The organism is Paeniglutamicibacter sp. (assembly GCF_046714615.1).
Taxonomy (GTDB): Bacteria; Actinomycetota; Actinomycetes; order Actinomycetales; family Micrococcaceae; genus Paeniglutamicibacter.
In genome coordinates this window covers 172,655-217,755 of record NZ_JBKKAP010000146.1, presented here as the reverse complement: position 1 = coordinate 217,755, position 45,101 = coordinate 172,655, and the positions used below count along the sequence as shown (strand labels likewise).

The following is a 45,101-nucleotide window of genomic DNA, read 5'->3' as shown; positions in this document are numbered from 1 at the left end:
GGGGGCGCGCCCGCGGGGCGCGTTTTCCCCCGTTTGGCGCGGCCCCCCGGGGGGGGGGGGGGCAACGCCTCCTTCGCATGTCCGCGCGTGGGCGGGGGTTACGGCTTCTTGCCGCAGATGACATTGTTCCAGGGCTGGTAGGTCCAGGACTTGGTCTCCGCAGGAAGCGTCTTCTCCGCCGAGGTGCGCGTGCGCGTGACGTTGATCGAGAAGCCCTTCTTGCCACCGTTTTCGGGCTTGCAGTTATCGGCCGGGTTGTACTCGGTGCCGGGGTTGGTGAAGTTGTACTTGGCCGAGGACTTGCTGCCCACCTTCCAGTAATCGGTGCTCCACAGGCGGGTGTTGACAGTCCCGCCGCCCACCCAGGCCTCGATCATCACGCCGTAGGGAGTGTTGTTCTTCCACGCCATGTCGACCTGGCCCTCCCAGAGGGTGGCCTCGCGGCCGGCGGGGTAGCGCTCGAACCAGCGGCTGTGCGGTTTGTGCGTGATGTCGTCGTAGCCGGCCAGGAAGCCGGCGTTGTACAACTGCGTGGAGATCTGCGACAGCCCGCCGCCGACGGCCTCGGTGGCGAAGCCGTTGACGACCACGCCGGAACCGTAGTATCCGTTGGCCGTGGTGATCGGGCCGAGCGCCTTCTCCAGCGAGAAGGTCTCCCCGGGCATGACCAGCACGCCGGTGAGCCGCTTGGAGCCGGCATAGAGGTTCTTGGTGCGCACGGTGTCGGCGGCCGGGTACGGGGTGGAGAAGGTCACGATGGCCTCCTTCACGCCCAGCTTCTTCGCCTGCGCGGTGGTCAGCTCGGGGACCGTGGTGGTCAAGGCGACCTTGGCGGTGCGGTCCTTGTCCTTGTCCTTGGATGCGGCCAGCACCAACTTGTCCAGGTCCTTCGAGTCGATGGACGTGCCGTTTTCGGAGGGGATGACCGTCGGCGCCCCGCCGGAGAGCACGATCTTGGCGTCCTTGGCGGTGGACTTGAATCCGTCCGACCCCTCGGCGGCGGCTTCGACCAGCTTCTCGGTGTCCAGGGACATGGTCACGGTGCCGTCGGCGATCTTGAACGATGCCGCATCGGCCAACTGCTCCGGGGTCAGCGAGGCGGTGGACTTCCCGTCGGTGAGCTTGATCGGGCCGGCAACCAGCGGCTTGGCCGTCTCCTCGAGGGCGGCCTCCAGAATCTTGGCGGAGGTCTTGGGCTCGCTCAGCGCGGCGGGGAGCGCCAGCGGCTCCGCCGCGTCGAACCAGGACGCAGAGACGACGCCGACGGACTCGTCGATATTCAGCGCCACCCCGGTGACCGGCTTGGTCAGCAGGGGCTTGGCGCCGTCGAAGGCCAGCTTTCCCTCGGCCGTCTTGGCCGCGACCTTGGAGGCCAAGGCGTCGAGCTCGGCGCGCAGCTTGGCCTCATCGACGTTGCTGGCGGGTTCGATGTGCAACTGGCCGGTGAAACGGTCGAGGAGGGTGGCGGGGTTCAAGTCGAAGCCCGTGAGGCCGTCCAGGGTCCCCTCGATGTCGATCGCCAGTCCTGCAGCCGTCGGGTCGAGGGATTCCTGCCGGCCGTTGACCTGCACCGCGACCTCTTGCGTGGTCGCCGCGGTGAGCTTCTCTTCGAGGATCTGGCGCGCAGCTTCCGGGGAGAGCGAGCCGACGTTCACGCCGTGGACGGTGGTGTTGGCCGGAATCTGGGAGCCGGCGTAGGCGGCAGCGCCCGAGTACAGTCCTCCGGCAAGTAGGACGCAGGCCCCGCCGATAAGCCAACCGCGGCGTGACTTGCGTTCCGGGCCGCGTTGCCTGCGACCCAATTCTTCACTCTGCAAAACGATCTGTTCTCTTCCATCGGGGGCACACCGGCGTACCGTGTTTGGGGTTGCGGCGCCCTTCAAAAGGGCTCGGCCGCCTTCTGCATCCTACCGGTGGCATCCAAACGAGGGATTAAATATCAGGTGATTAGGGGTAAATCGTTATGAGATCCCAACCAAATTGGCGATGATGTCCAGCCGCGGCAGGTCAATCCGGGCATCGGCTGCATCGCGCAGCAGCGGTTTGGCGTTGAACGCGACCCCGAGCCCGGCGGCGCCGACCATGTCCAGGTCGTTGGCACCGTCGCCGGCAGCTATGGTGTGTTCCATGTCGATGCCCAATTCGCGGGCCCAGGTGCGCAGCATGACTTCCTTGTAGGCGCGGTCCACGACCTGTCCGTTGACCGCACCGGTGAGCCGGCCGTCCACGATGACCAGGTCGTTGGCCCGCGCGAAGTCCAACTCCAGTTCGGCCGCAAGCGGGTCCAGGATCTGGGCAAAGCCGCCGGAGACCACCGCCACGTGGTGGCCTGCCGCCTTGAAGGCTGCAATGAGCTCTGCCGCGCCGTCGCTGAGTTCCAGGCGATCGCGCACCGCGTCGATCACCTCGGCGTCGAGCCCGGCCAGGGTGGCGACTCGGGCGTGGAGCGAGGCGGCGAAGTCCAGCTCCCCGCGCATTGCGGCTTCGGTGACCGCCGCAACCTCGGCCTCACGTCCTGCATGGGCGGCCAGCAGTTCGATGACTTCCTGCTTGATGAGCGTGGAATCCACGTCCATGACCAGCAGCTTCTTTTTCGCACGCACGAGCCCGGCCGGGACCACGGCGATGGCGGAGGCGCGCAGCGCGGGGTCCTCGGAGCGGGCCAACAGGTTGTCAAGCGGGTTCACCAGGGCGCGCAACTGGCGCACCGTCCCGGTGACCTCCCAGCGCGCCCCGCTGCGGCCGGCACCGGCGAACTCCTGCTCGTCGATCACCTCGTGGCCGGCGGCGGCCAGGGTGCGGCGCAGGCTGGCGGGTTCGGCACACGGCGTGGCGGCGGAATGGAACACGATGAAGGCGGTTGAATGCATTCGTTTATTCTCCCGCGGCCGCACGCACCCACCCAAAACGTGGCACGGTTTGTTGCGTGGCATCTTGTCCGGCGTCACACCCCGATTTCGACCCTGCAGCGGCACCACGGAATCGGGGGAGTATGGGGTGTGATGCGTGCCCGGGGGCGAGTTCGCGGCATGTCGGCCGCGGCCAGTTGGGTCAAAGGAGGGTCACTGGCCTAGTGTTTTACCCATGAATGAAGTGCTGGGCCTCGCCGACGTCTCCGTGGTACGCGGACGCAAAGACTTACTGACTGACATCAACTGGCAGGTAAAGGAGGGCGAGCGTTGGGTGGTCCTGGGACCCAACGGCGCCGGAAAAACCACGCTGCTGCAGATTGCCGGTGCCCGGATGCACCCCACGCGCGGCGTGGCAGGGGTTCTGGGCGAGGTGCTCGGCGCCGTAGACGTCTTTGAGTTGCGCCCCCGCATCGGCCTGTCCTCCGCGGCCCTGGCCAACCACATCCCGGAACACGAGAACGTGCTCAACGTGGTGCTGACGGCATCCTACGGAATGACCGGACGCTGGCGCGAGGCCTACGAGAAACTGGACGAGCGCCGCGCGTTCGCCTTGCTCCACGACTGGGGTATGTCCACCATGATCAACCGCCCGTTTGCGACGCTCTCCGAGGGAGAGCGCAAGCGCGTGCAGATCGCCCGTGCCCTGATGACCGATCCCGAGCTGCTGCTGCTGGACGAGCCGGGCGCCGGGCTGGACCTGGCAGGCCGCGAGGACCTGGTGGCGCGGCTGAGCGAGCTGGCCAACGACGAGGAGGCCCCGGCGATGGTGCTGGTCACCCACCACCTCGAGGAGGTCCCTCCGGGCTTCACCCACGCGCTGCTGCTGCGTGACGGCCACGTGGTGGCCGCCGGGCCCATCAATGAAACGCTGACCGAGGAGAACCTCTCGGCGACGTTCAACACGCCACTGAGACTGCGGGCCGAGGGCGGGCGCTTCAGCGCCGTCGCCAAGCACTAGCCGAAACCTGCGGCAACACCGCCGCCACGGCCACCCGGCCGTGGCGGACAGCAACGAATCATCAACAGGGGAGCGGTTTCCGGCGTGGACTTGTGGCGCGACATCATCATCTTTTTCGCGGGCCTTTGGGCCGGAACCATCAACACGATCGTCGGTTCAGGCACCCTGGTCACCTTCCCGGTGCTCGTGGCCCTCGGGTTCGCGCCGGTGAACGCGGTCGTCTCCAACGCCATGGGCCTGGTTGCCGGCGGATTCTCCGGCGCCTGGGGCTACCGGCGTGAAGCCGCCACCGTCTCCAAGACCATGCTCAAGCTTGTCCCGGTCTCGCTGGCCGGCGGGCTGATCGGCGCCTGGCTCCTGCTGAACCTGCCCGACACGGTGTTCGGCTATGTCGCCCCCGTGCTGATCGTGCTGGCACTGCTGCTGGTGATCTTCCAGCCGCGGCTCTCGGCGTGGGCCAAGAAGCGGCAGGCAGCCAGCGTCGGCGTCAACCCGGCCGAGGCTGACCATGCGCGCATCGGCGCGACCCTTTACATCCTGGTGTTCCTCATCGGCATCTACGGCGGCTACTTCACCGCAGCCCAGGGCATCTTGCTGATGGCCGTTTTCGGGATCTTCCTGCACGCCTCGCTGCAACAGTCCAATGCCGTGAAGGTGGTGCTCTCTCTGGCGGTGAACATGGTTGCCGCCATCTCCTACCTCATTTTCGCCCCCGAACGCATCCACTGGCCCGTGGTGCTGCTGATCGCCGTGGGCTCGCTCATCGGCGGATTCATCGGCGCGAAGGTCGGGCGCAAGCTCTCCCCGGGCTGGCTGCGCGCGGTCATCGTCATCCTGGGCCTGGTGGCACTTGCCAACATGGTTGCCAAGCTCATCGTCGGTGCCTGATGCAATCACCGGACCGAACTCCCGACCTGGATGCCCAGCAGGAGGCCGCGGTGCTCGTGGCGGCCGGCGAGGACCTGGCCCGGCGGCTGGTATTCCTGCACTCGGGCCAGGACCCGCGGGCCCGTGACTACGCCGGGCTCTCCGATGCCGCACTGCGCCAGGTTTCGGACCCGGCCAACGGGCGCTACATCGCCGAAAGCTCAAAGGTCCTGCGCCGGGCGCTGGCCGCCGGTCACGCACCGCGTTCCTTCTTCATGGCGCCGAAGTGGCTGGATTCGCTGCGCGACGTGTTTGCCGCCCACCCCGAGGTGCCGATCTTCGTGGGCACCGACGCGGTGCTCGAATCCATCACCGGCTTCCACCTGCACCGCGGCGTGCTGGCGGCCATGGACCGCCCCGATCCGCTGGAACTGGACCAGGTGCTTTCCGGGGCCAGTCGGGTCGCGATCCTTGAGGACATCGTCGACCACACCAACCTCGGTGCGATCTTCCGCTCCGCCGCGGCGCTGGGCATCGACGCGGTGCTGATCACCCCGCGCTGCGCCGACCCGCTGTACCGGCGCTCCATCCGGGTGAGCATGGGCGCGGTGTTCCAGGTGCCGTGGGTGCGGCTGGATTCCTGGCCCTATGACCTGCGCGCCGTGGCCGCCGCGGGCTTCGAGATCGCCGCCATGGAGCTGACCTCCCATGCCCGGGGCATCGACGAGGTTGCCGGGGGAAACAGCGAGAAGCTCGCACTGGTCCTGGGCACCGAGGGCGCCGGGGTCAGCGACGCGGTGCTGCAGCTGGCGGACCTCCACGTGATGATTCCCATGCGTCCCGGCGTCGATTCGCTGAACGTGGCCGCGGCGTCGGCGGTGGCCTTCTGGGAACTGCGCGCACGCTAGGTAGGCCAACCCGCGCCTGAATTGGAAATTCCCAGGAACGTTCGGCTACACTGGAACGTCGGCTTCGTGATCCCACGGGCCGGTTTGGCACATTTGGTTGCTGGCAAAATCCAGTGACGTGAGCAAAGGTTTTAGCATGAAGGCTGATATTCACCCGCAGTATAACACCATGGTGTTCCACGACCTCGCCTCGGGCGAGAAGTTCCTGACCCGTTCGACGGCCACGAGCAAGAAGACCATCGAGTGGGAAGACGGCAACACCTACCCGGTCATCGACGTCGAAATCTCCGCCGCTTCACACCCGTTCTACACGGGCAAGCAGCGCATCATGGACTCGGCCGGCCGCGTCGAGCGCTTCAACGCCCGCTTCAAGGGCTTCGGCGGCAAGAAGTAATTCTGCCTTCACGCCTGCACACGGGATCCTCCACTTCGGAGGGTCCCGTTGCTGTTTAACCCGCCACGGGCCAGGCGCATGGCGACAGGACGAAGCACCCGCTTCGCGGGGTGCGGCGCCGGGTGACTAGGATGGAGTCCATGACTCAGGGCTACACGCATCACGGTGAATACAAGGTTGTCGGCGGGAAATTGGTCGTCGCCGACCTGCTGGTTCAGGACGGGGCGATCACCGCCGCCTCCATCAACGGGGACTTCTTCCTCGAGCCGGACGAGGCCCTCTTCGACCTGAACGCCGCATTGGTCGGCCTGCCCGCCACCGTGGAGCATTCCGCGGTCCGCGACGCGGTGAACGCGGGGCTGCGCGAGGGCGCGGTGATGGTCGGTTTCGACGCCGATGCCGTGGCACGCGTGGTGCGCAGGGCCCTGGGGCACGCCACCACCTGGGCCGACCACAACTGGGAGGTCCTGGGCCCGGACACCATGCCGATCATCGAGAATGTGGCCCTCGACGAGGTGCTGGCCCGTCAGGTCGCCGCCGGCACGCGCGGCCCGACGCTGCGCCTCTGGGACTGGGACGACTCGGCGGTGATCATCGGATCCTTCCAGTCGGTGCAAAACGAGGTGGACGCACGGGCCGCAGCGGATCACGGCATCAAGGTGGTCCGGCGGATCAGCGGGGGAGGCGCGATGTTCATGGAAGCGGGAAACTGCATCACCTACTCGCTCTACCTGCCCTCGTCGCTGGTCGACGGCATGAGTTTCGCAGATTCCTACCCGTTCCTGGACGCCTGGGTCATGGAGGCGCTGGCTGCGGTAGGCGTCAAGGCGCACTACAAGCCACTGAACGACATTGCCACCGACGCCGGGAAGATCGGCGGGGCCGCGCAAAAGCGCCTGGCCGGCGGCGTCGTGCTGCACCACGTGACCATGAGCTATGACATCGACGCGGAAAAGATGCTGCAGGTGCTGCGCATTGGCCGGGAGAAGATCTCCGACAAGGGCATCACTTCCGCAGTCAAGCGGGTGGACCCGCTCAAGAGCCAGGCAAAGCTGGACCGCGCCCAGATCATTTCAACGATGATCGACACCTTCACCCGGCGATACGCCGCGACCATGGGGGAGATCGACGAAGCCACGCGGGAAACTGCCCGGGCGCTGGCGACGACCAAGTTCTCGACCCCCGAATGGACGGCACGCGTCCCGTAGACGCGTGCGGCCATGGCCTGCCGAGTCGAGGGTGCCCGCCCTGGCTGTATTACCCACGGAGGTTGGGAACGCGGTCGGCAGGTGACAGACCCTTCAGCGAGGTGTGTCCTCGACAGTTGTAATAGTCTAACCACGCGGAAAAGCAGCCACGCGTTCGGCCTCCGAGCGGTATGGCCGGGCGTAGGCCCACTCCTCGAGCATGGTGCGGTTGAACCGTTCGACCTTGCCGATGGTCTGCGGCCGGTAGGGGCGGGTGCGCTTGTGCTTGATCTCCGGTCCCAGGGCGTCCCTGAACGCGTGGGAGCGGCAGCAGGATCCGTTGTCGGTCAGGACCCTCTTCACCGTGATCCCGGCCGAGTTGAAGTAGGGGGCTTGTGAATTAGTGAAAAATCCGACGCTAACCGTTCTATGGGGCCCCAGTACTTTTAAGGTGTCTATTGGGTATCCGGTTAGCTCAGGTAGAACGATCCGGCATCGGTCCACGCTGCCTGACCTAACCCGATACCCACTACGCGCATTACCAACACAACAGGTGCGTCCTGGATGCCCGCACTGCCTGTGATACGGCGCCCACAATCGAAAGAATCCTCGCGCCGACACCCTTAGACCGCGTCAGTTCTGCAGCTGACTGTGAGTTTAAGCCGACTCAGATTCGTCGTCACGGACCGCCACGGCCCAATTCAGAGAGCCGGACCCGCCATTGTCGCCGGCGTCAACAACACCACCACCGCGGTCACCATCAGCGCGAAAGCGACCGAGAGATTGGCCACGCGCTTCCACGGGAGCATCTTCTCGGCTGCGATGAAGGCCCCCACGAGTGCCATCCAGGCGACATTCATCACTCCGAGCGCGAACAGTGCCACCATCAGGGCCCAGCAGCATCCGATGCACCAGGCGCCGTGTCCTGCTCCCATACGGAAAGCGCCCCCGTAGCCTGGCCGCATGCGGTGGAGAATGAAGTCCATCGGCGACCGGCATTTCATCAGGGCGACGTTCTTGGCCGGTGTGAACTGGTAGGCGGCCGCCGCCAAGATCACCCCAGCCGCCAGGTAGCGTCCCCCCGGCTCCGAGGAAAGGAAGCCCGGGAAGAGCGCCGCGACTGACGCGTAGAGCGCGTAGGCTGCAATGCCGTAAATGGTCCAGGCGATGAGATAGCCGGCCACGAACACCGCCGGACCGCCGGACGGTGCGGGGCGGCCGGACTCGCGCCGGTGGCGATGGATTCGCGCGTAGGCGACCACCATTGGTGCAACGGAGGGAAACATCATCGCTGCGAGCATCACGACCCAGGTGATGAGGAAGAATCCCAAGGATCCGGGATCAGTCCAGCGGCCCATGTCCATCCCGCTCATCCGCGGGGCCGTGAAGAACCAAGCTATGGCCGCGAGGGCGAGGAGAACGGCGACCAGACCGGCCTCGCGGGGATCGATCCGGGACCTGGTGCCCGCCGGTGGTCTGGCACCAGGTTCCGGTGTCATTTTCCTGTTCGACATGTGAGGCGGGCCATCATGCGCGCCCCTTGGGGGCGCCTTCCGTAACCTCACTGGCGAAGCTGAATTCCGCACTCTCACCGTAGACCCCCTCGAATTCGAGGCCGAAGAGGTCAGAGCGTCCCGGCGCTTTCCCGATCATGAACTCGGGCGCGAAGCCGAACATTGCATTCTTGACCGTCGTTACCCCTCCAGCGGGGCCTGGCAACGGTTCGAAAGTGTAGCTGACCCGCCCCGCGACGGAGCCGGAAGGCCTCTCGCCGTCGCTGAACGTGACGCTGGCACGCTCAACGCCCAACCATTCCCCATACAGCGCCGCGAAGTCAGCGAAAGGACCGCCGGCGTCGCCATGGAGGATGCTTTCCAGAGCGCCCGCCTGATCTTCGGACGCGCGTTCGTCAACGACGACGCCGACTTTCCAGTTGCCGGCACTTAGATTGGAGGGGAAAAGATTGGCGAAAGCAAAATCGACTCCCGAGAGGTCGGTGTCATCGTTATTTCCGCTCGCGATATGGAACACAGCTACGCCGCGGCACTCGCCATTAGGCCCTGTAGGTGGACCATCGACGGGGCAAGGGCAAATCAGCGAGCAGCTGCAATTTGCCACGTATTTTCCGGACATTTCCCAAGACATAGGACTCTCCTCCTTGGCACCGTCGCCTAGGAGACACGCCCCTAGGCGTATCGGAAAATTTGTCATGAACGCGGGAAAGTCCCCGTTAAGGCCGACAATATTCCCGCCGTGCCTAAGTGTCAATAGGTCGCGTTGACTCACTGTAAATGCTCGCGAAATGGGGCGCGTGCCTCATTTAGGAATGCTCGCGAAAACTCTGGCCACCGGGCCAAAGCAGCCCGCCGGCACCTGGCCGCCGAGGTACGAAAGCCGGCACGGGACATCCGGTGTGACTGGCGTGGCGCCGGCCGCGCGGATCCGGTCCGGCGGCCATCACGCTACTGGGGCCATTCTGGACGCACTGCCGGGAACCCTGAGGGAAATAGTCCGTGGCCACCCTGGCCGAGGAGCTCGAGCGGCTGGAGCGCTTCGACGAACTCGGGCCCTGGCCTCCTGCTCACCGACGAAGTCCGGGACGAGCTGTTGTCCATGTCCACTGGGACCGTCGACCGGTACCTGAAGCCCTTTCGTGCGGCCCGGTATCCATCGGCTTTGTCCGCCACCAAGCCCGGGGCGATGCTGTGTTCGGAGATCCCGGCGCAGTAGTCGGGCACGTTCATGGAGCGTGAACGTGGGTTCTTCGAGATCGGCACCGTCGCCCACTGCGGACACAGCCTCAAGGGAGAGTTCCTGTATTCGATCACGCTGACCGATGTGTTCACCGGGTGGACGGCGAACACGTGTGTGAAGAACCTTGCGCACGGCCATGGGGTGGCCGGGATCGAGGTACTGGCCCGGAACCTGCCCTACCCGATGCGGGCGCTTGATTTCGATTAAGCCGAGCTAAATCGAATTCGGCTTTGCTTCGACAACGGCACGGACCGCGGATTCTACGAGTTCTGCGCCCTCACGGAACTCAAGTACGCACTTCGGTCCGGAGGCATGTGGATCACCTGACCCCGCCAGTTCCGCGACTTCGATGACTACCTGCTGGCCGACTCCGACTACACGGTCATGAAAAACGCGGAAGAACTGCCCCTTGTCACGACAGACGGCGGCGAACGATATCTCCAGGACCGTCTTGCCCTGCTCAGTGAACGGCTGCACCAGGTCAACGGGCTCGCCTCCCGTGATGAACTGCCCGGGGTGCTGATCACCGCAAGCGGTATGAAGATCACCCCGCTCGAAATGATCGTCCCACCACTCGCGCAGCCCCTGATCGATCAGGCCAGCGCCATGTTCCCGCAGATACGGATCACCGACCTGTTGGTGGAAGTCGATGGCTGGACGGGCTTCACCCGCCATTTCACCAACCTCAAGTCCGGCCAACCCTCCAAGGACAAGCAGCTCCTGTTCACCGCGATATTGGTCGACGGAATCAATCTGGGCCCGACGAAGATGTCCGAGTCCTGCACCGGCCTCACCTATGTCCAGCTGGACCGCCAGCAGGCTTCCCATATCCGGGATGAAACCTATAGTGCAGCCCTGGCAGAACTGGTCAATGCCCAGCATGCACACCCCTTCGCCGCACAGTGGGACGATGGCAGCATCTCTTCCTTGGACGGACAGCGCTTCCGCGCCGGCAGCCATGCTGAATCCACCGGCCATGGGAACCCGAAATACGCGGCCGAGCCAGAACGGCTGATCTACACCCACGTCTCGGACCAGTACTCGCCCTTCCCCAGCAAACTCATCAACGTCGGGGACCGCGACGCGACCTAGGTTCTGGACGGGCTGCTCTATCACGAGTCCGACCTCGCGATCCAGGAGCACTACGCCGACACTGCCGGATTCACCGACCATTTCTTCGCCCTCATGCACCTGCTCGGCTACCGGTTAGCACCACGGATCCGCAACATCGGAGACACCCGTCTCTACACACCCACCAACGATCCTGCATTGTCGACATAGGCGCCGCTGATCGGCGGTGCCATCAGCACCAAAACCATCACCGCACACTGGGATGAAATCCTCCGGCTCGCCACCGCCCTGCGGGAACTGGGCAGAATGGAACGGTCCCTCTTCCTGCTGGACTGGCTCCAAGACCCGACCTGCGCCGCAAATCCACCGCCGGATTGAACATTGGCGAGGCCAGGAACATACTGGCCCGGGCGGTGTTCTTTAACCGTCTGGGGGAGATTCGCGCTCGGTCCTTCGAGCAGCTGCGCTACCGGGCCTCGGGGCTGATTCTTGCTACCTCTGCCATTGTTCTCTGGAACACCGTCTACCTAGAGCGCACTTTCGCCACTTTGAATCAGGAGGGAAACGCCACGGATCCTGACCTGCTGCGGTTCCTCTCACCCCTGGGATGGGAACATATCAACCCCACCGGGGACTACACCTGGCCACGCACCAACAAGATCAAACCCGGCAAATACGGGACTGTCCGACGCTTGGCGAAACCTTAGCGTCGGATATTTCACTTTTTTCACAAGCCACCCGGGGTAGGCGTTGGCCCGTTCCCAGAAGCCGGCGGCGGTTTCATTCTTCTCGTCTTCGAGGATCTCGGTGTATGCCAGCCGTGAGTGGTCATCGACGGCAATGCGGAGGTGGGCGTAGCCGGGGCGGCGGTTGGCCGGTGCCTTGGTCTTGTTGCGTTTCCAGGTGGCACGGTCCTGCCAGGCGAGCCGGGAGCGCCCGATCCGGAAGAGGACCTTGTGCGCGGTGGAGGGGCGCAGGCCAAGCAGGTAGCCGATGAGGGCCGGGCCCCAGCGGCGGTTCACCCTCAGTGCGATGATCCGCCGCTCGGTGCGCGTGCACGTGCGTCCTGGGAGCTGCGGGGGGCGGCTGGATCGGTCCTGCATCCCGGATTCCCCGTGTTCGCAGTAGCGGGAGGCCCAGCGGGCGGCGGTCGTGACGGAGACCTGGACGCGTTCGGCGGCCCGGCGCAAGGACCAGCGGTCCTCCACGATTCACCGAGCCAGCTGTAGACGGCCGCGGGGTGCCGGGAGGGCATTAGAAGGGGACATGAAGAAGACCTCCGGGATGTCGTGATTGTTGTCGCAAACACCATTTCACTTGGAAGTCTTCTTCTTGTCACTCAGCCACGAGGCATGTCACTAACGTCCGTGGTTAATACACTTAGCCGCGGCTGGACGGGCATGGATCCGGAGGCAGGCGGGACCGCACGACACCCCATAGGCCGGGGATCAAGCAATGCCCCTCGATCGCGCCGGTCCCGGTGGGGTTAGGCGAAAGCCAATTCGGTTTCTTTACGCGGCGATCCCGCATCTTGCCAAGACCTGAGGACGGCGAGGGTGATCTCGGCCGAGCGCTCTGCGGCGTCATCGACATGATCCAGGAAGTCGGCATCGGAGGCCGGTCCGCAGAGGTCAGAGATCCCGCGGACGGCCAGGAACGGGGCCCCGAACGAGGCGCAGGTCTGCGCGATCGCCGAGGATTCCATGTCGGTGGCCAGGACCCCGTCGAACTGCTCCTTGATGATGGCAGCGCGTTCGTGGCCGACGAACGAGTAGCTGGAAACCACCAGCCCGCGATGCACGGTGGCCACGATGCCGTGCCCTGGATTCCCGACGTTGCTGGCCTCGATGAGGAAACGCGGCGTGCGGTAGGAGGCGGGCATGCCCGGGACCTGACCGAGCTCGTAGCCGAAGGCGCGCACATCGGCATCGGCATTGATGTTCACCGATCCGATGACAACGTCGCCCACCCGCACCGAGTCACCCAGTCCGCCGGCGCTGCCGGCGCTGATGACCAAGGGCGCGGGGGCTTCGGGGGCTTCCCGGTTGGCCCGCAGCAGTGCCGCGGTGGCGGCACCGGTGGCGTTGACAAGGCCGATGCCGCCCTGGACGAAGAGCGCACTCAGCCCATCGAGGGTACCGGTGCGCTGGATCGAGTTGCCGACCTGCACCGGTTCGCCCACCGAGGCGGCGCGCTGGAGGAAGGGGAGTGATTCCTCCTCCATGGCGGTGATGACTACGACGTCGATCTGGCTCACGCGGTGACCTGCTCCCAGACGGCGCGCTGGGCCAGGAAGGCGCGGGCGGCGTCCTGGGCCTCGGCGAGGGAGTGGTTTTCGCCCCAGCCGCACTGGATTTCGTTGGCTGCGGGTACCTCGGTGGCCTTCAGCACGTCGGCCAGCGTCGCCTCGATGAGGTTAGCCGCGGCCGCGACGTCGGGTTCGCCCTGCAGGATGAGGTAGTAGCCGGTCTGGCAGCCCATGGGGGAGAAGTCGATGACGGAGGCCGAGTGGTTGCGGGAGGATTCGGCGAAGAGGTGCTCGAGGGAGTGGATCGCCTTCATCTGAAGATGGGCAACATTTGGCTGGGTGAAGCGCACGTCATATTTGGTAATGACGTCCCCTTGCGGGAGCTGTTTGCGGTCGGCGACGCGCACGTAAGGTGCCGAGACCGTGCGGTGGTCGAGGTTGAAGGACTCAACGTTCATGCGTTCAGGGTTCATGGTTGTGCTTTCCTGCCGGAGTTTCGACGCCGGGCCAGCTCGGGCGCGGTTCTTGCAAACCCAATTCTATCCGGCGGGCGCGGCGCGGCGGTTGACGATTGCCTCACAGCGGTCGGAACCGACGCGGGCCGGGCACACCGCGTCGGTTCCGACCGGCCATGGCCCCGCGCACGTGGCCCGGTACGGAGGAGCCGGACCGGGCCACGCGTGGGACGGAAGGGAGGGCAGGGAGGGCAGGGAATCATCCTGCCGTCCGGGCAGGGATCCGGGGCGTGGCCGGCAGGCCCTGCGCTAGCCGCGGAAGGTGACCAGCTTGCGGTTCACGAACTCCTCCATGCCGTACTTGCCCAGTTCGCGGCCCACGCCCGAGCGCTTCACCCCGCCGAACGGAAGCTCCGCGGCGGACCCGCTGGTCTGGTTGATCGAGACCATGCCGACCTCCAGCTGACGGGCGATGCCGTGGGCGCGGTCCATGTCCGCGGTCTGGATCGAGGCGCCGAGCCCGTAGGCCGAGCTGTTGGCCAGCGCCACCGCCTCCTCGTCGCCGGAGACCTTGTAGAGCACGGCGACCGGGCCGAAGAGCTCCTCCGAGTAGGCGCGCATCTGAGGGGTGACATCGGCCAGCACCGTCGGGGCGAAGAACGACCCGTCGCCTTCCAGCGCTGCCCCGCCGGCCAGCACCGTGGCTCCCTTGTCGATGGCGTCCTGCACCTGGGCGGCCAACCCGTCCAGGGCCGCGGCCGAGGACAGCGGGCCCAGGAACGTCTCGGGATGTGCCGGGTCGCCGACCTTGATGCCCGTCACAGCGGACGTGAAGTCCTCGACGAACTCGTCGTAGACCAATTCGTCGACGATGATGCGCTTGGCGGCATTGCAGGCCTGGCCGGTGTTGCCGAAGCGGCCCATCATGGCTTGCTTGGCCGCACGCTTCACGTTGGCATCCTCCAGCACCAGGAACGGGTCCGAGCCGCCGAGCTCCAGCACGACCTTCTTCAGGTTGCGGCCGGCGATCTCGGCCACTGCCGAACCTGCACGTTCGGAGCCGGTGAGCGAAACGCCCTGGACGCGGGGATCGGCGATGATCTCGGCGACCTGGTCGTTGGTGGCGAAGATGTTCACGTAGGAACCAACCGGGGCACCGGCATCGGCGAAGATCCGCTCCATGGCGAGCGCGGATTCGGGGCACTGCGGGGCGTGCTTGAGCAGGATCGTGTTGCCGTTCATCAGGTTCGGCGCGGCGAAGCGGGCGACCTGGTAGTACGGGAAGTTCCACGGCATGATGCCCAGCAGCGCACCCACGCCTTCCTTGCGGATCACCGCGGTGCCGCCGGAGGCCACCTCCAGCTGCTCATCTTCCAGGAACTTCGCGCCGTTGGCAGCGTAGTACCGGTAGATCGACACGGTGATGTCGATTTCCTTCCCGGACTGGAAGATCGGCTTGCCCATTTCGCGGGTGATGATCGCGGAGAGCTCGTCGCGGCGTTCCTCATAGAGGTCTGCGACGCGGTTAAGCAGGACGGCGCGTGTGGCGATGGCCGAGGTGTTCCAGGTGCCGAAGGCCGCATGGGCGCTCTGGAGTGCTGCCTGGATCTGCGCATCGGTGGCCGGGGGATAGGTTGCCTCGATGATGCCGGTGGCGGGGTTGGTGACGGCATAAACACTCATGGGTACTCCTTGGAACGGCAGAACGTGGTTACTTGCTACCGTAATTCATGTGTGCGCCCGATCACCAACCGGCCGGTGGGTCGCCGTTGCCGCCCGACGTATCCTGTCATCCGGGGGCCGCCCTGCTGTGCGGAGCCATTCGGAAGCGGCGAGGTCGCGGGAAGCCGGATCAGGATTCCGCGGCGGTCCCGGAACGCGGGACCGATGGTGCAGGCAGCACACAAAACTCGTTGCCCGAGGGGTCCTGGTAGACGCGCCAGGGAATCTCTCCCCAACCGGGGTGCAATTCCCGCCCTCCGCGTGCGGCGATTCCCGCGGCCACGGCGTCGGGGTCATCGGCACCTTCGAGCCGCAGGTCCAGGTGCATCCTGTTCTTCGCGCCTCTCTTGGCTGCGGGCTCCCCGACGAACTCCAACAGGGGTCCGCGCAGCGAGGGGTGCCTGAGGGTGTGCGGCGCCGCGGCGGTGACCGCGGTCCACCCTGTCAGCCACGCCCAGAATTCGGCGTCCCGGCCGGGATCGGCGCAATCCATGGGAATGGCGGCGATGGCCCCGGTGTCCTGGTATGCGGCGCGTTCTTCCATCACGCAGAAGGCGTTGCCTTCCGGATCGCCCAGCACGACCCACGGGACAGCGCCCTGCCCGATGTCCAAGCGGGTGGCTCCCAGCTCCAGGGCCGCGGAAACCACCGCGTCCTGCCCCGGGCCGCCCTGAAGGTCCAGGTGCAGCCTTGCGGGATCCACGGGTGCGTCGGGGACCGGTTGAAAGCACAGGTCCAGCGTCGGCCCACCCGGGACCGCCAGCCGGGTCTCGAATCCCTCCGAGGTGTCGGTGAGCTGCTCGCAGCCCAGCAGTTCCTGCCAAAACCTGCCGACGCGCTGCGGGTCCACCGCGTCGAATACGATGTTCTCCAGATACATGGGCACCAGACTATCGTCGGTGTCCCGAGCGTGCAGGTAAGGAACGCTTTCCTGCTGCCCGGCAATTCCCGCAGAGGGACATGGGCGGGGTCCACGGATCCCGGATCGGGTTGCCTCAGGAGCGGACCAGGCGCACGTGCATGGCGCCTTCGCCCTGTTGCGCCTCGGCCACCCGGTAGCCGTCCTTGGCCCAGTTGCCGGTGAAGAGCCGAACACCTGCTCCCAGGAGCACCGGGGCGATGGCCAGGTGCAGTTCGTCAACCAGGCCCGCGGCCACGGCCTCGCGCACGGTGCCTACGCCGCCGCCGATGCGGATGTCGCCACCGTGCGCCGCGCTGCCTGCGGCCTCGAGCGCCGCAGCCATCCCGTCGGTCACGAAGTGGAAGGTGGTGCCGCCGGCCATCTCCAGGGAATCGCGCCCACGGTGGGTGAGGACGAAGACCTCGTGCCCGAAGGGCGGGGAATCGCCCCACCAGCCGCGCCACGCACCGTTGGCAGCGTCGGCGTCCCACGGTCCGCGGATGGGCCCGAACATGTTCCGGCCCATGACGGTGGCGCCGATGCCCTCGTCCCCGGCCCGCAACCACGCATCGTCGATGCCGGCGCTCCCGCCGGGTTCGCCGCTCCTCTCGTGCCAGTAGGCGGTGGCAAAGACCCAGTCGTGCAGTTCCTCCCCGCCCACGCCGAGCGGGTCGTGGAGGCCTTGGTCGATGCCGGCGCCGTAGCCGTCGATCGAAATGCTGAAATTGTGGACCCTCACCCGTGACATGGTTCGCTCGCTTTCAGGTCTTTGCCGGCGGGCAGGCGGGTCCGCTCAGCAATGGCAGCGTGCCGCTGATCCATGGCGACGCGGTAGTCGCGGCGACGCGTTCCGTCCGTCATCCGCCCGCCCGGTCACCCCGCAGGTCGCCGCTGCGGGCACGTGCCCTTGAATCGGGCCCTCCGGCGGCATAACGTGTGGTCATGGAGCATTCACTGCAGATCACCATCGACAGCGTCAACCCCCACAGGCAGGCGGTGTGGTGGGCGGAAACGCTTGGCTGGACCGTGGAACCCAGCGACCCGGATTACATCCAGAAGATGATCGACGAGGGCCACGCCAGCGCGGACGAAACCCTGATCTTCGACGGCGAGCTGGCGTGGAGGAGCGGGGCAGGGATCTGCCCCCTGGGCCAGCTGGGAAAACCACGGCGTCAACGGATCCTCTTCCAGCTGGTGCACCTGCCCAAGACCGCGAAGAACCGTCTGCACCTGGACCTGAATCTGGGGGATCGCGACGAGGTGCGTGAGAGTCTCGTGGAACGCGGGGCGGCATTCCTGCACGCGGGGGCACAGGGCCCCACCGTCTGGTACATGATGGCCGACCCGGAAGGCAACGAATTCTGCATCCGCTAGCCGGGCGCCGCCGACCTGCGCCTGGCGTTTCGCGCTGGAGCCAAGGGTCACTTGCGGGGTTCGTTGATAGACCCATGCCAAACACGGAGGTCCAGCCATGAAGACCGCAGTCCTTGGAACCGGCACCGTCGGGCGCACGATCGGAGCACGGATGGCCGAACTTGGCCACACCGTCACCATCGGCACCCGCAATCCCGAAACCACGCTGTCCCGCACCGCGAACGACGCAATGGGCACCTCCCCGTTCGCTGCCTGGGCGGCGGAAAACCCCGGCATCGCCCTGGCGGGCTTCGCCGAAGCCGCGGCCGGGGCCGAGCTCATCGTCAACGCCACCAACGGAGCCGCGTCCCTGGACGTCCTGGCCCAGGCCGGGGCGGAAAACCTCGATGGGAAGGTCATCCTGGACCTCGCCAATCCCCTTGATTTCAGCACCGGCATGCCGCCGACGCTGTTCGTCAAGGACACCGACTCCCTCGGCGAGCAGATCCAGCGCGCCTTTCCCGGCGCCCGGGTCGTGAAGTCCCTGAACACCCTCAACGCCGGCCTCATGGCCCATCCGGACCGGCTGCCGGAGGCCGGTACGGTCTTCGTCTCCGGGAACGACGCAGCCGCAAAGGAAACCGTCATGGGGCTCCTGATGGAATTCGGCCACCGGGATGTGATCGACCTCGGCGACATCACCACCGCACGCGGCGCCGAAATGCTCCTGCCCGTCTGGCTCCGCCTCTGGGGCGCACTCGGCACCTCCGAATTCAACTTCAAGATCATCCGCTGAGCCCTCGGGTTCCGGACGCCCGAATCCAACGCCGGAGCCGGGCTGCCGGCGGCACACCACCGTTCCCGAGGTCCCGCGCGGGCCTGGCCTCCCCAGGCTAACCGGCGCAGAGACCCTGTGCAGCCAGCGACCTGGCCAGGAAGTCGCGTTCCTCGACCAGGATCCGGCGCAGCGCGCGCGGCGCGTCCGGGTGTCCGTCGAGCCACGAGTCCAGCTGTGCCATCACGGGATGCACTGCCGCGTCGCCGAGGTCCTGGGCAGCGGGGAAGAGGCCGCGGATCACGCGTGTGGCCATGCCGATGCTCATGGATTCCCAGATGCCCTCGAGGGCCGGCCAGTAGGCGGCGTAGTTCCCGTCGAGCAGTTCATGGGTCCCGAGCAGGAAGCCGGATGCGGTGGCGGAGACCGCCTCGTTTGACAGGGCGGAGCCGTCGGTGGCGCGCCCGGTCAGCGCCGCGGTGAAGGCGGCCTGCTTCACGGCGGGATCCGGGCGCGCGGCCAGGGCCAGGAGGCGGCCGGCGACGGCGACCGCGGAGGGGTGCGCCGCGGCGTCGGCCTCGAGCCGGGCCAGCGCTGGCTCGTCGAGGGCGCCGGAGGCGGCCTTGGCCTGCCAGAGCCCCCAGCGCAGCTCCTCGTCCAGCTCCAGCCCGGCGAAGGGCTTTTCGCCTGCCAGCAGGGAGTCGACCAGCGGTGCGGCGACCCGGCCGCGGGCCAGCACGGCCAGGGCGCGGGCGGCGGCGACCTGCTTGTCGCTGCCCGGCTCCGCCCTGCCCAGCCAGTCGGTGATCGCATCGGCCAGGGCAGCGCGCTCGGCATGGCGCAGCGCCGGGGGCAGGTAGTGGGCGATGGCGCTGCCGGCCTGGGTGAGCAGCTGCGCGAAGACGGCGACCTCGGTGACCGATTCGGCGTGGGAGCGCACCGCGGCCAGGAATTCGGGGGCAGGCAGCCGTGCATCGCGGACCATGTTCCACAGCGCTGCCCAGCAGGTGGCGCGGGCCAGCGGGTCCGAGAGCGTGCCCAGGTGCGCCAGCAGCGTGGCCAGGGAGACCTCGTCGAAGTCCACGATGGCGTAGGTGTCGTCGCCGTCGTTGGGCAGGATCAGATCCGGGCGCGGTTGATTGATCAGGAACGGCAGGGCCACCGCGGCACCGCCGAGCTCCACACGGTGGGAGGCGGTGCGGGTCAGGGCCCCGTCGACGACGTGGAACAGGCCCACGTTCAGCACGTGTGGGGGTGCAAGGGGCGCGTGGGTGATCGGATCGGTGCCGGTCTGGGCAAGGTACGCGGAGGTGATCTTCCAGTCGGTAAGCGACAATTCCACACCCAGGCGCGGGACCCCGGCGGTCTTGAGCCAGGCGTCGGCCCAGGCGCCCATGTCCCGGCCGGAGGCCGCGGCAAGCGCGTCAAGGAAGTCGGCCAGGGTGGTGTTCGCGAATTCGTGGGCGCGGAAGTACGTGCGGGCCGCGTCGCGGAAGGCCTCTGCCCCCACGTAGGCCGCAAGCTGCTTGAGCACCGAGGCGCCCTTGGCGTAGGTGATGCCGTCGAAGTTCTGCTTCGCGGCCTCCAGGTCGGTGATGTCGGCGACGATCGGGTGGGTCGAGGGCAGCTGGTCTGCCACGTACGCCCAGCCCTTGCGGCGGTTGGCGAAGGCCACCCACGCGGTGTCGAACCCGGTGGCCTGCGCGTTGGCCAGCGTGCCGATGTAGTCGGCGAAGGACTCCTTGAGCCACAGGTCGTCCCACCAGGCCATGGTCACCAGGTCGCCGAACCACATGTGCACCATCTCGTGCATGATGGTGTTGGCGCGGGCCTCGTGCTGCGCCTCGGTGGCCCGGGAAGTGAACACGTAGTGCTCGGTGAAGGTGACAAGCCCGGGGTTTTCCATGGCGCCGAGGTTGTATTCGGGCACGAAGGCCGAGTCGTACTTGCCCCACGGGTAGGGGTAGTCAAAGAGCTCGTGGAAGAAGTCCAGTCCGGCCCGGGTCAGCGCCAGGATGTTGGCGGCGTCGAAGTGCTCGGCCAGCGAGGCGCGGCAGGTGGCGTTCAGCGGAATCACCAGTTCGGTCCCGTCGGGGCGGGTGTGGCTGTAGGTGTCGGTGGCCACGAAGTAGGGCCCGGCGAGCACCGCGGTGATGTAGGTGGAGATCGGCAGGGTGGGGGCGAAGTGCGTGGTGGCGGTGCCGTCGCCGTTCCCATCCACGCGGGTCGCCGACTGGTTGGAGGCCACATGCCAATCCCGCGGGGCGCGCACGATGAAGGTGAACGGCGCCTTCAGGTCCGGCTGCTCGAAGTTCGCGTAGACGCGGCGGGCATCGGCGGGCTCGAATTGCGTGTAGCAATAGGTCTGGCCATCGGCCGGATCGACGTAGCGGTGCAGGCCCTCGCCGCTGCGCGAATATTTCGCATGCCCGTCGATGACAACGGTGTTCACCGCTTCACCGCCCCCCGCAAGATCGCTGAGGTAGATGCGCGAGCCGGCGACCGCTTCGGCCGGGTCGAGGGGCACGCCGTTGAGCGTGATCGATTCGATGGACTCGTGGATGAAGTCGATGAACGTGTCGGTGGTGCCGATGGCCCTGAAACGCAGCGTGGTGACGGACCGGTACCCGGTCACGGAGGGATCCTGCGCCTGCGAAAGATCGAGCTCGACCTCGTAGGTCAGGATGCTGATGGTTCGGGCGCGCCAGGCCGCGGTGTCGCGGGAGAGGTTTTCGTTCGGTCCTGAGAATCTCTGCATGTGGTCCACTTGACCATTGAAACATGAAAGGAGCGCTTGACAATCCCCGGCGGGTGGATTTCGTGCCGGCTGCCGTCACGTTGTCCGACAAATGGACCCGGCGGCGCCCAGACAAAGCCCCCCTCGCGCGCCGATTGTTCTCATCGGCCCGCGAGGGGGGGCAAGGTGTGGCCCGCTAGCAAGCGTGGATCACCAGGGGGAGGGCTCGTAGTCCTTCAGGAAGCAACCGTAGAGGTCGATGCCGCGTTCCCCGTCGACGATCGGCTGGTAGACCCGGGCCGCGCCGTCGATCAAGTCCAGCGGCGCGTGCCAGCCCTCGGCGACCATGCGGACCTTGGAATCGTGCGGACGCTCATCGGTGATCCAGCCGGTGTCCACGGCGGACATGAGGATCCGGTCGGTCTCGAGCATTTCCTCGGCGCTGGTGCGCGTGAGCATATTCAGCGACGCCTTGGCCATGTTCGTGTGCGGGTGGCCGGCGCCCTTGTAGCGGCGGGAGAACTGGCCCTCCATGGCCGAGACGTTCACGATGTACTTCCGGCGCGCATCGCTTGCTGCCAGGGCCGGGCGAAGCCGCGAAGCCAGCAGGAACGGGGCGGTGACGTTGCACAGCTGGACCTCGAGCATTTCCAGCGCGTCCACGTCGCCCAGGATCTGCGTCCAGGAGTTCTCGGTGACCACGTCGGGCACCAAGCCGCCGGCGTCGATCGCGGTGCCCGCGGCGATGCGCTCCAGCGAGGCGGAGCCGGCGGTCATGGCCAGGTCGGCCACGGCCTGCGCGTCGTAGGTGGTGGGGGTCGCGGGAACCAGCAGCGCCGAGTCCTCCAACCGGAAGGCACTGGCCAGGGCACGCGGGTGCTCGGACGGGGGATTGGCCTCGCCCCAGACCTCCGGACCGCCGTGGGCGAACTCAAGCTCGGCCGGCAGCGGTTGGGTTTCGGACTCGACCAGGTGCAGGTACGAGTTCGAGGTGCGGCGCACGGTCTGCGCGGCATTGTTGATCAGGATGTCCAGCGGGCCCTCGGCGGCGATGCGGTCCGCCAGCGAGATCACCTGGGAGGGATCGCGCAGGTCGATGCCGACGATGCGCAGGCGGTGGATCCAGTCGGCGGAATCCTCGAGCGCGGCAAAGCGGCGGGCGGCATCGCGCGGGAAGCGCGTGGTGATGGTGGTGTGGGCGCCGTCGCGCAGCAACCGCAGGGCAATGTGCATGCCGATCTTGGCGCGCCCTCCGGTGAGCAGGGCGCGCTTGCCGGTCAAATCGGCGCGGGCATCGCGGCGCTCGCGTCCGGCGGCGGCGCACTCGGGGCACAGGTAGTGGTGGAAGGCATCCACCGTGGTGTAGCGCTGCTTGCAGATGTAGCAGCCACGCGGCTTGATGTACTCGCCCGCAGTGTGCTCGTCGGTCGGCGTGCTCAGGTCCAGGCCGAGCGTCTCGTCGTCCAGGCGCTGCGGGGAACCGGTGGCGGTGCGTTCAACGACAGCGCGGTCCGCCGCATTGATGGCGGAACGCTTCTCGTTCTTGCGGTGCCGCTTGGCGGCCTTGAACATCTTTCCGGTGGCCCGGCGCACGGCAACGTGGCGCTCGTCTTCCGGCTCGAGCCGGTGCACTTGGCCCAGCACCTTGAGCGCAGCCTGAAGCTCGGCGTCGGTAAAAATTTCGTCGTTGCCGGCCGCGTCGGCCGCAGGATAATTCTCAGTCATGTCGCCATCAAGTCTACCGGCAGCGCCTGCCCGGGGCGGAACGCCTGCTGCGGCGGGAATCCCGCACCGGACAGCCACGTGGCGCCATCGGGATGCAGCAAGCCCGCCGCCTCGCGTGGACACGCGCGAGACTGCGTGGGCCAGGAGGCGCTTACGTGCGGTAGCGTGTTCCCATGACTCATTCGCAGATGACTTGGTGGCGTTCCGACTAGGAACAGCCCTGTCTCTTGAAAGACCACGGCCGTTCGTACTGGACGGCCATTTTTGTGCCCTGCAACAGGGGTGGGATCGCGGCCGTACCAGCGGCATTCTTCCCCCAATCAGGAGCATAAAATGCAAAACCACCCGGAGAACACGACAGCCGAAGCATCGGGAAACCTCGAACAACGAATCCAGGGAAATCCAGGTCGATTCCGCGTCTTGACCGGCGACAGTCCGACGGGAAGATTGCATCTGGGCCATTATTTCGGCACATTGCAGAATCGAGTTCGGTTACAGGACCTTGGGGTCGAATCGTTCGTCCTCGTTGCCGACTACCAGGTCCTGACCGACCGGAACGTGGCGGAGGACTTGGCGAGTTCCGTTGAAGGGCTGGTCCTGGACTACTTGGCTGTTGGCATTGATTCGGACCGAACCACGATCTTCACGCACAGCGCCATCGCGGCCCTGAATCAACTGCTATTGCCGTTCCTCAGCTTGGTGTCCGTGGCGGAACTTGGCCGGAATCCCACGGTCAAGGACGAGATCGCGCATTCGAGGCAATCCGCCGTCAGCGGCCTGATGTTTACCTATCCGGTACATCAGGCGGCGGACATCCTGTTTTGCAAGGCCAACCTGGTTCCTGTCGGCCAGGATCAGCTTCCCCATCTTGAGGTCACCCGAACCATTGCGCGACGTTTCAATTCCCGTTACGCACCCGAGGCAGGCATCTTCCCCGAGCCCGAGGCAATGCTCTCGGCCGCACCGTCGCTCCTGGGCACCGACGGCGGCAAGATGAGCAAGAGTCGTGGCAATGCCGTGGCGCTGGCCGATGATGCCGACGAAACGGCGCGCCTGCTACGCGGCGCCAAAACGGACTCCATCAGGCACATCACCTACGAACCCGCGACGCGACCCGAGGTCTCCAGCCTTGTCCTGCTGGCGGCCCTTTGCACAGGTCGCGATCCCCACGAGGTCGCGGAGGAAATTGGCGCAGGAGGAGCTGGTGTGCTGAAGAAGACGGCGACGGAGGCAGTCAACGAGCACCTGGCGCCGATCCGGGCACGGCGGAACGCCTATGCACAGGAGCGCGGCTTCATCCGCAACATCCTCAAGGTCGGCAATGAGCGCGCCAATGCCGTGGCGGAAATGACGCTCGGGGAAGTTCGAACGGCGATGAAAACCTCATATTGAACCCGGAAGCGGGGATCCCTGCCAAAGCGGCAGACGCCTCGGGGGGGCACAAAAAATGTGGTGGACGCAATTGCTCGCGTCCACCACATTCAACTACCCGGACCTCGGCGTGCAAGCCGCCGACCGGAGAGGCCTAGGCCTCGTTCTTGTCCTTCAGCGCTGCCAGGCGGGCCTCGATTTCCGAAGGAGCCGCGGCCTCCTCGAGCTGAGGAGCGGCAGTTCCCTGCTCCAGGATGTTGCTTTCGGACTTCATTGCGGCCAGGCGGGCCTCGACCTCGGTGGCCTCGCCCAAATCCTCGAGGGAAGCGAACTGCGCATCAAGGGAGGACGCTGCGAGTTCCGCCGCGCCTCGCACACGCGACTCGTCGGCACGGATCTTGGACTCGAAACGATTGATCTCCGAGGTCGGGTCGCTCATGTCCAGGGCCTTGACGGCGTCCATCATCTGGCCTTGGGTCTTGGCGTTGCGGGCGCGGGCCACGAGTTCGTCGCGCTTGGCAACCAGTTCCTGGCGCTTGGTGCCCATGGTGTTCAGGCCGGTCTTGAGCTTTTCCACAATGTCCCGCTGCGAGGCAATGTTCGGTTCGGCGTTGCTCGCCTGCTTCTCGCTGGCCATTTGGCGCTGGATGGCCAGGGTGGCCAACTTGTTGAACTTCTCGGCATTGAGGCTGTCACCGGCCGCGGAGTATTCCTCGGCCTTGTTGGAGGCGGCCAGTGCCTTTTGGCCCCATTCGCGTGAATCGTTCACGGCGATCTTGTAGTCGTCCTCGAGCATGCGCAGGTTGCCGATGGTCTGCGCGACTGCCGTTTCGGCCTCGGCGATGTTGTTGGTGTAGTCGCGAACCTGCTGGTCCAGCATTTTCTGCGGGTCCTCGAGCGCATCCAGTGCTGCGTTGGCGTTGGACTTTCCGATTCGGAACAGTCGTGAAAAAATTGAGTTCTTCTTCATGGGGGAGTATCGCCCTTTCATAAGCCGCGTTGCAATAATTCTATGCGACCCCCGGCCTCGGCTGAACCGGTATCCAAGGTTTTCGGGCACGTCAGCGCAGGGCGTACCGCGAGGTGGGAACAGACAAACGGGGTTAGCACCGTGCGGCCTTCAGTGCAGCGCACGGTGGTGTCCATCCACTTTCTTGCCAAGGAGGCGGTCGGCTGCTTTGGTGGTTGCATGACCCCTCGACGCAACTCCGCACTCTGGCCCGTGGTGCACACCGAACGGCTGGCCTTGCTCAGCGACCTGGAAATTCTGGCGCCGGAGCAATGGAAAACACCGTCGTTGTGCCCCGGCTGGGACGTTCACGACGTGCTTGCCCACTTGACCGACACGGCCAAGACCACAAGGTTGGGGTTCATCCGCCGCATGTTCGCCGCCGGCTTCGATTTCGACAAGGACAACGCGGCCGGTGTCGCGGCTCAGCGGTGCGAAGATCCAGGGGAGACCCTTGCCGGGTTCCGCCAGGTGCTCCTGCGCACCAGCACCCCTCCGGCGGCTCCGGCCACGCGGCTGGTCGAGGCGTTTGTGCATGGGGAAGACATTCGTCGGCCATTGGGACTGCGAGGCAACTACCCGGCCTCCCATGTCGCCACGGCCCTTGCCTACCAGCTGCGCACGAACGTCAAGATGGGCGGCGGGAGGGAACTCGCCGCGGGGTTCAAACTGATTGCCACAGACACGGCATTCGAGCACGGCACCGGCCACGAGGTGCGCGGAGCTGCGATTGCCCTGCTCCTGGCCGTCTCGGGACGGCCAGTTGAGGCCGACGAGCTCAGCGGTCCGGGGGCCGGGTCCCTCGGCCAAGGCGCACGCGGCTAGGCGCTGCCCGACACGAACAGGGAGGACGGTGCGAACCTTCGGGCAGTTGCCTGACCTCGGGCCCGCGCCGCCCTCCCCGAAAGGGAGCCTGCCCGGCTACTTGTTCTTGCCCGCGTGGTGTGCCGCCTTCTTGGCAGCCTTTTCGCGGGCAATCAGCACCTTTTCGTCGATGGGCGCGTCAGCGCTGGCGCGCAGCCGGCGGTAATGATCCTGGGCCTCGTCCTGGCGCTCCATCTCCGACCCATCGGCGATCGCCGCGCGCAGGTGCTCCGGGCCGTAGCCGAAGGCATCGACCAGGTCCTGGGCGTGCGGGCGCAGCCGGGCGAGCAGGATGTTGATGTAGCCGGTGAGCGTACGGGCCCGCTGCATCGACAGGCGCCCGTTCATCAGGTACCAGCCGAGGTTCTCCTCGATCAGGGTCAATGCGTACACGTCGCGCAGCCAGGTCAGCACCGTGCGGGTCCCGGCGTCGGAGGTGTTGCCCAGGGCGGTGGTGAAGGCCTCCCAGCGCAGCAGTTCGCCGTGCGCGCGGGCAGCGGCAATGAGCGCGTCCTGCTTTTCGTTGAAGGCTGCGGCCGCTGCCGCCCGGTCCTTGGTGGCGACCCCGCGCAGCGCATCGGCGATTTCGCCGACCATGGTGTTGATTCGGTCGGTGAGCAGCGCACGCTGGTTGGCCTCGTCCTTGAAGAAGTTCGCGCTCTTGCGCTCGTCCCCGGTGTCCGCGATTACCTGGCCGACCGAGCGCAGCCCGGTGCGGTGCAGCGCGACGTTCTCGGCCTGCTTGACGACGTAGCGGGCAAGGACCCCGGCGTTGAGCTGGCGGAATTCCTGTCCGTAGTCGGTGAGCAGGCGCTTGCCCACCAGCTGAAGCAACACGTTGTTGTCGCCCTCGAAGGTGACGTAGATGTCCAGGTCGGCGCGCAGGGCGGTGAAGCGGTTCTCGGCGATGAAGCCGGCGCCGCCACAGGCCTCGCGGGCCTCCTGCAGGGTGTCAAGTGCATCCCAGGTGCTCAGCGGCTTCAGCGCAGCGGCGAGGGTTTCCAGGTCCTGGCGGTCGGCATCGGTGTCGGTGGCCCCGGAGAACACGCCGTCGAACTTTTCCAGCAGGTCCTCGTGGGCGAACGAGGCGGCGTAGGTGCGGGCCAGGCGCGGGATCAGCCGGCGCTGGTGGCGCTGGTAGTCCATGATCGTTTCCTCCTGCGTATCCGAGGAGGCGTTGAACTGGCGGCGCTGGTTGGCGTAGGTCACCGCAATCTGCAGGGCGATCTTGGAGGCGGCGGTGGCTGCCCCGTCCAGCGAGACGCGGCCCTGGACCAGGGTGCCGAGCATGGTGAAGAAGCGGCGGCCGGGGGAGTGGATGGGCGAGGAGTAGGTGCCGTCCTGCGTGACATCGCCATAGCGGTTGAGCAGGTTGGTGCGCGGGATGCGCACGTTGGTGAAGTGCAGCCGGCCGTTGTCGATGCCGTTGAGCCCGCCCTTGAGCCCGTCGTCGACCCCTCCAACGCCGGGCAGGAAACCCTTATCGTCGCGGATGTCCATGTAGAAAGCGTGCACGCCGTGGTTCACACCGCCGGTGACCAACTGCGCGAAGACCACCGCGGCCTTGCCATGGACCCCGGCGTTGCCCAGGAATTCCTTCCACGCGGCCTTGAAGGGCGTGTTGACGATGAATTCCTGTGTGTCCGGGTCGTAGGTGGCGGTGGTGCCGATGGAGGCGACGTCCGAGCCGTGCCCGATCTCCGTCATCGCGAACGCGCCGGGGATCTCCAGGTTCATGATGCCGGGCAGCCACTTGTTGTGGTGTTCCTCGGTGCCCAGGTGCAGCACGGCGCAGCCGAACAGGCCCCACTGGACCCCTGCCTTGATCTGCAGGGACGGGTCGGCGGTGACCAGTTCCTCGAAGCTGGCGACTGAACCTCCGTGGTTGTCCTCCCCGCCCAGGCGCTTGGGGAAGGCGCGGTGCACGGCCTTGGCGTTGACCAGTTCGTGCAGCTGGGTGAAGACGCGTTCGCGGTGCTCGTCCATGCCCAGCCCGGGGGTGCCGCGCACGGCCTCGGTGCCGGCCAGGGCGCGCGCTTCCTTGCGGATGGCCGCCCAGCGGCCCAGCAGCTGTTCGCCGAGGACCGCCACATCGACCGCGGCGTCGGTGGTCTGGGGGGAAAGTTGTTCGGTGGTCACTGGCGTGTCTGCCTTTCGGTGGGGCTTGCCTGGGTTTTGGGTGGCGATGGTGGAGCAGGGGGAAATCTAGCGGTCGACCTGTTGGGCGACGCCGTGGGTGAGCCAGGAGGTGATGGACGCGGCGAGTTCCTCGATGCCGGGGCGTTCGGGCGTGTCGGGGGCACGCAGCCAGAGTTCGCCGGCTGCACGGACCATCCCGATGGAGGCGCGCGGCCACAGTTCCAGGGCTGTCGAGGCGCGTTGCCCCTCGGGGATGCCCATGTAGGAGTGCATCCGGGTGCGCATCATGTTTGTCAGCTCGTCGAAGAAGTCGTTCAGTGCGCCGCTGCCGCTGGCCGGGTCCGGCTCGGCTGCGGGGTCGGTGAGCAGGTCGGCGACCGGGTTGGCGGTGACAAAGAAGTAGATGTTCGGCGAGGTGGAGGCCATCTGCAGGTAGGCGAGCACCATGGCGTGCAGGGCATCGCCCTCTCCGGCGCTCTTGCGCGCGGCGGCAATCACCTGGGCGCGGAAATTGGTGATGACGTAGGCGCCCAGGGCCTGGCGCAGGCCCTCCTTGTCTCCGAAGTAGCGGTAGAACACCGACTTGGAGGTGTTGGCCCGTGCGGCGATGTCCTCCATGGAGGCGCCGGGGCCCTGCCGGTGGATGGTGTGCCGGGCGAGCTTGATCAATTCGAGGCGGCGGGTGGCGCGGTGGGTGTCCCAGCGGGCCGAGCGGCCGTCGCCGGAAGTCCCGGGCTGCGCATCCGGCGTGTCGATGTATTGGGGGTTGTTCACGATACCCAGCGTATCAGGTACGCTGGGTATCAGTAATCCACCTCACATCTGCCTCCAGGAGCGCCACAGCATGTCCGAACCATTGCAAGCCATTCGTCAGGCCGTCGTCATCGGCGGAAACCGCATCCCCTTTGCCCGTTCCAACGGCGCCTACTCCAAGGCCAGCAACCAGGACATGTTCACCGCCGCACTCGACGGGCTCGTCGCCCGCTTCGGGCTGCAGGGCCAGCGCCTGGGCGCCGTCGCCGGCGGCGCGGTGCTCAAGCACTCCAAGGACTTCAACCTGGTGCGTGAATCCTTGCTGGGCACCTCCCTTTCCGCGCAGACCCCCGCCTACGACGTGCAGATGGCCTGCGCCACCGGCATGGAGGCCATCGGATCGCTGGCCAACAAGATCAAGCTGGGCCAGATCGACTCGGCCATCGGCGGCGGCGTGGACACCACCTCCGATGCACCCATCGCCGTCTCCGAGGGCCTGCGCGCGGTGCTCATGGACCTTTCCCGGGCACGCTCCACCAGCGCGAAGCTGAAGGCGCTGTCCAAATTCCGCCCCCGCGACCTCGCCCCCAACGCCCCGGGCACCGGCGAGCCACGTACCGGCCTGTCGATGGGCGACCACCAGGCGATCACCACCAAGGCCTGGAACGTGTCCCGCGAGGCCCAGGACGAGCTAGCCCTGGCGAGCCACAAGAACCTGGCCGCCGCCTACGACCGGAACTTCTTCGACGACCTCATCACCCCGTTTGCCGGGGTCTCAAGGGACACCAACCTGCGTGCCGACTCCACGCTGGAGAAGCTCGCGTCCCTGAAGCCGGCCTTCGGCAAGAACCTGGGGGCGGCGGCAACCATGACCGCCGGGAACTCGACCCCGCTGACCGACGGCGCCTCCGCGGTGCTGCTGGGTTCGGAGGAATACGCCCGCGAGCACGACCTGCCGATGCTGGCGAACTTCGTCGACTTCGAGGCCGCCGCGGTGGATTTCGTGCACGGCGCCGAGGGCCTGCTGATGGCCCCGACCTACGCCGTCGCCCGGATCCTGAAGCGCAACAACCTCACGCTGCAGGACTTCGACTTCTACGAGATCCACGAGGCCTTCGCCGGCACCGTGCTCTCCACGCTGGCGGCCTGGGAAGATACGGATTTCTGCAGGAACAAGCTGGGGCTTGACGCCCCGCTGGGCGCCATCGACCGCACCAAGCTCAACGTCAACGGTTCCTCGCTGGCCGCCGGCCACCCGTTTGCCGCCACCGGCGGACGCATCGTGGCCACGCTGGCGAAGATGCTGCACGAAAAGGGCTCGGGCCGCGGCCTGATCTCCGTGTGCGCCGCCGGCGGACAGGGCGTCGTGGCGATCCTCGAGGCACGCTGATCATGGCCGACAAGTACCTGGAGCTCGTGAACTCCGGCTTCACCAAGAAGCTCGCCACGTCCCTGGGCGCCCCGCGCCCCTCGATCCTGCGTCGCCACACACCCGGCGCCCCGCTGGTGCCCGGCCCGGTGTTGCTGCTGGGGGATTCCTCCGGCGCGCAGGAACTCGCCGACACGCTGCTGGGCTGGGGCCTTGACGTGCGCAGGCACTCCGTCGGGGTGGCCACGCTCGGCGGGATCATCCTGCTGCTTGACGAGCTTGTCGCCCCCGACGGGCTTTCGGAACCAATGCTTGCTGCGGGACAGGCCCTGCGCCAGCTGGCGCCTGGCGGTCGCGTGGTCGGCATCAGCCGTCCCGCCTTGACCACCGACGCACCGGCGCTGGCAGCCGTGCGCCAGGGCATCGACGGGGCGCTGCGCTCGGTCGGCCGCGAACTTCGCGGCGGGGCCACCGCCAACGGCATCGTGCTCGCCGAGGGCATTTCGGCAACCGCCCCCTCCGCGCTTGCCGCCCTGCACTTCCTGCTCTCGGGACGCAGCGCCTACGTCGACGGGCAGTTCCTTGCCATCGACTCGGCCGAAGGAAAGCTGCCGGCGGACTTCGGCAAGCCCCTGGCCGGGAAGGTCGCCGTGGTCACAGGCGCGGCACGCGGCATCGGGGCCGCCATCGCCACGACGCTGCACCGCGACGGCGCCACCGTGGTGGTGGTCGATGTCCCGGCCGCCGGGGATGCGCTGGCGAAGGTGGCCAACGAGGTCTCCGGGACCGCCCTGCAGCTGGACGTCACCCGGGCGGACGCGGGGGAAAAGATCGTCGAGCACGCCCTGGCGCGGCACGGGCAGCTGGACATCGTCATCCACAACGCCGGAATCACCCGCGACAAGCTGCTGGCCAACATGGATGCCGCCCGCTGGGACTCGGTCATCGCGGTGAACATCTCCTCGCAGCTGGCCATGAACGAGGCGTTCCTCGCCGCGGACCTGCCGGGGCTGCGCATCGTGTCACTGGCCTCGACCTCCGGCATCGCCGGGAACCGCGGCCAGACCAACTACGCTGCCTCCAAGGGCGGGGTCATCGGCATGGTGCGGGCCTCCGCGGCCGCCTTCGCGGCCAAGGGCGGCGGCATCAACGCGGTGGCGCCCGGTTTCATCGAGACCGAGATGACCGCCAAGATCCCGATGGCAACGCGTGCCGTGGCGCGGATGCTGATGCCCTCGCTGATGCAGGGCGGGCTGCCGATCGACGTCGCCGAGGCCATCGGATTCCTGGCCTCCGATGCGGCCGCCGGCATCAACGGGCGCACCCTGCGGGTGTGCGGACAGTCGTTGGTGGGGGCATGAGCGCCCGCACCAAGGTGGTGCTGGATGCCGCCCCGTCGCTGGCCTCGCTCTATGCAAGGGCCGCCGGCGCGCGCCTCGGCGCGCTGTTCCCGGGCGGAAAGCCGGCGGGCGGTGCGCTTCCGGAGGTCGAACACCACCTGGACAGGCTTGCGGTGGATGCCGGAAAACTCGTGGACTACCAGCGGCTGATGGGGGACACGGTGCGCGATGAGCTGCCCAGCGTGTTCGTGCACGGGCTGGTGTTCCCGCTGGCGATGTCGGTGATGGTGCGCGAGGATTTCCCGCTGCAGCTGCTGGGCATGGTGCACTTGGCCAACAAGACCACCCAGCTCCGGCCGATTTCACCGACGGCCGCACTCTCGGCCCGCGCCCACGCCGCGAACCTGCGCGAGCACCGTGCCGGAACCCAGCTTGACCTGGTCGTCGAGGTCAGCGAGGGCGCCGAGGTGGTGTGGCGCGGGGTCTCGACCTATCTGGCCCGCGGCGTGTGGCCCGGATCCAGGCCGAGCGCACCCGCCGAACCGCGCGCGCCCTTCGCCATCCCGGGGCGCACCGCCTCGTGGCGGCTTGCGGCCGACACCGGGCGCGCCTACGCGGCGGTGATGGGGGACTACAACCCCATCCACCTTTCGGCGGCCTCGGCCAGGGCACTGGGCATGAAGCGGGCGATTGCGCACGGGATGTACCTGGCCGGGCGCGCGCTGGCCAGTGCCGCGCCGCACGGGGTCGGCTACGACTGGAAGATCGAGTTCGCCACCCCTGCATTCCTGCCCTCCACCGTCGATGTGGCCTTCAAGGTCGGCGAGGGAGGGACGACCTTCAGCGGGTGGGGTGCACGCAGCGGCAAGCCGCACTTCACCGGATCGATCACCGCGCTCCAGGGAACCCCGGCCGCCCGCCGGTAGATCCGGCTACGCGCGGTGCCCCGCAGGCCTTTGGGGCCGCGGGGCACCGCGCGTTGCGGGCAGCGGCACCTGCTCCGTTATGCGGAGGGGGAGGTGTTTGCCCCGCCCGAGGGCCGGCGGAGGATCGCGCCGGAATACGAGGAAAGGGCGGCGGCGGCGGTTTGTTCCCAGCCGTGCTCCGCGGCGAATTCGGCCGCCTGCCGCCCGAGGATGCGGCGCAGTGGCTCGTCGGACGCAAGTTTCGCCAGTGCCACCGCCCACGCCGCGGGCTCGGAACCGTCGACCAGGATGCCGGTGTGCCCGTCCCGCACCGCATAGGGCAGCCCGCCGACGCGGCTGGCCAACACCGGGGTGCCGCAGGCCTGCGCCTCCAGGGCAACAAGCCCGAAGGACTCACTGTAGGAGGGAACCGCCACCACGTCGGCGCAGCGGAAGGCCTCCGCCAGGTGCGCGGCGGGCATCGGCAGGGAGAAACTCACCAGGTGCTCCACCGACTCCGCCTCGACGATTTTTTGCAGGTTCAGTTCCTTGGCCCCCGAGCGTGCCCCGATGACCGAGAGCTTCACGTCGAGGTCGGGCCGCTCGAGCGAGAGGATCGCCAGCGCCCGCACCAGGATCTGCGGTCCCTTGAGCCTCTGGATGCGTCCGGCGAAGACCACGCGCAGCGAATTCGGCGCGCTTTCGTGCTGCTCGCACACCCCGGGGTTGAAGACACCGAGGTCTACCCCCGGCTCCACGACGTCCAGTGCGGCCGCGTCGGCACCGTAGAGGTGGATCAGTTCCTCGACCTCGGCCGGGGTGTTGGCCGTGAGCCGGTCGGCCTGGGCGCACAGGAGCATTTCGCTGCGGATGCGGGCACCGGATTCCTCGGTGTGCGCCGAGAGCTTCTTGACCTTGCCCATGGTGTGCATGGTGTGCACCAACGGGACCTGCCACGCCGCGCGCAGGTGCAGCCCGACGATCCCGGAGAGCCAGTAGTGCGAGTGGATCGCGTCGTAGGGGGCAAGCGTTGCCGCATACCGCTGGATCGCCACGGCCGCGTCATCCAGGTGCTCGGCCAGCTCCTCCTTGCTCAGCTTGCCGGCGGGGCCCGCCTTCACCTCGTGGCAGGTGACCCCTGGCGCCATTTCCACTGCCCTGGTTTCGGTGGCGCCGCGGACGAAGACATCGACCGACACGCCGAGCTGGGCCAGCGCGAGCGCCAGGTGGCGGATGTAGACGTTCATTCCGCCCGCGTCCCCTGATCCCGGCTGTTCCAGCGGGGAAGTGTGCAGCGAAATCATTGCGATGCGCGTGGGAAGGGTAGTGGTAACTGACATCGGTGCTCGGCCGCCTACAAACGAGAATGTGGAATCAAGGTGCTGGTGTGCCGCCCGATGGGGTCTGTGGGCGGGCAAACACCTTCATCCTACGCAACACCTTCGGCTTGCCATCATGTTCCCCGGAGGGTGGGAAAACCCGAATTTGCCCCTCCCGAATATGACGCTGCTCACAAATTGACGGGTGAGGCGCCGCTTTTCGCCCAAAGGAGCGCAAATAGCCTTGTAAACCCGGGGTTCTTGGGGCCCGGGGGCCCCGAATTGAAGTGTGCGCCAAACCCGTGCTAGAGTCTTATCTCGCCGCGGACAACGGAAACAAAGTTCTTCACGAACTTCGACCGGTGTAGCGGCCACCAGCGAGGGTGGCGGAATGGTAGACGCGCTAGCTTGAGGTGCTAGTCCACGTAAGTGGGTGGGGGTTCAAGTCCCCTCCTTCGCACGGATCAACCCCCGACCAGACGAAAGTCAGGTCGGGGGTTTTCTCGTACCCGCAGGGACCTTGCTCCACGACCGGCGGCCGGCACCCCCTCGCGCGGTGAACGCATACCTCGATAGGGTGGAGGCAGTTCGACCCCCCACCACGAGAGGCAGAAGGATTCCCCCATGTCAGCTGCGCAGAACACCCCGGCCACCGTCGTTGCCGAGGATGAGGTCGCCGGCATCTGCCAGGCGCTGATCCGGATCGACACCACCAACTACGGCAACAACGAAGGCGCGGGGGAGCGCAAGGCCGCCGAATACGTGGCCGAACTGATCTCCGAGGTCGGGCTCGAGGCGACCTTGCTGGAATCCGCCCAGGGCCGCGCCAATGTTGTGACCCGCGTCGAGGGGACCGACAAGTCGTTGCCGGCCCTGATCGTCCACGGGCACCTCGACGTGGTGCCCGCCTTCAAGGACGAATGGTCGGTCGACCCGTTCGGCGCCGAGATCAAGGACGGGATGATTTGGGGCCGCGGCGCGGTGGACATGAAGGACATGGATGCGATGATCCTCGCGGTCATGCGCGAGATGCAGCGCACCGGCACCCGCCCGCGCCGCGATCTCATCTTCGCGTTCTTTGCCGACGAGGAGGCAGGCGGCGACTACGGCGCGCGCTGGATGGTCGAAAACCACCCCGAACTCTTCGAGGGCGCCACCGAGGCCATCAGCGAGGTCGGCGGGTTCTCCGCCACCATCGACGGCAGGCGGGCCTACCTGCTGCAGACCGCGGAAAAGGGCATCGCCTGGCTCAAGCTCACTGCAGCGGGGCGCGCCGGGCACGGGTCGCAGATCAACGAGGAGAACGCGGTGACCCGGCTGGCGGCCGCCATCACCCGCATCGGCGAACACGACTGGCCGATTTCCTACACCGACACCACGCGCGCGTTCCTTCAGGGCGTCTCGGAGATGACGGGGATCGAGTTCACGGAGGACAATCCGCAGGTGCTGCTGGCGGAGCTGGGCAACGTGGCACGCTTCGTCGGCGCCACCTTGCAAAACACCGCCAACCCCACGGTGCTCTCGGCCGGCTACAAGCACAACGTGATCCCGGGGGCCGCCGAGGCGCTCCTCGATGTCCGCACGCTGCCCGGCCAGCACGAGGCCGTCATGGAGACGCTGCGCACCCTGGCCGGGCCCGATGTCGAGCTCAGCGCGCTGCACCTGGACCGCGCGCTGGAGGTGCCCTTCGCCGGGAACCTGGTCGATCACATGGTGGCCTCGCTGGGCCGCGAGGACCCGGAGGCCGTGGTCCTGCCCTACATGCTCTCCGGCGGCACCGACAACAAGTCGCTGTCCCGGCTGGGCATCACCGGCTACGGGTTCGCCCCGCTGCGCCTGCCGGCCGAGCTCGACTTCACCGGCATGTTCCACGGCGTCGACGAGCGGGTCCCGGTCGATTCGCTGAAGTTCGGCACCCGGGTCCTGCGCGACCTGCTGACCAACTACTGACGTCCCTCCGGGCCCCCCTTGCCCGGCGCACCGACCATTACCCAAGGCGAAAGTGAAGTGCACGCGAGTGACAACCATCAACGAGGTGCTTGGCACCGAAATGCTCGAACGATTCCGGGGCCGGGCGGCCGGCTACGACGCCGAAAACACCTTCTGCACCGAGGACTTCGCCGAGCTGACGGACGCCGGCTACCTGCGGGCGATGCTTCCGGAAGCCCGCGGCGGCCTTGGCTGGGGCATGGAGACAATGACGGCGGCGCAGCGCCTGCTCGGTGCCCACGCACCTGCAACGGCCTTGGCGGTGAACATGCACCTGGTCTGGACCGGCGTGGCAACGCTGCTGGCCGCCCGCGGGGATGACCGGCTGGAGATGGTGCTGGACTGGGTGCAGGCAGGGGAGGTCATGGCCTTCGGGGTGTCGGAGGCCGGCAACGACGAGGTTCTCTTTGACTCGGTGACCCGTGCGGTGCCTGCCGCCGACGGGTCCTACGCCTTCACCGGAACCAAGGTCTTCACCTCGCTGGCCCCGGTGTGGACCCGGCTCGGGGTCTTCGGCAAGGACGTGAGCACAGCGGAAGGTGCGCTGGTCCACGGTTTCCTGCACCGGGAGGCCCCCGGCATCGAGATCCCGCAGAACTGGAACACCTTGGGGATGCGAGCCACCCAGTCCAACTCCACCATCCTCACCGATGCGCGCGTGGCGGCGGAGCACATCCACACCAAGCTGCCCGTGGGGCCGGTGCCCGATGTGCTCGTCTTCGGCATCTTCGCCTCGTTCCTTTCGCTGACGGCCTCGGTCTACGTCGGGCTGGCCGAACGCGGCATGGAACTGGCCGCGGCCAACCCGGCAAGGCGGAGCTCGCTGAAATTCGGGGGACGGACCTATGACCAGGACCCGGACATCAGGTGGCAGGTCGCCGATGCCGGCATGCAGATCCTGAAGCTCGATGCGATGCTGCGGATGACCACGCGCGACCTCGACGACCTGGTGGACCACGGGGGATCCTGGTTCCCGCGGCTGGTCACGTTGCGCACCCAGGCCGGGGACGCCGCCCGTTCCTGCATCGACATTGCCGCCAAGGTCTCCGGCGGCGGGCAGTACTTCCGCGGCTCGGAGCTCGAACGGCTCTACCGCGACGCCCTGGCCAGCCTGTACCACCCCTCGGACGCCGAATCGGCGCACTCCACGGTGGCGTCCTGGCTGCTGGGCCCTCTCAAGGAGTAGGCACCTCGTACGGGTCGGGTGCCGCTGACCTCAGGCGCGGATGTTCAGCGTCGGCTTGACCCGCATGACCCGTCGTCGCATCCAGTGCCTTTGGCCGCCGCCCTCGTAGAGGCACGTGCGCACCAATTCCCATTTGCCGTACTCCGAATGCTCACGCAGCGCAGCGCGTGCCACCGAGCGATGCTCGCCCGGGCCGGCGGTAATGACCAGGTATTCGAAGAGGTGCTCGGGGTCTCCGGGCATCTGGTCAATGGGGCGTGCTACGGGGATCCTCTTTTCGATCATGACCCTGTCCATAGTGTGGCTTGTGCCTGTAACGTCGAACACATGAGTACAGACCCGCGTGTTGCCCTCAGTGTATTGACCGGTTGCCTCGAAGAACACCTTTCGGCGGTCGCCGCAAAACGTGGCGCCCAGGACGCCTCGATCAGCGCGGCGTTCCTGGCCGTTGCCGATGCCTTTGAGGAATACGAGGACGCACTCTACGAGGCCTACGAGGAGTTCCTTCCACTGAGCGTGGTGGAGGAAAACGACGACGACGATCCGTACGACGAGGACGGCCAGGGGGAAGAAAACACCGACTAGCCCGGGAAACCGGCGCCGCGTCGACTGCCTTCACCGCGACCCGCGTGGCCGGGCGCCGCGGCTGCGACCACGGTATTAAGTTCGCCTCATCGTGGAGCGCCAATGGGCGTTCGCGTGCCTTGGTGAAGTAGTGTCGGTACGTGAATTGGTTTGAAGCGGCCTTCCTAGGGCTGATCCAGGGTTTGACAGAATTTCTCCCCATCTCCTCCAGCGCCCACCTGCGCATCGTCGGGGAGCTGCTGCCCAACGCGGCCGACCCCGGCGCCGCGTTCACGGCGATCACGCAGCTGGGCACCGAAACCGCCGTGCTGGTGTTCTTCTGGAAAGACATCGTGCGGATCATCGGCGCCTGGTTCAACGCGCTGCGCGGCCGGGTGCCGCACAGCGACCCGGATGCAAAAATGGGCTGGCTGATCATCATCGGTTCCATCCCCATCGCGGTGCTGGGCCTGCTCTTCGAAACCCAGATCGACACCTCATTCCGCTCCTTGTGGATCGTGGCGACCACGCTGGTGGTCTTCGGCCTGATCCTGGCTGTCGCCGACTACTACGGCAAGCAGGACCGCGAGCTGACCGCACTGACCCCCAAGCACGGCATCCTCTTCGGCTTCGCCCAGGCCCTGGCGCTGATCCCCGGCGTCTCGCGCTCCGGCGGCACCATCACCGCGGGGCTGTTCATGGGCTACACCCGCGGCGCCGCGGCCCGCTACTCGTTCCTGCTGGCCATCCCCGCGGTCTTCGCCTCCGGGCTGTACAAGCTGGCCAAGTCCTTCGACGAGCCGGGCATGTATTCGCTGCCGCAGACCGGCCTGGCCACGCTCATCGCCTTCATCGTCGGTTTTGTCATCGTCGGCTGGTTCCTCAAATACGTCTCGTCCCACAGCTACCGCATCTTTGTCTGGTATCGCGTGGGCCTGGGCCTGGCCCTGTACCTGCTGCTGGGCTTCGGTGTGATCAACGCCTAGCAAGACCGGATCCCCAAACGCGGAATAACCGCGGGGTCCTTTGGACTTGTTCCAAGTAAATGCATTGCGCCCGGCCACGTTCGGGCAATCACCTAAGAGAAAGGACGCTCCGTGCTTGCATGGTCCGCGCCCACCATCCCGCATGTTCCGGGAAACGCACCGATCCTTGAGGTGCACGACACCGCCACGCAACGGCTGAGGGACACCGCCCCGGCCGAGAGGTCCAACGCGCCGGCGAGCATGTACGTCTGCGGCATCACCCCCTACGACGCCACCCACATGGGCCACGCCGCCACCTACGTCGCCTTCGACCTGCTCCAGCGCACCTGGCGCGACGCCGGGCGCCCGGTCACCTACGTGCAGAACGTCACCGACATCGACGACCCGCTGCTGGAGCGCGCCGCCGCCACCGGCATGGATTGGCAGGTGCTGGCCAAGGAGCAGACCGACCTGTTCCGTGCCGACATGGAGGCGCTGAACGTCATCCCGCCCGAGCACTACATCGGTGCCGTGGAATCCATCACCTGGCTGGTCCCGCTCGTCGAGGAACTCGTCGCCAAGGACCTGGCCTATGCGGTGCCTGGCGAAAACGGCGAACCCGACGGGGACATCTACTTCGACGCCGTCGGGGCCGCCGGCGATGCCTGGGAACTTGGCACCGTGAGCGGTTATGACCGCGATACCATGCTCGGTTTCTTCTCCGAGCGCGGGGGAGACCCGGCACGCCCGGGCAAGCGCGATGCCCTTGATCCGCTGCTGTGGCGCGTGGCCCGCGCCGGGGAACCGGAGTGGGACGGTGCCTCGCTGGGCTCCGGGCGCCCGGGCTGGCACATCGAGTGTTCGGTCATTGCCCGCCGATTCCTGCCCGCCCCCTTCACCGTGCAGGGCGGGGGATCGGACCTGATTTTCCCGCACCACGAGTTCTCCGCCGGGCACGCAGCCGCCCTGGACGGCAAGGCGCTGGCGCAGTCCTACGTGCACACCGGAATGGTGGGCCTGCACGGCGAGAAGATGAGCAAGTCGCTGGGCAACCTGGTGTTGGTTTCGCGTTTGCGCGCCGCCGGCGTCGACCCGGTGGCGATCCGCACGGTGCTGCTGGGCCAGCACTACCGCAGCGACTGGTTCTGGACCGATGAGCTGCTCGCCCAGGCCCAGGACCGCGTGGCCCTCTGGCGCAAGCGCATCGGCTCCACCACCCTGGCCGAGGCCACCGCGGTCGTCACCCGCATCCGCTCCAGGTTGGCCAACGACCTGAACGCGCCTGCAGCCCTTGCGGTGCTGGATGCCTTCGGCGCCCAGGAACCTGCAGAGGACGACGGCTCGCGGGAGGCCGGCGGGCAGCTGCTCGCCGACGCGCTGGACGCGCTGCTGGGACTCAAGCTCTCCTAGCCACCGCGCCACGCCAAAACGCGTCCCCCGCCTTGTTCCCCCTCTCCGGGGGCTGGCGGGGGACGCATTTGCGTTGGAGGAGTTTGTGCACCAGGCACCGGGGGCGGGTGCTGCCGGATGCTAGGCGTTCGGCCCGGGCGTGTCCGGAACGTCGGGGGAATCAGGGGTTTCGCTTGGACCGCTGGCCCCCGGGGTGCCGGGGCCCTGTTCCCCTGCCGCGCCCGGGAGGTGCCGGCGCTTGAGGTAGCGCTCGAACTCGCGGGCAATCGCCTCGCCGGTGGCCTCCGGCAGCTCGGTCTCATCCTGCGCCTGCTCCAGCTGCTGGACGTAGGCGGCAATGTCCGCATCCCCGGTGGCCAGCGCGTCGACCCCGCGCTCCCACGCCAGGGCGTCCTCGCCGAGCTCATGCAGGTCCAGGACCAGCGGCAGCAGCTCCTCCACCCGGTGCAGCAGGGCCAATTGCGCCTTGGGGGAGGGTGGCTGGGCCACATAGTGCGGCACCGCCGCCCAGATCGAGAGCGTTGGCAGGCCGGCGGCCTCGGCGAACTGGGCCAGCACCCCCAGGATCCCGGTGGGCCCCTCGTAGGCGGCAGGCTGCGCACCGAGGGCCTCGCGCACCGCCGGGTCGTCGGAAGAGACCGCGGCCTGGATCGGCCGGCTGTGCGGCACATCTGCCAGCAGCGAACCCAGCGCCATCACGCCCTGCACGTTTTCCTCCTCGGCGCGGGTGAGGATCTCGGTGATGAAGGCCTTCCACCGGTAGGTGGGCTCCACGCCGCGCACCAGCAACAAATCCACCGGGGCATCGGGCAGCGACGCGCGGTAGATGCGCGTCGTCGGCCACTTGATGACCCGCTTGCCGGCGGCATTGCGGCGCACCTGCGGGCGGGAGAACTGGTAGTCGTAGTAGTCGTCGTCGCCGATGCCCGCGACCTTCACGGCGCCGGTGGCTGCCTTGATGTCCTTGAGGGCCGAGCTGGCGGCGTCCCCGGCGTCGTTCCAACCCTCGAAGGCCACCACCATGATCGCCGGGCGCACGGGCCCGGGAGTCGTGGATGCTGCCACCAGGGAGGAAAGTGTCACTGGGTCATTCATATCTTCGCTCACATCCTCACCCTAGCGCGCGCACCGGTCGCCGGTGCAAGTGCGCACCCACTAGAATTGGGACATGCCAACCCAGAACTGCGACCCCATGCCTGCGCGCCCCCTGAACACCGAGATCCAGGGCGTGTTGTGGGACATGGACGGAACCCTGCTTGACACCGAGCCCCACTGGATGGCCGCCGAAGCGCGGCTCGTGGCCGAATTCGGCGGGCGGTGGAGCCACGAGCAGGCCCTGGAACTGGTCGGCAACGCACTTCCCGACGCCGCCGCCGCCCTGCAGCGCGCGGGGGTTGCCCTCACCGAGCGCGAGATCATCGACCGGCTCACCGCCGAGGTGGAGGCGGGGGTGGGCCGCCACGTCGACTGGCGCCCGGGCGCCCTGGAGCTGCTCGAGGCGCTGCACGCGGCGTCCATCCCCTGCGGACTGGTCACCATGTCCGAGGAACCGCTGGCGGCGCTCGTGCTCGAGCAGCTGCCCAAGAAATATTTCGCCTTCCGCGTCACCGGGGACATGGTCTCCCGCGGCAAGCCGCACCCCGAACCGTACCTGCTGGGCCTTCGCCTGTTGGGGGAGCACGTGGCGGAGCTGGAGCCCGCCCGGGTGATCGGGATCGAGGATTCGGCCCCCGGCATCGCCTCGGCCGCCGCCAGCGGCATCACCGCGGTGCTCGTGGAACACATCGCCCCGGTGCCCGACTCCGCCTCTTGGCAGCGCGTCGGCTCGCTTCTCGGGCTCGACGTCGATTCCCTGGGCGCGCTGGTGTCCACCGGGGTGCGCGCATGAGCGAACCTGCCACCAAGCGCGACGGGATCCCGCTGGGATCGTTCTTCGGGGTTCCCGTGTCCCTGGCCTGGTCCTGGTTCATCATCACCGGGCTCATCGTGATGGTCTTCGGGCCCACGGTGGCCCGATCCATGCCGGGACTGGGGGCCGGCGCCTACCTGGTGGCCTTCACCTATGCGGTGTTGCTGGCCTTCTCGGTGCTCATCCACGAACTCGCACACGCCCTGACGGCCAAGTCCTTCGGCTGGCCCGGGGCGCGGATCACCCTGAACCTGTGGGGCGGACACACCCAGTTCTCCTCCTTCAACGCCACCCCCGGCCGCTCGCTTGCCGTGGCCATGGCCGGCCCGGCCGCCAACTTCGTGATCGCCGGTGCCGGATACCTGCTGCTGCAACTCGTGGAGCCCACCGGGGTGGTCTTTCTCCTCTGGGACATCCTCATCTGGGCGAACCTGCTGGTCGCGATCTTCAACGTGCTTCCCGGCCTGCCGCTGGACGGCGGGCGCCTGGTCGAATCGGCGGTCTGGCGCTACACCGGCTCCCAGGACCGCGGCACCATTGCCGCCGGCTGGGCCGGACGGGTGCTGGTGGTGCTGGTCGTGGGCTGGTTCGTCATCGTCCCGCTGACCCGCAACGAGCCCCTGGACTTCCAGGTCCTCGTCGTCGCGATCCTGGTCGGCGGATTCATGTGGGTCGGGGCCTCGCAGGGCATCACGCACGCCAAGCTTCGCCTGCGCCTGCCGCTGGTCTCCGTGCGCGCTCTCATGGAACCCGCCACCGCGATCCGCCAGGACTCCACCCTGAAGGACGTCACCGCGCGCCTGGCCAGCCGCGGCGGACGGGTCATCCTCATCGACGGCGACGGCAACCCTGTCGCGGTGATCGACGAGGCGACGCTGCACGGCATCAATCCCACGCTGCTGGCCGAAACCCCTGCGCTTTCCGCGGCCCGGGCCCTGGACCCCGGGGCGGTGGTCAGCGCCAACGCCGACGGCAGGGCCCTGATCGGGTACCTGGCCACGCTGCAGGGCAGCGAATACGCGGTCATCGACGAATCCCATCGCCTGGTCGGGCTGCTATCCCAGGCCCGCATCGTCGCCGCCATCACCGGCAAGCCGCACTAACGCCGGCACCCCCGGAAGGCCGCGGCCCGCGCGGGGCACCACCACCGAACTTCACCATCAGCACAGGACCTAAGGACACAGAACCGAGTATGAGCGACATGCCAGCCACCCCCCACGGGGCCCAGAGCCGCCGCGGCCCCTTCCGCCCCGGAGACCGGGTCCAGCTCACCGACCAGAAGCGCCGGATCAGCACCATCACGCTGACCGAGGGCGGGGAGTTCCACACGCACAAGGGCGTGCTCTTCCACGATGCGCTGATCGGCGCCCCCGAGGGCTCCATCGTGGAGAACACCAACGAGGTCCGCTACCAGGCGCTGCGCCCGCTGTTGAAGGACTTTGTGCTCTCGATGCCGCGCGGCGCCACCGTGGTCTACCCCAAGGACGCGGCCCAGATCATCCAGATGGGCGACATCTACCCCGGCGCGCGCGTCGTGGAGGCAGGCGTCGGCTCCGGCGCCCTGTCGATGTCGCTGCTGCGCGCCGTGGGAGACCACGGCTACCTGCACTCCTTCGAGCGGCGCGAGGAATTCGCGGAGATCGCCCGCGGCAACGTGGACACCGTCTTCGGCGGCCCGCACCCGGCCTGGAACATCTCCATCGGCGACTTCCAGGAAAAGGTCCTCGAGACCGAGGAACCCGGCTCCGTGGACCGCGTGGTCCTGGACATGCTCTCGCCCTGGGAATGCGTCGACGCCGTCTCCACCGTGTTGGCCCCCGGCGGGGTCTGGGTCAACTACGTGGCCACCGTGACCCAGATGTCGCGCACCGTCGAGGCCATCCGCGCCACCGGCCTGTACACCGAGCCCGAGTCCTTCGAGACCATGGTCCGCGGCTGGCACGTCGAGGGCCTGGCAGTGCGCCCTGACCACCGCATGGTGGCGCACACCGCCTTCCTGATCACCTGCCGCCGGCTGGCCGACGGTGCCGTGGGCATCCCGGGCGCCAAGCGCGTGAAGGAGCACAGCTACTCCGCCGACGACCTGGCGACCTGGACCCGCTCGGAGACGCCGGAGGACTGGAACCACGAGGCCCTGGGGGAACGCGGGGTTTCCGCCCGCAAGCTGCGCCGCGCGGCCAAGGACGCCAAGTCGATGATCCAGCGCGGTTCCCTGCCCGGGGGCCAGGAATCGGACACCGAGACGGAAACCGACGGGGAAACCACCGCCCGGTAGCACACCGGCCCCGCCCGGGGAGGCGGCGGTCACATTTCCGCCATTGGGCGGCACCCGTGCATAGGATGGGAACAGCAGTGGCGTGTGCCGGTTCACCCCGGCACACGCGTTCCTCGAATTATGCGAAACGGGTGGAAAATGGGCGACGACACAGATCGCACACGGCTGGAGGGCCAGGTCACGGCCGCCGAGCGGCAGCTGAACGTGGTGCGGGACAAGAACCGCCTGCTCGACCGGCAGCTCGCCTCCGCGGGGGCCAACAACTCCCGCCTCGTCGCCATGCTCGAGCGCACCCGCGAGGAGATCCTGGCCCTGAAGTCGGGGCTCGAGAAGGACGGGGACACCCCCTTCAGCCACGGCACCATCGTGGAGCTCCACCCCCGCTCCCACCCCGTTCAGGGCGTGGCGATCTCCTCGACCGGCGTCCAGTCAGCCGACATCGTCCAGGGCGGACGCAAGCTGCGCGTGGGCATCTCCCCGCTGCTGGACTTCGCCAAGCTGGCCATCGGCCAGGACGTGCTGCTCAACGAATCCCTGGTCATCGTCGCCGGGCTCGGCTACGAGAAATCCGGCGAACTGGTCACCGTCAAGGAGGTCCTTGCAGACCACCGGGTGGTGGCCATGGGCAGGGCGGACGACCAGCGCGTCATCCGCCTGGCCGACCCGCTCACCAAGGACACCGTGCGCGTCGGGGACGTGCTGACCCTGGATTCGCGCACCGGACTGGGCCTGGAAAAGGTGCACCTGAGCGACATGCAGTCGCTGGT

General features: G+C 67.2%; 39 protein-coding genes, 1 tRNA gene and 3 pseudogenes (1 of these 43 cut by a window edge). 24 read left to right on the top strand and 19 right to left on the bottom strand.

Translation table 11 applies throughout. The annotated features are described in order from the left end of the window. Positions 1 to 98: 98 nt before the first annotated feature. Together ACLQ7E_RS18000 and serB are read right to left on the bottom strand one after the other, a co-directional pair. On the bottom strand, positions 99 to 1,817 hold the full coding sequence (locus ACLQ7E_RS18000) for a VanW family protein (protein ID WP_411733936.1): 1,719 nt from the start codon (positions 1,815 to 1,817) through the stop codon (positions 99 to 101). Between the two features lie 144 nt (positions 1,818 to 1,961). Further along, on the bottom strand, positions 1,962 to 2,870 hold the full coding sequence (gene serB, locus ACLQ7E_RS17995; RefSeq protein WP_411733935.1) for a phosphoserine phosphatase SerB: 909 nt from the start codon (positions 2,868 to 2,870) through the stop codon (positions 1,962 to 1,964). A 214-nt stretch (positions 2,871 to 3,084) separates the two neighbouring features. Between serB and ACLQ7E_RS17990 the strand changes: the two genes are divergently transcribed. From ACLQ7E_RS17990 to ACLQ7E_RS17970, 5 genes are all read left to right on the top strand, one after another. Next, positions 3,085 to 3,870 (top strand): ABC transporter ATP-binding protein, encoded by a 786-nt coding sequence (locus ACLQ7E_RS17990; protein ID WP_411733934.1) that lies wholly within the window; start codon positions 3,085 to 3,087, stop codon positions 3,868 to 3,870. An 84-nt stretch (positions 3,871 to 3,954) separates the two neighbouring features. After that, positions 3,955 to 4,758 carry a sulfite exporter TauE/SafE family protein gene (locus ACLQ7E_RS17985; protein WP_411733933.1) on the top strand — a complete coding sequence of 268 codons (804 nt, stop codon included), beginning with the start codon at positions 3,955 to 3,957 and terminating at the stop codon, positions 4,756 to 4,758. Continuing rightward, on the top strand, positions 4,758 to 5,645 hold the full coding sequence (locus tag ACLQ7E_RS17980; RefSeq protein ID WP_411733932.1) for a TrmH family RNA methyltransferase: 888 nt from the start codon (positions 4,758 to 4,760) through the stop codon (positions 5,643 to 5,645). The genes ACLQ7E_RS17985 and ACLQ7E_RS17980 overlap by 1 nt, the downstream gene beginning before the upstream one ends. Before the next feature lie 136 nt (positions 5,646 to 5,781). Beyond that, the gene (locus tag ACLQ7E_RS17975) at positions 5,782 to 6,039 is read left to right on the top strand and encodes a type B 50S ribosomal protein L31 (RefSeq protein ID WP_217388051.1); all 258 of its coding nucleotides are present in this window, start codon (positions 5,782 to 5,784) and stop codon (positions 6,037 to 6,039) included. Between the two features lie 140 nt (positions 6,040 to 6,179). Beyond that, positions 6,180 to 7,247, top strand: coding sequence for a biotin/lipoate A/B protein ligase family protein (locus ACLQ7E_RS17970; RefSeq protein WP_411733931.1), 1,068 nt, complete (start codon positions 6,180 to 6,182; stop codon positions 7,245 to 7,247). 49 nt (positions 7,248 to 7,296) lie between these two features. Here ACLQ7E_RS17970 and ACLQ7E_RS17965 read toward each other — a convergent pair. The 3 genes and pseudogenes from ACLQ7E_RS17965 to ACLQ7E_RS17955 all read right to left on the bottom strand — a co-directional run. Continuing rightward, positions 7,297 to 7,610 (bottom strand): annotated as a pseudogene (locus ACLQ7E_RS17965) (integrase core domain-containing protein); the annotation flags it as partial. Positions 7,611 to 7,927: 317 nt separating this feature from the next. Next, the gene (locus ACLQ7E_RS17960) at positions 7,928 to 8,725 is read right to left on the bottom strand and encodes a DUF2182 domain-containing protein (protein ID WP_411733930.1); all 798 of its coding nucleotides are present in this window, start codon (positions 8,723 to 8,725) and stop codon (positions 7,928 to 7,930) included. A 28-nt stretch (positions 8,726 to 8,753) separates the two neighbouring features. Next, entirely contained in the window at positions 8,754 to 9,371 is a 618-nt protein-coding gene (locus ACLQ7E_RS17955) for a DUF1326 domain-containing protein (protein ID WP_411733928.1), read from the bottom strand. Positions 9,372 to 9,968: 597 nt separating this feature from the next. Between ACLQ7E_RS17955 and ACLQ7E_RS17950 the strand changes: the two genes are divergently transcribed. Next, positions 9,969 to 10,187, top strand: coding sequence for a hypothetical protein (locus ACLQ7E_RS17950; protein ID WP_411733927.1), 219 nt, complete (start codon positions 9,969 to 9,971; stop codon positions 10,185 to 10,187). 30 nt (positions 10,188 to 10,217) lie between these two features. After that, positions 10,218 to 11,758: pseudogene (locus ACLQ7E_RS17945) on the top strand (Tn3 family transposase); the annotation flags it as partial. Between the two features lie 36 nt (positions 11,759 to 11,794). Here the strand turns inward: ACLQ7E_RS17945 and ACLQ7E_RS17940 are convergent. From ACLQ7E_RS17940 to ACLQ7E_RS17915, 6 genes and pseudogenes are all read right to left on the bottom strand, one after another. After that, positions 11,795 to 12,262, bottom strand: a pseudogene (locus tag ACLQ7E_RS17940) (helix-turn-helix domain-containing protein); the annotation flags it as partial. A gap of 275 nt (positions 12,263 to 12,537) precedes the next feature. Continuing rightward, positions 12,538 to 13,308: a 5'-methylthioadenosine/S-adenosylhomocysteine nucleosidase gene (gene mtnN / locus ACLQ7E_RS17935; RefSeq protein ID WP_411733926.1), complete on the bottom strand. Its 771-nt coding sequence runs from the start codon at positions 13,306 to 13,308 to the stop codon at positions 12,538 to 12,540. Continuing rightward, positions 13,305 to 13,772: an S-ribosylhomocysteine lyase gene (locus tag ACLQ7E_RS17930; RefSeq protein ID WP_411733925.1), complete on the bottom strand. Its 468-nt coding sequence runs from the start codon at positions 13,770 to 13,772 to the stop codon at positions 13,305 to 13,307. The genes mtnN and ACLQ7E_RS17930 overlap by 4 nt, the downstream gene beginning before the upstream one ends. Before the next feature lie 291 nt (positions 13,773 to 14,063). Then, entirely contained in the window at positions 14,064 to 15,437 is a 1,374-nt protein-coding gene (locus ACLQ7E_RS17925) for an NAD-dependent succinate-semialdehyde dehydrogenase (protein ID WP_411733924.1), read from the bottom strand. Positions 15,438 to 15,606: 169 nt separating this feature from the next. Then, a complete protein-coding gene (locus ACLQ7E_RS17920) occupies positions 15,607 to 16,356 on the bottom strand; it encodes a VOC family protein (protein WP_411733923.1) in 750 nt (249 codons plus the stop codon). A gap of 115 nt (positions 16,357 to 16,471) precedes the next feature. After that, positions 16,472 to 17,125 (bottom strand): dihydrofolate reductase family protein, encoded by a 654-nt coding sequence (locus ACLQ7E_RS17915; protein WP_411733922.1) that lies wholly within the window; start codon positions 17,123 to 17,125, stop codon positions 16,472 to 16,474. A 194-nt stretch (positions 17,126 to 17,319) separates the two neighbouring features. Here ACLQ7E_RS17915 and ACLQ7E_RS17910 point away from each other — a divergent pair, with 194 nt between their 5' ends. Together ACLQ7E_RS17910 and ACLQ7E_RS17905 are read left to right on the top strand one after the other, a co-directional pair. Further along, a complete protein-coding gene (locus ACLQ7E_RS17910; RefSeq protein WP_411733921.1) occupies positions 17,320 to 17,751 on the top strand; it encodes a VOC family protein in 432 nt (143 codons plus the stop codon). A 97-nt stretch (positions 17,752 to 17,848) separates the two neighbouring features. Continuing rightward, entirely contained in the window at positions 17,849 to 18,526 is a 678-nt protein-coding gene (locus ACLQ7E_RS17905) for an NADPH-dependent F420 reductase (RefSeq protein WP_411733920.1), read from the top strand. A 97-nt stretch (positions 18,527 to 18,623) separates the two neighbouring features. Here ACLQ7E_RS17905 and pepN read toward each other — a convergent pair whose 3' ends face one another. Both pepN and ACLQ7E_RS17895 read right to left on the bottom strand, forming a co-directional pair. Then, on the bottom strand, positions 18,624 to 21,263 hold the full coding sequence (pepN, locus tag ACLQ7E_RS17900; protein ID WP_411733919.1) for an aminopeptidase N: 2,640 nt from the start codon (positions 21,261 to 21,263) through the stop codon (positions 18,624 to 18,626). 189 nt (positions 21,264 to 21,452) lie between these two features. Further along, positions 21,453 to 22,967, bottom strand: a complete 1,515-nt coding sequence (locus tag ACLQ7E_RS17895) for an SDR family NAD(P)-dependent oxidoreductase (RefSeq protein ID WP_411733918.1) — start codon at positions 22,965 to 22,967, stop codon at positions 21,453 to 21,455. 333 nt (positions 22,968 to 23,300) lie between these two features. On the opposite strand from ACLQ7E_RS17895, the gene trpS reads away from it, so the two are divergent. Further along, entirely contained in the window at positions 23,301 to 24,359 is a 1,059-nt protein-coding gene (gene trpS, locus ACLQ7E_RS17890; RefSeq protein ID WP_411733946.1) for a tryptophan--tRNA ligase, read from the top strand. A 133-nt stretch (positions 24,360 to 24,492) separates the two neighbouring features. Here trpS and ACLQ7E_RS17885 read toward each other — a convergent pair whose 3' ends face one another. Continuing rightward, positions 24,493 to 25,308 (bottom strand): PspA/IM30 family protein, encoded by an 816-nt coding sequence (locus ACLQ7E_RS17885; protein ID WP_411733917.1) that lies wholly within the window; start codon positions 25,306 to 25,308, stop codon positions 24,493 to 24,495. A 219-nt stretch (positions 25,309 to 25,527) separates the two neighbouring features. On the opposite strand from ACLQ7E_RS17885, the gene ACLQ7E_RS17880 reads away from it, so the two are divergent. Next, positions 25,528 to 26,172 (top strand): maleylpyruvate isomerase family mycothiol-dependent enzyme, encoded by a 645-nt coding sequence (locus tag ACLQ7E_RS17880; RefSeq protein ID WP_411733916.1) that lies wholly within the window; start codon positions 25,528 to 25,530, stop codon positions 26,170 to 26,172. Between the two features lie 96 nt (positions 26,173 to 26,268). On the opposite strand, the gene ACLQ7E_RS17875 is transcribed toward ACLQ7E_RS17880, so the two are convergent. Beyond that, on the bottom strand, positions 26,269 to 28,350 hold the full coding sequence (locus ACLQ7E_RS17875; protein ID WP_411733915.1) for an acyl-CoA dehydrogenase: 2,082 nt from the start codon (positions 28,348 to 28,350) through the stop codon (positions 26,269 to 26,271). A 66-nt stretch (positions 28,351 to 28,416) separates the two neighbouring features. Beyond that, a complete protein-coding gene (locus tag ACLQ7E_RS17870) occupies positions 28,417 to 29,124 on the bottom strand; it encodes a TetR/AcrR family transcriptional regulator (protein WP_411733914.1) in 708 nt (235 codons plus the stop codon). Between the two features lie 70 nt (positions 29,125 to 29,194). On the opposite strand from ACLQ7E_RS17870, the gene ACLQ7E_RS17865 reads away from it, so the two are divergent. Genes ACLQ7E_RS17865 through ACLQ7E_RS17855 form a run of 3 tightly spaced genes read left to right on the top strand, consistent with a single transcriptional unit; the run spans position 29,195 to position 32,738 of the window. Further along, positions 29,195 to 30,493 (top strand): acetyl-CoA C-acetyltransferase, encoded by a 1,299-nt coding sequence (locus ACLQ7E_RS17865; RefSeq protein WP_411733912.1) that lies wholly within the window; start codon positions 29,195 to 29,197, stop codon positions 30,491 to 30,493. A gap of 2 nt (positions 30,494 to 30,495) precedes the next feature. Further along, positions 30,496 to 31,833 carry a 3-oxoacyl-ACP reductase gene (locus tag ACLQ7E_RS17860; RefSeq protein WP_411733911.1) on the top strand — a complete coding sequence of 446 codons (1,338 nt, stop codon included), beginning with the start codon at positions 30,496 to 30,498 and terminating at the stop codon, positions 31,831 to 31,833. Continuing rightward, positions 31,830 to 32,738, top strand: a complete 909-nt coding sequence (locus ACLQ7E_RS17855) for a MaoC family dehydratase (protein WP_411733910.1) — start codon at positions 31,830 to 31,832, stop codon at positions 32,736 to 32,738. The genes ACLQ7E_RS17860 and ACLQ7E_RS17855 overlap by 4 nt, the downstream gene beginning before the upstream one ends. 77 nt (positions 32,739 to 32,815) lie before the next feature. On the opposite strand, the gene ACLQ7E_RS17850 is transcribed toward ACLQ7E_RS17855, so the two are convergent. Next, positions 32,816 to 34,057, bottom strand: coding sequence for a glycosyltransferase (locus ACLQ7E_RS17850; RefSeq protein ID WP_411733909.1), 1,242 nt, complete (start codon positions 34,055 to 34,057; stop codon positions 32,816 to 32,818). Between the two features lie 356 nt (positions 34,058 to 34,413). On the opposite strand from ACLQ7E_RS17850, the gene ACLQ7E_RS17845 reads away from it, so the two are divergent. The 3 genes from ACLQ7E_RS17845 (at position 34,414) to ACLQ7E_RS17835 (ending at position 37,211) form a co-directional block, all read left to right on the top strand. After that, positions 34,414 to 34,496: transfer RNA gene (locus ACLQ7E_RS17845), tRNA-Leu, on the top strand. Between the two features lie 164 nt (positions 34,497 to 34,660). Then, on the top strand, positions 34,661 to 35,986 hold the full coding sequence (locus tag ACLQ7E_RS17840) for a M20/M25/M40 family metallo-hydrolase (protein ID WP_411733908.1): 1,326 nt from the start codon (positions 34,661 to 34,663) through the stop codon (positions 35,984 to 35,986). A gap of 100 nt (positions 35,987 to 36,086) precedes the next feature. After that, a complete protein-coding gene (locus ACLQ7E_RS17835; protein WP_411733945.1) occupies positions 36,087 to 37,211 on the top strand; it encodes an acyl-CoA dehydrogenase family protein in 1,125 nt (374 codons plus the stop codon). 30 nt (positions 37,212 to 37,241) lie between these two features. Here the strand turns inward: ACLQ7E_RS17835 and ACLQ7E_RS17830 are convergent, their stop codons facing one another. After that, positions 37,242 to 37,454, bottom strand: coding sequence for a DUF5703 family protein (locus ACLQ7E_RS17830; protein ID WP_411733944.1), 213 nt, complete (start codon positions 37,452 to 37,454; stop codon positions 37,242 to 37,244). Positions 37,455 to 37,538: 84 nt separating this feature from the next. On the opposite strand from ACLQ7E_RS17830, the gene ACLQ7E_RS17825 reads away from it, so the two are divergent. From ACLQ7E_RS17825 to mshC, 3 genes are all read left to right on the top strand, one after another. Continuing rightward, the gene (locus tag ACLQ7E_RS17825; RefSeq protein ID WP_411733907.1) at positions 37,539 to 37,796 is read left to right on the top strand and encodes a hypothetical protein; all 258 of its coding nucleotides are present in this window, start codon (positions 37,539 to 37,541) and stop codon (positions 37,794 to 37,796) included. 140 nt (positions 37,797 to 37,936) lie between these two features. Then, positions 37,937 to 38,761 carry an undecaprenyl-diphosphate phosphatase gene (locus ACLQ7E_RS17820; RefSeq protein ID WP_411733906.1) on the top strand — a complete coding sequence of 275 codons (825 nt, stop codon included), beginning with the start codon at positions 37,937 to 37,939 and terminating at the stop codon, positions 38,759 to 38,761. A 111-nt stretch (positions 38,762 to 38,872) separates the two neighbouring features. Continuing rightward, positions 38,873 to 40,150, top strand: coding sequence for a cysteine--1-D-myo-inosityl 2-amino-2-deoxy-alpha-D-glucopyranoside ligase (gene mshC / locus ACLQ7E_RS17815; protein ID WP_411733905.1), 1,278 nt, complete (start codon positions 38,873 to 38,875; stop codon positions 40,148 to 40,150). 120 nt (positions 40,151 to 40,270) lie between these two features. Here the strand turns inward: mshC and ACLQ7E_RS17810 are convergent, their stop codons facing one another. Then, positions 40,271 to 41,245: a PAC2 family protein gene (locus ACLQ7E_RS17810; protein ID WP_411733943.1), complete on the bottom strand. Its 975-nt coding sequence runs from the start codon at positions 41,243 to 41,245 to the stop codon at positions 40,271 to 40,273. A gap of 73 nt (positions 41,246 to 41,318) precedes the next feature. Here ACLQ7E_RS17810 and ACLQ7E_RS17805 point away from each other — a divergent pair, with 73 nt between their 5' ends. The 4 genes from ACLQ7E_RS17805 to arc form a co-directional block, all read left to right on the top strand. Then, a complete protein-coding gene (locus tag ACLQ7E_RS17805; protein WP_411733904.1) occupies positions 41,319 to 42,038 on the top strand; it encodes an HAD family hydrolase in 720 nt (239 codons plus the stop codon). Continuing rightward, positions 42,035 to 43,162, top strand: coding sequence for a site-2 protease family protein (locus ACLQ7E_RS17800; RefSeq protein WP_411733903.1), 1,128 nt, complete (start codon positions 42,035 to 42,037; stop codon positions 43,160 to 43,162). Before ACLQ7E_RS17805 ends, ACLQ7E_RS17800 begins: the two co-directional genes overlap by 4 nt. An 89-nt stretch (positions 43,163 to 43,251) precedes the next feature. Beyond that, positions 43,252 to 44,334 (top strand): tRNA (adenine-N1)-methyltransferase, encoded by a 1,083-nt coding sequence (locus ACLQ7E_RS17795; protein WP_411733902.1) that lies wholly within the window; start codon positions 43,252 to 43,254, stop codon positions 44,332 to 44,334. Positions 44,335 to 44,472: 138 nt separating this feature from the next. Beyond that, positions 44,473 to 45,101, top strand: the start of a protein-coding gene (gene arc, locus ACLQ7E_RS17790) for a proteasome ATPase (protein WP_411733901.1). The gene runs 1,105 nt beyond the window's last position; only the first 629 of its 1,734 coding nucleotides appear in the window; the start codon lies at positions 44,473 to 44,475; its stop codon lies off the right edge, out of view.

What these genes read in the sequence shown, in the direction of transcription:
- serB (WP_411733935.1), bottom strand. Translation starts at nt 2,870, where the DNA reads ATGCATTCAACCGCCTTCATCGTGTTCCATTCCGCCGCCACGCCGTGT.
- ACLQ7E_RS17990 (WP_411733934.1), top strand. Translation starts at nt 3,085, where the DNA reads ATGAATGAAGTGCTGGGCCTCGCCGACGTCTCCGTGGTACGCGGACGC.
- ACLQ7E_RS17980 (WP_411733932.1), top strand. Translation starts at nt 4,758, where the DNA reads ATGCAATCACCGGACCGAACTCCCGACCTGGATGCCCAGCAGGAGGCC.
- ACLQ7E_RS17975 (WP_217388051.1), top strand. Translation starts at nt 5,782, where the DNA reads ATGAAGGCTGATATTCACCCGCAGTATAACACCATGGTGTTCCACGAC.
- ACLQ7E_RS17970 (WP_411733931.1), top strand. Translation starts at nt 6,180, where the DNA reads ATGACTCAGGGCTACACGCATCACGGTGAATACAAGGTTGTCGGCGGG.
- ACLQ7E_RS17960 (WP_411733930.1), bottom strand. Translation starts at nt 8,725, where the DNA reads ATGACACCGGAACCTGGTGCCAGACCACCGGCGGGCACCAGGTCCCGG.
- ACLQ7E_RS17955 (WP_411733928.1), bottom strand. Translation starts at nt 9,371, where the DNA reads ATGTCTTGGGAAATGTCCGGAAAATACGTGGCAAATTGCAGCTGCTCG.
- ACLQ7E_RS17950 (WP_411733927.1), top strand. Translation starts at nt 9,969, where the DNA reads ATGGAGCGTGAACGTGGGTTCTTCGAGATCGGCACCGTCGCCCACTGC.
- ACLQ7E_RS17930 (WP_411733925.1), bottom strand. Translation starts at nt 13,772, where the DNA reads ATGAACCCTGAACGCATGAACGTTGAGTCCTTCAACCTCGACCACCGC.
- ACLQ7E_RS17925 (WP_411733924.1), bottom strand. Translation starts at nt 15,437, where the DNA reads ATGAGTGTTTATGCCGTCACCAACCCCGCCACCGGCATCATCGAGGCA.
- ACLQ7E_RS17920 (WP_411733923.1), bottom strand. Translation starts at nt 16,356, where the DNA reads ATGTATCTGGAGAACATCGTATTCGACGCGGTGGACCCGCAGCGCGTC.
- ACLQ7E_RS17915 (WP_411733922.1), bottom strand. Translation starts at nt 17,125, where the DNA reads ATGTCACGGGTGAGGGTCCACAATTTCAGCATTTCGATCGACGGCTAC.
- ACLQ7E_RS17910 (WP_411733921.1), top strand. Translation starts at nt 17,320, where the DNA reads ATGGAGCATTCACTGCAGATCACCATCGACAGCGTCAACCCCCACAGG.
- ACLQ7E_RS17905 (WP_411733920.1), top strand. Translation starts at nt 17,849, where the DNA reads ATGAAGACCGCAGTCCTTGGAACCGGCACCGTCGGGCGCACGATCGGA.
- pepN (WP_411733919.1), bottom strand. Translation starts at nt 21,263, where the DNA reads ATGCAGAGATTCTCAGGACCGAACGAAAACCTCTCCCGCGACACCGCG.
- ACLQ7E_RS17895 (WP_411733918.1), bottom strand. Translation starts at nt 22,967, where the DNA reads ATGACTGAGAATTATCCTGCGGCCGACGCGGCCGGCAACGACGAAATT.
- trpS (WP_411733946.1), top strand. Translation starts at nt 23,301, where the DNA reads ATGCAAAACCACCCGGAGAACACGACAGCCGAAGCATCGGGAAACCTC.
- ACLQ7E_RS17885 (WP_411733917.1), bottom strand. Translation starts at nt 25,308, where the DNA reads ATGAAGAAGAACTCAATTTTTTCACGACTGTTCCGAATCGGAAAGTCC.
- ACLQ7E_RS17880 (WP_411733916.1), top strand. Translation starts at nt 25,528, where the DNA reads ATGACCCCTCGACGCAACTCCGCACTCTGGCCCGTGGTGCACACCGAA.
- ACLQ7E_RS17865 (WP_411733912.1), top strand. Translation starts at nt 29,195, where the DNA reads ATGTCCGAACCATTGCAAGCCATTCGTCAGGCCGTCGTCATCGGCGGA.
- ACLQ7E_RS17860 (WP_411733911.1), top strand. Translation starts at nt 30,496, where the DNA reads ATGGCCGACAAGTACCTGGAGCTCGTGAACTCCGGCTTCACCAAGAAG.
- ACLQ7E_RS17855 (WP_411733910.1), top strand. Translation starts at nt 31,830, where the DNA reads ATGAGCGCCCGCACCAAGGTGGTGCTGGATGCCGCCCCGTCGCTGGCC.
- ACLQ7E_RS17850 (WP_411733909.1), bottom strand. Translation starts at nt 34,057, where the DNA reads ATGTCAGTTACCACTACCCTTCCCACGCGCATCGCAATGATTTCGCTG.
- ACLQ7E_RS17840 (WP_411733908.1), top strand. Translation starts at nt 34,661, where the DNA reads ATGTCAGCTGCGCAGAACACCCCGGCCACCGTCGTTGCCGAGGATGAG.
- ACLQ7E_RS17835 (WP_411733945.1), top strand. Translation starts at nt 36,087, where the DNA reads ATGCTCGAACGATTCCGGGGCCGGGCGGCCGGCTACGACGCCGAAAAC.
- ACLQ7E_RS17830 (WP_411733944.1), bottom strand. Translation starts at nt 37,454, where the DNA reads ATGCCCGGAGACCCCGAGCACCTCTTCGAATACCTGGTCATTACCGCC.
- ACLQ7E_RS17825 (WP_411733907.1), top strand. Translation starts at nt 37,539, where the DNA reads ATGAGTACAGACCCGCGTGTTGCCCTCAGTGTATTGACCGGTTGCCTC.
- ACLQ7E_RS17810 (WP_411733943.1), bottom strand. Translation starts at nt 41,245, where the DNA reads ATGAATGACCCAGTGACACTTTCCTCCCTGGTGGCAGCATCCACGACT.
- ACLQ7E_RS17805 (WP_411733904.1), top strand. Translation starts at nt 41,319, where the DNA reads ATGCCAACCCAGAACTGCGACCCCATGCCTGCGCGCCCCCTGAACACC.
- ACLQ7E_RS17800 (WP_411733903.1), top strand. Translation starts at nt 42,035, where the DNA reads ATGAGCGAACCTGCCACCAAGCGCGACGGGATCCCGCTGGGATCGTTC.
- ACLQ7E_RS17795 (WP_411733902.1), top strand. Translation starts at nt 43,252, where the DNA reads ATGAGCGACATGCCAGCCACCCCCCACGGGGCCCAGAGCCGCCGCGGC.